This is a genomic window from Pontibacter russatus (genome assembly GCF_009931655.1).
GTDB lineage: Bacteria > Bacteroidota > Bacteroidia > Cytophagales > Hymenobacteraceae > Pontibacter > Pontibacter russatus.
Map to the genome: position 1 here is coordinate 1,498,011 of NZ_CP047984.1, position 57,671 is coordinate 1,555,681.

Below are 57,671 nucleotides of genomic sequence, written 5' to 3' on the forward strand. Positions count from 1 at the left end.
GCTCCGTGGTGCAGACAGGCGTAAAATCGGCAGGGTGCGAGTAGATGATTCCCCAGCTGTCTCCGAGCCACTCATGGAAGTTAATCTCGCCTGCTGTGGTTTGTGCCGTAAAATTTGGTGCTTCGTCTCCGATTCTCAGACTCATAGTTTCTATTTTTTTAGTTGTACATTATTCGATCACTTCTCCTCTCCGGACTGGCGAAAGGCTTGCCCTTCAGCTACGTGTGGAGAGGGGTTCTATATAAAGGCAGATAAAATGCGCTGCTTACCGATCCTGTCCTTTCCTCTGTTTTTATCAGCCACAGAATATAACAGCCCTATAGGAGCCATTGTTCCTGTTTGTATACACAAATATACGGCAGGAGAGCAGGAGATGCCAATTGTAAAAATTGATTTAGGATAACTTAAAGTTATAGGCTTACAAACGCGCACAGAGATCAGCCGCTGCATTTCAGTCTTATATACAATATCAGCACCAGCCACCTCCCGTGGAGCGGCCGCAGCTATATAGCCTGCAGGTATATACGCTGCGCTGCTGCTCCTTCCGAAACCGCAGCGGTGAAGGCCAGCCTGTCTTCAATCCGGATGGAGGGTATAGCACCATCCGGATAGTCCGGACGGCAAATCAGCGGGCTGCCATAATCAGAAACTATGGTTCCGGATTAGGAAGCGCATCAGCAGCGCGGGCAGCCCACCTTCCGGGCCCTGCGGGGTGATGAAGTAAAAATTGCGGTGGATGGGCAGCTTCTTGATGCTGATGATCTTGAGCGTACCGTTCTCCAGTTCGTTAGGGATGGCGTGCATCGATAGGAAAGCCATACAGTCGGAGTGCTGCAGGTACGATTTAATGGCCTCGGTGCTCCCCAGTTGCATCTCCACAGACAGGTCGGACAGGCGGATGCCTTTCTGCTTCAGCGCGTCGGCAATCACCTCCAGCGTGCCCGAGCCGGGCTCGCGGAGCAGGAGCGGTATCTTTTTCAGCTCCTCCGGCCTGATTTCCTCTTTGCGGGCCAGCGCGTTTTTACTGCCGCAGACCAGCACAATCTCGTCTTTCAGAAAGGGGGTATAATGGATTTCCCGGCGCTTGGATTTCCCCTCTATCACTCCCATCTCGATGGTCTTGTGCAACAGGGCCTGCTCAATCTGCTCGGTGTTGCCGCTGAGCAACTCCACCTTCACGTCCTGGTGCAGGCTGTGGAAACGGGCCAGCAGGGGGGCAGTATATACTGCGTGATGGACGTGCTGGACCCCACGTGCAGCACGCCCTTGTGGGTCTGGTTTAGTTGGTTGAGGTCGAATTCCACCTGCCGGTAGATTTCCTGGATGGCCTCGGTGTGCTTCAGGAGCACCTCACCGGCCGGAGAGAGCTGCACCTTGTTCCCCCGCCGGTCAAAAAGGGCGATGTTGAACTGGCTCTCGAGTTCTTTTATATGCTTGGTAACCGCAGGCTGGGAAATGAGCAGTTCTTCGGCGGCCTTGGTGAAGTTGAGCCGCCGGGCCACGGTGTAAAATACTTTCAGGCGAAAATCGAACATATGCAATAATAAGCCAATTTCCGGAAAAGAGCGCAGTGGCCGGTACCGGGCCTGTCCGATTTCAAAATAGCCGGCAAGTAGCGGCAAGGGCGGGGAGGGCTATATAGGATGAGAATTGTTTATTATATAACCTAAGTTTTATAACCCAAGTTGCGGTATACTTACAAAGATGAAAAATGCCCTGCCCCTTCCGGGAGGGGGACAGTAACTCGTTTCTAAGAAAATTCCCCGCTTGGGAGGGGTAGGGTTGAGTTTACAATCATCAAAAATTTATCGGTTCATATACCACAACCTGAGTTATATATAAATGCACCCTATCCAGGTTGTGGCGGAAGACTTATTTGTACTTGTTCGCTTTGTATTTATTCACTTCCTTCTCCGGGACCTCCAGTTTGTTGTGGATGATCACCCTGGAATCCGGCAGGAATTTGAGCAGCCAGAGGTTCACGAAAAAGAGGATCAGCGAGAAAATAAAGGCGGCGATGGCCAGGCCGGAGTGCTCCTCCAGGGCATTGTTGAGGGCGCTGTACAGCAGCCATATCTGAATGCTCATGTTGCCGATCAGTGCCATGATGATGCCCAGCATCAGGGTGCTCGTCTTGTTGGGGTGCGCCTGGTTCTGCGCCTCTCTGAAATCACTCATAATCGTCTCCCGGTTAGCTTGCCTGTTCCTTGTAGGCTGTCACATATACTTTCTCGTCGCGCACCACCACGCTTAGCTGCGGCAGGCTGCGGGGCGGGGGGCCCTGCAGCCAGACAGAATAGCGGTAGATGATGCCAAACACGGCGAACACGGTCCCGAACAGGTAGGCGATGAGCGCCGCGTCAAAGTTCTGCAAATCGCGGGAGCCGATATACACCAGCGCAATAACCAGCACCATCGCGATGAAGGCATTCAGCAGTGCTTTCCTGTTTAAGTTTGAGAAGATTCTAAACATATGGCAGGGGCATTAAACAGTTCGTTCTCCGGCTCGAGAATGCCCGGAAGGCAATTTTCCGGGATGCAATTGGCTCTCCAGGTGGCTATCAGCAATTACGCTTCCCGCACCTTGGCTTAGAGTTGATACCGTAAATTAGGGAATTTGGTTGGGGCAACAAAGTCATTTTGGCGGCGATGCGGTATTCAGAAAAGTTCTAAATTCGCTGGAGAGCGGGCAAGGCTGCTAAATCCGGGGCCATTATGGTGGAGCGGGCAGTCCTATATATAACCCTTGCCCCCTTCGGGAGTATTCGTAAGCTCTGGTGGAAATAGCGTGGGGCGGAGCGCAGAAAATCAGGCGCTTTGTCTTTACTTTGAGAACACATCCCGATAGCATCGGGAAGAAATTTAAGCGTTATGGCGATATTGTCTTTGTTGAAAGCGGAAGTAAAGGGCCTGTTCCCGGCCTACTTCGCCCTGGTCATGTCGACGGGCATTGTTTCCATTGCGGCGCACCTGCTGGGTTTCCCCGCCATCAGCGTCGCGCTTTTCTGGCTGAACAACCTCCTCTTCCTGGTCATGCTGGCCATGCTGCTGTGCCGGGTGGTGTTCTATTTTTCCGCCTTCGCCGAGGATATCCAGTCGCATGCCAAGGGGGCTGGCTTTCTGACGCTGGTGGCGGCCGCCTGCATCCTGGGCATCCAGCACATTTTGCTGAAAGAAAACTACGCCGTGGCGCAGGCGCTCTGGTACCTCGCGCTGGTGCTGTGGATTATCCTCATATATACTTTCTTCATCAACATCACCACCAAAAAGGAAAAGCCCACGCTGGAGCACGGCATAAACGGGATATGGCTGGTAGCCGTGGTGGCCACGCAGGCGGTGGCCATTCTGGGCACTTACCTGGCCCACCACCTGCCGTTTCCGCCGGAGCGGGTGGTGTTCCTGTCGCTGTGCGGCTATATGCTGGGCTGCATGCTGTATATCATCCTCATCACGCTTATTTTCTACCGCCTCACGTTCTTCCCGATGAAGGCGGAGGCCTTCGCGCCGCCCTACTGGATTAACATGGGCGCGGTGGCCATCAGTACGCTTTCGGGTGCCACCCTCATCATGAACATCAACGAGATAACGGGGTTGCAGGATTTTATCCCTTTCGTGAAGGGGTTCAGCCTCTTCTTTTGGGTGACGGGCACCTGGTGGATTCCGATTATCGTGGTGCTGGGGATATGGCGGCATCTGTATAACCATTTTCCGATTTTTTATCACCCGCAGTACTGGGGCATGGTGTTTCCGCTGGGCATGTACACGGTGTGTACCTGGCGGCTGGCCCAGGCCCTGGAGCTGCCCTACCTGCAGCTCATCCCTGCCTACTTTATCTATATAGCCTTCACCGCCTGGCTGGTTGCGTTCCTGGGGCTCTGCTTTAACCTCGTAAAACTGTTTTCCCCGAAAAGAAACACCGAAACAATCCGGACCTGACTTGACCTGAGAAATGCGCTTTGTTTATATTTATATAGGCTGATTTTATATATGCCGGTCCGCCGGGCCGGCTGCTTCGGCGGGCTTCTTCGTCAGCAGGACTTTGTCTACCTTAAAGCCGTCCATGTCAATGATTTCTATCTCAAAGCCGTTGTGCTCCAGCCGCTCGCCCACCGTCGGGAACCGGCCCAGGAGGTGTATGACGAACCCGGCCAGCGTGGTAAAATCGTCTGAGTCTTTCCTGATGAATTCCTGCTTCAGCTCCCTGTTCAGGTTGTGGATGGAGACGGAGCCGCTCACCAGCAAAGAACCGTCCTCCCGCCTCACCACATCGGGCTCGCCGAACTCGTCCATGTCCGGCAAATCTCCCACAATCGACTCGAGCAGGTCGTGCAGCGTGATGACGCCCTCCACAGACCCGAACTCATCCACCACAACGGCCATATACTGCTTCTGCTTCTTGAAGGTGTTCAGCACGGCGTTCGCCAGCATCGACTCCGACACATATATCGGCTTCTGGACAAAGGCGGCGAGCGGCTCCTGCCTGTCCGACAGCAGGAACTTGTAAAAGTCCTTCGCGTGCAGCACGCCCACCAGCATGTCGAAATTGCCGTCGCACACCGGGAACCTGGAGTGGACGCTGGCCTCCACCGCCTCTTTTATCTTCTCGATCGGGTGGTTGATGTCCAGCCACTCCACGTCCATGCGGCGCGTCATCAGGTTTTTGGCCCGCTGGTCGGCATAGGTGAAGATGTTCTGGTGCAGTTCAGTTTCTTCCTTCGCCAGTATCCCCTGCCTGCCCGCTGTCCGGATGATCTGCCGGATCTCCTCCTCTGACATTTTCTCCTCGGTAGGCTCCTTCACCCCGAGCAGCTTCACCACCAGGTTGGTGGAGCCCGACAGGATTTTGACCAGGGGCATGGTGAGCAGGGTGAAGACCTTGATGACGGGGGCCACCGCGAGCGCGATGCTGTTGGCGTTGCTGAGGGCAATGGTCTTGGGGATGAGCTCCCCAATGACAATAGTGAAATAGGTGATAAGGCCGATGACCAGCACAATGGAGAGCGAGTCGGCGTACGGGGCCAGGAAACCGACCTCCAGCATCCAGACCCGCACATCGTCCGAGAGGGCGGCACCACCGTAGGCACCCGATATAATCCCAATCAGCGTGATGCCCACCTGCACGGCGGAGAGGAAATCCTCTGGCGAATCAAGCAGTTCCAGCACAGTTTGGGCGCTTTTGCTGCCTTTCTTCGCCTGCTGCGTCACCCTGTTCTTGTTCACAGATATGATGGAGAGTTCCGAGAGTGCAAAAAAACCGTTCAGCATCGTCAGGAGTACCAGGATAATTATTTCCATCTTTTAGGAGTGGGTGATATAGATTGTACGGTGATGCGGAAAGAAAATTTGCACAAATCTCTCTGCCCGGCTTCGGCGGCCAGGGTGCCAGGCTGAAAGAGGGAGTGGCCCGCCGGGAAAAGGCCCTTGGGGGCCTGCGGTTACAGCTGCCCGGAGGGTATATATAGCTGGTGTGCCACCGGAGAGGTTCCGCGCCTGTCTATACAACGTCTATATCACGTGGACTTAAGAATTGTTTTGTTTAAGCCTTGAAATAATGTATTCCCACCGGACCAAATCCTTTCAAATTCTATAGCCAGCTTTGGTGCTCTCAGTCCGAGAGGCCTCCCCGAAATGCTTCGGGGTAAACTAATCCCCTTCGGCACTGTGTAGCTGAAGCTGCCGGGGGTAGGGGCCCTCTATTCGCTCTGCTCCGGCTGCCTCACTTCGTTCGGCACCGCAACAGCTACAAGGCGCCTCATGGAAAAACTGGAAATAGTTACGCATTGAACTTCTTTTGGAGGTTTACAAGTGAGTTAGTAATCTGATAATCAGTCGATTAAGTATTGGCTTATCCCGGGGGGCACGTTATATAGGTTATGCCTATTGCGCTTCGCGCGCAGACAGCCACGCGACTGCCTCTGCCCTGCTGGTAAAGTTTTTCAGCTGGAAAGAAAGCAACTGCGAGTCTGTGATGTGCTTGATGTTTTCCTGGGCGGTGGCTTCCACAGAGGCCTTTGCCGATTGCAAGCGGGCCAGTTTCTGGACCCGCGTCTTCATGACCCCCGCCGCCAGGTACATCGCCACCTCCCTGCTTTCCTCCTCGCTCACCGATATCACGGTTTTGGTAGAGTCGAGCAGAATCCGCTTCACATCATAGTTCCTCACATTGTCCATAAGAATGTCGATGCTGTGCTTTATCTCGGGCAGCAGGAAGCCATGCAGATCAGGGTAAGCGACTTCCAGTATGTCAGCGGCGGGGTTATAATCCAATGTTATAATGCTGTTCTTGAAAAGGAGCATCTCTTGAAAGTTTGGCTTCTGCCAATATAGCTATATATGGCTGCTAATGGAAAATATTTCGGAAATAAGTGAAGGCCACACGCATCAGGTATCTGGTCAGAGGACTTTTGTATCACCCATACCTCAACACCAACTTTTTATCATCTGTGATGCCTATGTAGGAGAGTGCGGCTAAATTTTGGACGCACTCTCCCACATAGCACGGGCTGCACGCGCAGGACATAAGCGCTGTAAAGAAGCACGCTATGCCCGGCTGCTGCGACGCTGTGGAGCCGGGCTCAGGAGACGGTGATGTGCTATATGGGCGTTATATATAGCTCCCCCGGCACAGGCAGGCGGCGGCCCTATATAAGCCTGAGCATTAGTCAGAAGCTTTGCCGTGCGGCGGAGCATCAGCCCCCCGCTTTTTCCTGCTGAACCACCAGTACATGGGTATCCCGGTCAGCATCAGCACCATGCCAATGGCTGCCTCCCGCGGGCGGACGAAGATGGTGTTGAAGAAGAGCGCGGCGCAGAACAGCACCATCACGGCCGGCACCACCGGGTAGCCCCACACCTTGTAGGGCCGGTGCGCGTCCGGCATCTTTGTCCGCAGCACAAACACCCCGAAAGTAGTGGCCCCGTAGAAGATGAACACCGCAAAAATCACCATGTCCGTCAGTTGGTCGAATGAGCCGGAGAGCACCAGCAGGCAGGCCCAGATGCACTGGTACAGGAGAGAGTGGGCAGGCGCCTGCGCCCGGTTCAGGTCGGCCGCCTTTGGGAAGAACAGGCCTTCGCGGGCCATCGCGAAGTAAGTGCGGCTGCTGGCCAGGATGGTGGCGTTGGTGCAGCCCAGCGTCGTAATCAGGATGAGCGCCGAGATAAACAAAGCCCCCCCATGCCCCCAGAAACTCCGCACAGCCTCCACGGCCGCAATCTGGACGCGGGCCTCGTGCACCGCCTCAAGCGCGGGGATGGGCAGCAGCGCCAGGTACGTCATGTTCACCAGCAGGTATATGGCCACCACCGCCAGCACACCGATGGTGATGCCGCGCGGGATGTTGCGGTGCGCGTCCTTTATCTCTCCGCCCAGGTAGCCGATGGCCGCCCAGCCCTGGTAGGCCCAGAACGCCGCCAGCATGGCCGCGAAAACAGCGCTGAAGGTGACGGGAGCGGCATCCGGGGTCGTGGCCATGTCAAAACTCCTCCCTATCTCGGCCTGGTTGCTCCCAAGCCCGAAAAACACGATGACAGCGATGCCCGCCAGCACCAGCAACAGGATGACGGTGCTCAGCCCCGCGCCGAACTTTATTCCTTTTGCATTCACCCACGTCAGCAGCACAATCAGCAGCATGGCCGCCAGTTTCACGCTGAGGCCCGTAAAGGGGAAGAAGACACCGGCTATGGAGAAATCGGAGAGGTTGCTCAGGAGGGGCGGCAGCGGCAGGATGCTGTTGAGCGACTGCGCAAAGACATAGGCCAGGGAGGAAATGGCGGCCGTCTGGATGACGGTGAACAGCGACCACCCAAAGATGAAAGCGAAGAAGCGGTTGTATATCCGCTTGTAATAGGCGTACTCCCCGCCCGTGTCGGCCAGCAGCCCGGCCACCTCGGCGTTGCTCAGGGCACCGAACAGGGTGATGATGCCCGCCAGCGCCCAGCAGAGCAGCACCCATCCCGGCGAATGCAGTTCTGCGGCCATGGGAGCCACTTTCTTATATACCCCCGACCCTAAAATGTTTCCTATAACAACCACAATGGCCAGGCGCAGGCCCAGCGAGCGGTTCAGTTGGCCGTTCTTGCCCATATCCCTCTGCGAATAGCTAAATCTTTTTGCCGAACTGGGGCAACCGCTTTGGCCCGAAACCATATATAAGGCCACGCCCGTGGAAAAGCCCGTCTGAAACCAAAGATAGGAATATAACGCATACCTGCTTCAAGCTCCGGCACAGAAGCCAGTGGTGAGGTGAGCCTTCAGCCAGTCGGGCACAACGCTCTCCCCGGCTTCCATGCCCTGCGGCATGCAGGTAAGTTACACAAAGGTAAGCTTCGGGCAAAACGAAAAATTCCGCCTCCGGTGCGCGCAACAAAATCCTATGGGGCGCAATTCCACGCTCCGGCGCCTTCTGAAGCGGATTTTCCATATAGGCTGGCAACCTGAGCGATGGACGATAGAAAGAAGCGAAATATGTAGAAGCCAAGAAGCGCCGAAGATGCCCGGACTTTCAGAATTTGTATTGCTATATTTGTGCCTCAAAGACAACCCATTTGTATGGATAGTATATATTTCTGGATCCTCTTCAACGCTTTCGTGCTCCTGATGCTGGGTCTCGACCTGTTCGTGTTCCACCGGAACGCGCACGAGGTAAAGATAAAGGAGGCCCTGCTCACCAGTTTGTTTTGGATCGCGCTGGCGCTGAGTTTCAACGTGATCATCTACTTTTGGCAGGGAGAGCAGCCCGCCATCGAGTTCCTCACGGGCTACCTCATCGAGAAGTCGCTGAGCGTGGACAACCTGTTCGTGTTCATCCTCATTTTCAACTACTTCAAGGTGCCCTCCAAGTACCAGCACAACCTGCTGTTCTGGGGCGTGCTGGGGGCGCTGGTGTTGCGTGCCATTTTCATATTGGTTGGTGTGGCGCTTATTGCCAAGTTCCACTTCCTCATCTACATCATGGGCGCCTTCCTGATATTTACGGGCATCAAAATGGCCTTTTCGCAGGACAATGACGTGGACCCGGAGCACAATCCGCTGGTAAAGTTCGCCAGCAGGCACCTGCGCATTACCAAAATGCCGGTTGGAGGCAAGTTCTTCGTGAAGCAGGAGGGCAAGCTATATGCCACGCCGCTGTTCCTGGTGCTCATCATGATAGAAAGCACTGACGTGGTGTTCGCCGCCGACTCCATCCCCGCCATCCTGGCTATCTCCAAAGACCCCTTCATCGTGTATACCTCCAACGTGTTTGCGCTGCTGGGACTGCGGGCGCTTTACTTTGCCCTGGCCGGCATCATGCAACTGTTCCATTACCTGCACTACGGCCTCTCGCTCATTCTGGCCTTTATCGGCGCAAAGCTGCTGCTCAGCGACATCTACCACATCGACATGCGCTACGCGCTGCTGGCGGTGGGCGGCATCCTGGCTATCTCTATTATAGCCTCGCTCCTCTTCCCGAAGAAAGACAACGACCTGCCGCCACCCCCGGATTTTGTGGCGTAAACGCGACACTGCAACAACTTCATCAACACGGCAGGAAAAAGCAGAGATTTATATATAAGCAGAGGGGCCAGCGCATTGCTGGCCCCTCTGCTTATATATGGCCCGAAACAAGCGGCAGGCTATAGTTGGCTTTGCCGTATATATAGCCTAAGGCTGCGGTTTGCCGAGCTTGCTGTTGCGGTAGCCGTAGGCGAAGTATATCACCAGCCCCAGCGCCAGCCATGCCAGAAACCGGCTCCAGTTCGTGATGCCCAGCTCCGACATCAGGTACAGGTTGGTGAGCAGGCCCAGCACCGGAATCAGCGACAGGCTGCGGGTAAAGGTGAGCACCACCATCACGGCGGCCACTGCCAGAAAGCCCAATAACGGCAGTTTGTGCCGGAACACCTCCCAGCCTCCCTCCGTGCTGAAGAAGGAAGAAACCCCGGCCCCGTTGTAGACGAGCAGCAGGCCCACGGCTATCAGCATAATGAGCGGCAAGGTGTATTTCCCGTTGATGTAGGGCACCCGGAAGCCCCTGTTCTCCACGGGCGCCCCCCGTTTCTGATCCAGCAGCAGGATGCCGCCGCACACCAGCACAAACGCAAACAGCGTCCCGATGCTGGTCAGGTCCGTTACTTCCGTCAGGTTCATGAAGAGCGCGGGCACCGCCACGACAACGCCGGTCACGATGGTGGCAAACCAGGGGGTTTTATACTTGGGGTGGATGCTGGAGAAGATGCCCGGCAGCAGTCCGTCGCGGCTCATGCTCATCCAGATGCGCGGCTGCCCGTACTGGAACACCAGCAGCACGCTGGCCATGGCGACTATGGCGCTCACAGCCACAATACCGGCTATCACATCCAGGTTTACCTGCGCGAAAACAAAGGCAAGCGGGTCGCCCACGGCCAGCTCGGTGTAGGGCACCATGCCCGTCAGCACCAGGGCCAGCACCACGTACAGCACCGTGCAGATGATGAGCGCTAAAATCATCGCCCGTGGCAGGTCGCGCTGGGGGTTCTCGCATTCTTCCGCGGTGGTGGAGATGGCATCAAACCCGATATAGGCGAAAAACACCGCCGACACGCCTTTCAGAATGCCGCTCACGCCATTCGGCGCAAAGGGTGTCCAGTTGTCCGTGTTCACGTAAAACGCGCCCACCGATATAACCAGCAGGATCACGAGCAGCTTCAGCAGCACCAGCAAATTGGCCGTGCGCTTCGACTCGCGGATGCCGATGTACACCAGGTACGTGATCAGCACCGTGATGCCGAGGGCGGGCAAGTCTGCCACCAGCTTAATGCCGCCCAACTCTGGTGCCTGCAGCCAGGCCATATAGGCCTGCTGCACATTAGAGGGCAGGGCGGCCAGCGCCTGGCCCTGCGCCAGTGCCTCCCGTGCGGCGGCATAGCCACGCGAAGCGCTCAGGAAATCCATGGTGAGGTATTCCGGTATGCCCAGCCCTACGCCCTGTAAAACGGCGGTAAAATAATCGGACCACGAGATGGCCACCGCGATGTTGCCGATGGCATACTCCATCAGCAAATCCCAGCCGATGATCCAGGCGATCAGCTCGCCGAACGAGGCGTAGGCGTAGGTATAGGCGCTCCCTGAGACCGGGATGGTGGAGGCGAACTGGGCGTAGCACAAGGCAGAGAAGCCGCAGGCGATGGCCGTGAACACGAAGAGCAGCGACACCGCCGGGCCGCCGGCCGCGCTGGCGTTGCCGATGGTGCTGAAGATACCGGCCCCGATGATGGCGGCTATACCGAACGACACCAGATCCTTCAGGCGGAGCGTGCGCACCAGATTGGTGCCCTGCACATGCCCGTCTCGCTCATAATCAGCCTGTAGCGCTGTGATGTTTTTGCGGCGTGTGAGGTTCTGCAGGGTTTTACTCATAGGTCGGCTTTTGAGGCGAAGGCTTTCTGGTGTTGCTGTTGGGGCGGCAAGGTATGAAAATTTCGCTTGCCATGCTGCGTGCCAGATTCATTAGGTTCAGCGGCGCCCTTCCGACCCGCACATAACAACCCGGATATAAGCGGGTTGTCAAACCGGGATGCGCTTCAGGTCAGGCAGCTTCACCGGGCTGATAAGCAGGGGCACTTTCTCCACCTTCACGGAGCTGGTGTCGAGCCCGAACCATTTGGTTTCGGAGGCGGCAAAGTCCTTCAGGTTAAAATACCACTGCATGATCACCCGCTTTTTAAAGGGGAGGTCGTTTTCAACGGAAAGGTACTTCTCCAGCACCACAAACCGGAAGTCGCCGATGAGCTGCTGCCTATTGAGCGAGGGATACCGGCTCGTGATGTCCACCTCTCCGTTTTCCACCAGTTCCTCCACCACTTTTCTGAAAAAAAGGTTGATGCGCTGCTCTACCCGAAAGCCCAGCCTGAAATCGATGCGAATCACGTCCCCCTCGGCTATATGGCGCACTTTGTACTCTGCCGTATGCGGGGCGTCGGTGGTCTCTACGTGTATAAACCAGTAGATGTCGGCACGCTTGGGCCGTTTCTGAAAGATAGAGTAAATTACTTTCGACTCCAGCTTCTTATGATCAGGCGCACTGGTCATAAAGACGAGGTGGGTCGTGTACTTCGGCACGCTCTCGTCGGCGCTCAGCTCCTGCAACGCAGGCAGGTAATGCTTCAGCCGCACGTACTCTGTCAGGCTGCGCTTGATGTAAAAGGCGCTTATCCAGATATACATGACGGACAGCAGCAGAAAGCCAATCAGAAGCGACACCCAGCCGCCGTGCGGGAACTTGCTCAGGTTAGCCACCAGAAAAGCGGCCTCGATGGCCAGGTATATGGCTCCAAACGCGGCGGCAAGCAAGCCGGATTTATACCGGGCGTACAGGTAATAGGCCATCAGCAAGGTGGTGGAGAACATGGCCATGGTAATAGCCAGTCCGTACGCCGCCTCCATATGCTCCGACTCCCTGAAATAAAGCACCACGCCCACACAGCCCAGCCACAGCAGCCAGTTAATGCTGGGTATATATAACTGGCCTTTGAGGTTGGTGGGATAAACCAGCCTCACGCGGGGCCACAGGTTCAGCCGGATGGCTTCGCTGATGAGCGTGAACGATCCGGATATCAGCGCCTGGCTGGCAATAATGGCGGCGATGGTGGCGATAGCGATACCGACCAGCAGGAACCAGCCCGGCATCAGCTGGTAGAAAGGGTTACCCGTCAGTTGCTGCCCTTCCTGCGTCATCAGCCAGGCCCCCTGCCCCAGGTAGTTCAGCAGGAGGCAGATCTTCACAAAAGCCCAGCTCACCCGGATGTTCGGGCGGCCGCAGTGGCCCAGGTCGGAATACAGGGCCTCGGCCCCGGTGGTACACAGGAAAACAGCGCCCAGCAGCCAGAAGCCATTTGGGTAGTTTGTGAGCAGCTGGTAGGCGTAGGATGGGTTTAGCGCTTGTATGACCTCCGGGTGCTGCACAACCGAGAGCCCGCCCAGCACGCCCAGCATCGTGAACCAGAGCAGCATCACGGGCCCAAAGGTCTTGCCGACAACCTCCGTCCCGAAGCTCTGCATGGTAAACAGCGCGGTGAGGATGGCCAGCACAATCGGAACCGTCGGGATATCGGGGTACAGGATGCGGAGCCCCTCGATAGCAGATGAGATGGATATGGGAGGCGTAATGATACCGTCTGCCAGCAGGGCCGCCCCACCCACCATGGCGGGCACGATAAGCCAGGCGGCCCGCCGCCGTATGAGGGTATAGAGCGAAAAGACGCCTCCCTCCCCGTTGTTGTCGGCCTGCAGGGTGAGCAGCACGTATTTAACGGTTGTCTGAAGCGTCAGCGTCCAGAAAACACAGGAGATACCACCATACACCAGGGTCTCGGATATCTGCGCATCCCCCACAATCGCCTTCATCACGTACAGCGGCGAGGTGCCAATGTCTCCGTAGATGATGCCCAGCGAAATCAACAAACCCGCTGTGGTGACAGCAGGCGACTTAGATGGAGAGTTCATATGCCAGTTATCAGGTTTTGTACGGTTAGAGGCTGTCTTTACGACAAGAGGCAGAAGGCGCTACACCTTCTGCCTGACGCGGATGCGCTGCTTCAGCAACGTGACGACGGGCGGTAGCAGCGATATGCCGATGATGCCCAGCACCAGCAGCGAGAAGTTCTTCCTGACTACCGGCAGGTTGCCGAACGTATACCCAATCAGGATAAAGAAAACCACCCACAGCACGGCCCCCACCACATTGAAGAGCAGGAACCTTTTGTAGTTCATGTTGCCCATGCCGGCCACGAAGGGGGCAAACGTGCGCACAATCGGGATAAAGCGGGCGTAGATGATGGTGCGACCGCCGTATCGCGCGTAAAACCGCTCCGCCTGCTGCAGGTGCGCCTGCCGCAGAAACCAGTAGTCTTTATCGTAAAGCCTGCCGCCGAGTTTGTTGCCTGTGTAGTAGTTGAAGGAATCTCCCAGCACCGCCGCCACGCACAGCAGCACTATCAGTAGCGCGACACTGAGCTCCGAAGACGGTATGGCCGCCAGCGCACCCAGGGCGAACAGCAGCGAGTCGCCGGGCAGGAAGGGCGTTACCACCAGCCCCGTCTCGCAGAAAATGATGATGAAGAGAATCAGGTATATCCAGGTCTTGTATTCCCGCAACAGTTCTACCAGGTGTAAGTCGATGTGAAGGATAAAATCAATCAGTTGCTGTATCAGCTCCATACTTGTGATCTGAAGAAAAAAGTTAACTAGAAGACAATGGCGCGCGTCCCGCCGCAGGTGAGCGGCCTGGCGGAAAGCGCGAAGACGAAAGCGGAAGAGCGAAGGATTTAGGGGCCCTTTGTGAGGATGGAGTGAAGGCCGCAGTCCATTTTGGAGAAAGCGTAGAAGGCAGGAACAGCGGGGGAACTGGCATGTGCGGTGTGAACCTGCCGGAGAAGGCTGGATGTGAGTTGCACCAGCGGGGCTCTTTCGAGTTGCAGCACTCCTTTCGCATCGCCGGCCGCCACCTCACCAGCCGTTACGGCAAAAGGTAATTCATCTTCTGCAGCAACCTGGGCAGCCGGAGCTCCAGACCCGGCAGGGGACGCATACGAAACAGCAGGCATCGAAAGTGTCAGGAAAGCGCACAGCACCAATGCCAGCACGACCGACAGCTTCTCAAAGAAAGAAGTACCTGTTGTTACCATTCGGCAAAGGAAGAGGGTGGCAGACACTAAAACAACAGTTGGCACTTAATTATTTTTGGCCGCCCCGCCACGTTTATATATTACATTTATATATAAAAAGCCGCAGAATATGTGCCATTTACAGCAGATACCTGCGCCTATGCCCGCCTGATCCTGCTGCCTGCTGCGCCCCGCTCTAAACGAATTGGCGCAGCCACTCCTTTGCGGCTTTGTCGTCCGTGAAGGTTTTCATCGGGATTGGCGGCGGCTTGAGGGAAAACAGTATGTTCATGATAAACTTTGAAAGTCCCGGCTTGGAGACCATCGCCATCGCAGAGTAAATAAGGGGCAGCTGCTCTGTCGAGAACTTCCGCGTCTCCTTGTCCGGAACCGGTGAGTCAGCCAGGTAAATCAGCAACGGAGCTCTTTTGTTGTTGGTAATCTGCTTCACCAAGGCCACATTCCCTGCGATGTTTGCCACCGTCCGCTTCGGGCTCTTGGAAAGCGACACCAGGATACCTCCGTCAAACCAGTAGGTCGCGATTTCCCCCTCAAACGTTTGCCCGTCTGTCGGCGCTGTTATTTGATTCATAGTCAAGTTTTCTGGGACACCGGCTGACGGATTGGTATAGCAGATGGCGAGGCGTAGCAAGGGTTAAGGCTGAAAAGGGTTGGCACCTGTAATTTTTTAGCTTGTCTTATTCTGTGGATTTTGCCTGTTATCGAACAAGGCAAGTATGTAGATAGTTTCTTCTTTCTGCTTATAAAGGATGGTGGTGTGTTTGTGCAGCAGAAAACCTCTAATGACTTTTTCAGGGCTTTCTAATGTTCCTATTTGAGGGTATTTAACAAGTAGCTCTAAAAACTTAAATACTCTGTGGGTAAATGTCTGCGCTGCTTTTTCTCCAAATTGTTCCTGCAAATAGCTCTGTAAATCAGCTAATTGCTTGCTTGCCCGTTTGTTCCAGACTATCTGAGCCATTTAGAATTCCTTCTTTTCATCTCCTCCTGAGCTATCCAGGCAGGTTCGTTACCGATTTCGCTCTCACTTGCTAAAACTTCCTGCTTCTGCGCTTCTGTCAAGCCAGTCCAAAGGCTTCCTGCCTTGTAATCTCTTCTACTGGAAAGAATCATGAAGATATCTTCTAATAATTTTTCATCATTAGTTGTATCAATCAGTTTATGCAAATCCTCCTTTATAGCTGCCATGTCAAAACTTTTTGAAAATATACAGATGATTTCATTTTTATCTTTTATAATATTTATACGTTGTGCTTTCGTTTTTTTATCCTTTGCACAATTTCATACCCAAGGTACTGTTTTAACATAAGAAATCTTTTTCTATAATACTCATTCCAATAACTTATCATCCTACTTGCCGTCTTCTGCCAGTAGTTCGGATTTTCCAGAATGAATTCTTGATATAGATCTATGTTTTGCTCATTTACATGTCTGTCAATCCCTTCTAATAACTCATAGACATATTCTCCCAGTAACTGTGTGGTGAATGGTATAACCCAATACTCGCTTGTCGGTATTAAACCCTGAAGTCTTCTTTCCCTTATGTACCCGTTATAGTGACGAAGGTAGATACAGTTTAGAATTGCTTTTTGCTTGTCAGATAATGTTTCTTCCTTTTCTAAATCAGGCTCATTGAAGTAGAGTCTATAGGTTATTACCAGACTCTCATCCCTTAAGTTTATATAGAGTTCACTTGGATGGATTAGATTAGCCATTAAATGAACTTGGCCATCTTTCAATTTTACTTTGTTGTCGTGAAAGGGTAAAACCTCTAAAACAGCTGACACATCCGCTTACAGTTCAGTCGGAAAAGCTTTTAGAATTCTCGCTCTATATTCAGAGAAAATATCTTTCATTTAACATTTTTGAATTTTATTTAATTTAAATGCTGCCCAACGTGTGGATATGCATGAACCTACGGATATCTGCACTATGTACTAAGGTAGACTGGTCGGATGCTCAGTCTGTTTGCTTCACAATCAAAATCACAAACACCTCCATTTTCAATTGTATATGGTTTCACTAATATAACGTACTTTTACAGTTTATCAAGCGGGCTCACAACTTCATATAGCGCAGAGTTGGTTATATAGTGCTCATTTCCGTTATTTTGCTGTTGCAGTGTCAATTGTTCCTTTTTCTTTTTCATCCATCCCACGGGCAGGTCGCGACCTGTTCCTACCAGCCTGTCCCGAAGTCTCGGTGAGGTCATGCACCGGGCGCTGGATAGTAGAAGGCCGGGAGGCTCACGCTGGCAGTTTCCGCTAACCCGCCGCCTACTCTCCGCCCGCCCGCAGCACGATCTTGCCGAACTGTCTGCCAGCCTCCATGTAGCGCATGGCCTGCTCCGTCTGCTCCAGCGGAAACACCATATCCACCACGGGCTGCAACTGTTTCTCGTTCACGAGCCGCAGCATTCCGGCAAAATCTTCGGCAGTGCCCATGGTGCTTCCATATATGGTCAGCTGCTTCCAGAAAATCTCGGCGGGATTTATATGGCCGATCATGCCGGTGGTGCCGCCATATATGCCGATGCGCCCGCCGGGCTTCGCCAGCTTCACCAGCTGCACAAAGCCCTCCCCGGCGGCGCTGTCGATGACCACGTCGAATCCTCCTGTGTGTGCTTTCAGCTCTTTGCTCCAGCCGTCCCTGCGGTAGTTTACGCCGCCTGCCGCCCCCAGCGCGCGGGCCTTCTCCAGCTTCTCATCAGCCCCCGACGTTACCCACACCTCGGCACCCGACGCCACGGCAAACTGCACGGCAAACAGCGCCACGCCGCCCCCGGCGCCTGTCACCAGCACCTTCTCCGCAGGCTGCAGCTGGCATTTGGTGAACAGGGCGCGGTAGGCAGTGAGCCCGGCGAGCGGCAGCGCGGCGGCCTGCTCAAAGCTCAGGTGAGGTGGCCGGGGGTGCAGGTTCTGCGCTGGCACCTTCACATATGCTGCAAACGAGCCGGGTTGCGGCATGCCCAGAATTTTATAGTCGGCGGAGTGCGCGCGCGGGTTGCTGCCCCAACCAGTGCCGGGGTCCACGATCACCTCCTGCCCCACCCATGCGGGGTCCACTCCGGCGCCTGCCTCGGAAACCACCCCCGCACAGTCGGAGCCCAGGATGGCAGGATATTCCTTCAGGAAGTAGCGGCCATGCTGTATCCAGACGTCGCGGCGGTTGAGGGCGGCCGCTTTCACCTGCACCACGGCCTCGCCGGGCCCGGCCACAGGCCTTTCGGTGTCGATAAGGGCCAAAGGTTTGCCGATCCCCTCCAGGTATACTGCTTTCATATATCTTATCCTCTCTTGGTAAAAGGTGACTGAAAGGTAGAAGTACGGCAAGCGCGTGGAAAAGGGACATGGCATTGGCATTTCACTTTCCGGATGATAACTTGCGGCCCACGCTTCACCTTATTACAGCTTGATGTATATATGAGCCCCAACTACCATATACGCCCGGCAACTGCCCAAGACTTGCCCGCTATCCTGTACCTTGCGGAAGCCACCTGGGCTCCTACTTACCACAGCATCCTCAGCCGGGAGCAGGTAGCCTACATGTTCGGGGAAATATACGCGGAGGAGGCACTGGCCCGGCAGATGCAGGAGGGGCAGACGTTTCTGCTGCTGCTCGAGGACAACCGCCCGATAGGCTTTGCCGCCTACTCCGCGAAAAGCGAGACAGAAGCCATATATAAACTGAACAAGCTGTACCTGCTGCCGGAGTGCCAGGGGAAGGGCTATGGAAAAGCACTGCTTTCGGCCGTGGAAGCGGCGGCAAAGCACCGGGGCGCCCGCCTGCTCGACCTGAACGTGAACCGCCACAACAAAGCAAAGCAGTTTTACGAGCGCTGCGGCTACCGCGTGCATGCGCAGGAAGACATCCCCATCGGCCCCTTCTGGATGAACGACTACGTGATGCGGAAGCCCCTTTAGCCCTATATAAAAGGGGCAGCCGGTTGGCTGCCCCTTTTATATACTTATGTTAAACGTTAAATTTAGTTGTGCGCGATGGGGTCTGCTTTTCCGTCCGGGTCACCTGCCACGTAGCCATCGGTGTTTATGTTACCGAGCAGCAGCAGTCCGGCCACGTGGGGCGAGGCCATGGAGGTGCCGCTGATGGTGTTATAGGCACCGCCCTTCCAGGTCGATTTAATGTTCACGCCCGGTGCGCAGAAGTCCACAGGCGGGTTGCCGTAGTTCGAGAAATACGCGAACGCATCTTTGCTGTCCATCGCAGACACCGTATATACGTTGGAGTGATTCACATGGGCCGGTGAGGAGTTGTTGGCATCGGTGCTCTCGTTGCCGGCGGCCAGCGCAAACTTAATGCCTTTGCCGGCAGCAGCCAAAACCGCCTCGTCCAGCGCCTTGGATACAGGCCCGCCCAGGCTCATGTTGGCCACGTCACCCGATTTACCGTTGGCGGCCACGTAGTCCACACCGGCGATTACGCCGGAGTAGGCGCCGCTACCGCGCGCGTCCAGCACCTTCACGGCCACCACCGTCGCACCGTAGGCCACACCTACCACCCCTACACCATTATCTTTTTTAGCGGCTATGGTGCCCGCCACATGCGAGCCGTGTCCGTTAAGGTCCTCTGCCGACTCAGCGTCTCTGCCGTTGGTGAACATAGTCACGCTGCGGCTTGCATCCACATTCAGGTCCGGGTGGTCCAGGTTGATGCCTGTGTCGATGACCCAGGCCGTTTTGCCCGCACCGCTTGCATAGCCCACGCGGTTAATGCCATAGGGCACTTCCTCCGGGCCGCTGCCGCCCCCACCAGTGCCCGGCTTGCCGAGCGTCACCATGCGGTCGGGCTCAATATAGGCCACGCGCGGATCTCTGCGCAACGCCGCAGCCCCGCTTTCCGACATACGCACGGCCATTCCAGCCACCGCCTGCCCATAGGTCTGCTCTATCTTAAAGTCACTCACGCTGTTCTCGGCAAGAATCTGCCTGCCTGCCTCGCGCACCATGCCTACCCGCTGCGCATACGTGGCGCTGGCGCCCAGGCGCAGGTTCTCGTCTTTTTTAAATACAACTATATACTGCCCGCTGATAATCGAGCCGTTCTGGCTGTCGGCCTGCGCCACGGCCGCAGGCTCCACCGCATCTGTTGCCTCGTTGTCGCAGGCCGAGAAGGTGCAGGCGGCGGCAGACACGGCAATACCGAACATAAGAGGGCGCATTACGCCTCTAAAGTGTAAACTGTTTTTCATACTTGTTAAATGGGGGTTAGAAAAGTAAAAAATAAAATTGAGTAAAATGACGTCTTACCTAAAGTACCGGCTTTTGTTTTTAAATCCAACTTTCTTTCTCCTTTTATTAGGAGGTAAGCGGCACACTTTTAGAGGTACTGGCCGCTGACATTCCCTATAGCGTTATCGGATAGACTCTGTTCGTTTAAATTTTCGCTTTATACATACCCCATTCTTGCAAGGATGGAAGAAAACTTAGCGCAGTGGCGAAAACGCGGCAACTTGGCATACAGGCAGTGTTGGCGAGGCGCAAAACAGCGATAACCTGCAACGAGAACTTATGCCATAAACCCGAAGCGAGCTTCCTGAAACGCACAAGCCCCTGTTATATCCTGACGCCCGAGCCATCCACACCATCGCCCCGAACGATATGGGATTGCCTTCAGAGGGAGCCAATATGGAACTTGCGTAACAGCAGACATAATATGAGCGAGTTCTTACTTTAATTCCCTGCCGCCTTCTCCCGGAAGAGGGTTAAGGTGCAGCCCTGCACTTTAACCCTTTCCTCGCTTCAGAGGCATAATGCTCTCCACCTGAGTTTTGTGAGCACATCTGCCAAACTGTTATAAAATATTGATTGGATTAAATATATTTATATCCATTTATTATTAAAATACAAAATTACTTTCATTTTAGCTTTAAGCTAAGGATGGTGCAGCGGTGGTTTATATATAAAAATCAGTCGGATAATCTTCTGAAGTATAAAATCCATTAAGCCGATTAACGGATTTTTATATATTAAACAATATATATTGTACTTTTCTAAAAACACTTTCTGTAGGTTATTACTAAAATTTACTTTTTAGAAGAATTTGCAACTCTGAATATGGGCTTAAATCATGTTTCTAAAATAGACCATATACATAAATAGGAATAGTTAAACACACTACACCATAAGCGCTAAGCAGTGATAATAATACAATCTACATGTTGTTACTTCCTTTACCCCCCCTCTGCACGAACTGCTATCATTTAGATCTTTATTCTTTTGATTACACGCTTAAACCTACTAATACCCGCTTTATAAGGATACTTTATATAGTTACAAGGTATTCCTCACCCATCTACAGAAGCAGATTCCTCCGGCTTTAATAATTCTCAAATGTGCAATTCACCAATAATCCAAATATGATAATATTAAAACAGGTTACATAAATTTTCAAAGAACTTTGCAAAGCGTGTTTGCAGTCATGTTTTTTTGTATACTTTTGATGCGAAAGAAATTTAAATCATTTAACAATTGAACGTTTATGAGATATCAACTTTTAGCCAAGGGTATTTCTTTAGCCGTCTTTCAGCATCTGGGGGGCAGCGGCCACAGTATTGAGGAAGCTTGTCAGAGTGATAGGCCCTATGGAAGTTGCAACCCCAGCGACATAATAATAATTACGCACCAATAGTGCAATTTTTGAAAATCATCAAATAGTATAAAAAAAATAAAATACCTGATATGAAAAGAATTTTACTTTTTGTTATGGCTTCCCTTGCCTTCACTACACTTTCCCTGGCGCAGGTAGCCCCCAATTTTGATATTTATGCTTTTCCATCGCGCTTTGATGAAAAGTCGGAGGCGTACTTTGATGCCAATGGATTTACTGCAAAAGGTATTGAGATAATGACGGAAGGAACCATTGTTTCCTCTACTGACCACTCAGACATCGACCCGGAGAGCATAAAGCGCTGGCTGGACAAGTTCTTCCCCGGATCTAGCAGCACAGGCAAAGTGGTGCTAGACTGGGAGAGCGGCCCTTACACGGACCTGAGAATCTATCCCAAAACTGACAGTCGCTTCAAAGCCGCTGAAGCCAAGATGGTTGAGCTGGTAACGCTGGTAAAAAAAATCAGGCCGAATGTTCAGGTTACCCTTTACAGTATTCCTTTCCGCACCTGGAACGTTTGGCAGAAGGAAAACTATAATACCTCTGGCAAGTTTGACTACCTGATCTCCAAGCTTGATTTCATCTCGCCCTCTCTGTATATCTTATATACTGACGAAGAGGTAGGACGGGAGCGGAACCTGCAGTACCTGCGCGACAACCTGGAACCGGCCCTGGAATACGGCAAGAAGTACAACAAGCCCGTGATTCCGTTTGTATGGCACAGGGTGCATTTCAACAGTCCGCTGTATGGGAAGCAGATTATGCGGAAAGAGACGCTGGCCAGCTACATCAAGTACGTGAAAAACTACTCTTACAACTCTTATAAGTCTGCGGGCATAACATGGTGGGATGGTGTAGGCGGCCGACTGGATAACCTTGCCGGAATGGATGGGCATTTAAACGGCACTGTGTATGATGCGGCAACCTATGACGCCATGATTGTTAATTTCGCGCAGCATGTAAAGCAAGTGCTCAACGATGATGTTGCTACTGCGCCCGCACCTGCACCTGCTCCCGCTCCTGTACCTGAGCCTGAAGCTCAGAAGGTGGTAAGCTACACGCTTTACAACGCCGACACCAAGCAGGAAATCACAACGCTGGCAGAAGGCGCCGTGCTGGACCTGTCTGCCCTGCCGACCAAGAACCTGAACATCCGCGCCACTACAAGCCCCGCCACCGTGGGAAGCGTGGTGTTCTCGCTGGGCGGCGCACAGAGCAAGTCCGTGACAGAGTCTATGCCCGCCTATGACCTGATGGGCGACCAAGGCGCCTGGGTGCCCGCGGAAGGAAGCTACACGCTGAAAGCCACGCCTTACACGGCCTCCAAAGGAGCCGGAACCGCCGGAGCGGCCCTGAGCATCAGCTTCAAAGTGGTCGCCGCTGCGCCCGCACCCGCACCTGCTCCTGCACCTGAGCCTGAAGCTCAGAAGGTGGTAAGCTACACGCTTTACAACGCCGACACCAAGCAGGAAATCACAACGCTGGCAGAAGGCGCCGTGCTGGACCTGTCTGCCCTGCCGACCAAGAACCTGAACATCCGCGCCACTACAAGCCCCGCCACCGTGGGAAGCGTGGTGTTCTCGCTGGGCGGCGCACAGAGCAAGTCCGTGACAGAGTCTATGCCCGCCTATGACCTGATGGGCGACCAAGGCGCCTGGGTGCCCGCGGAAGGAAGCTACACGCTGAAAGCCACGCCTTACACGGCCTCCAAAGGAGCCGGAACCGCCGGAGCGGCCCTGAGCATCAGCTTCAAAGTGGTCGCCGCTGCGCCCGCACCCGCACCTGCTCCTGCTCCTGCACCTGCTCCTGCACCTGAGCCTGCTCCTGCGGAAATCACACTGACGCTGGTAAACGCAAGCAATGAAAGTGACATCATGGTCTTGACCGACGGCGCTACCTTAGACCTTTCCAAGCTGCCTACCAAGAGCCTGAACGTGCGTGCCAACACGGTTTCCTCTTCTGTGGAAAGTGTAGTGTTGCAGCTGTCCGGCACACAGAGCATGAAGCGCATCGAGTCTGGAGCCCCTTACACGCTGAGAGGAGATGAGAATGGAGACTACTACGGCTGGACGCCGGCAAGCGGCAGCTACACGCTGAAAGTCATCTCCTACTCCGGAAACAAAGCCACCGGCACTGTGCTGAACACCGTGTCAGTGTCCTTCAAGGTGGTGACTGGCCTGAGCACCTCGTCTTCAAGCAGCTTATCCGCAAGGTCGGAGGTGGCCCCACTCGCAGATGGCCTGTCAGCTTACCCGAACCCTGCCTCTGCCATGCTGAACGTGGAATTCGGCGACACGGGAGAGGGCGCGGCGAAAATCAACCTGCTGGACTTCAACGGAAACGTCGTGCTGACACAGGAGGAGCGGACTTCCGCCAGTGGCTTTAAAACGGCGCTTGATGTAAGCAGCCTGAAAAGCGGCCTCTACATCCTGGAAGTAGTGACTCCCAAGAGCCGCACCTCGCAGCGTATCATTGTAGAATAAAAGCCTTACACTGTGTTTGCAGCGCCCTGTGCTGCAGATGTTACTCCCGCCTGATGACAAAGGGGCTGGCCATTCGGTCAGCCCCTTTGTCATCAGGCGGGAGTATATATGAGTCACATACCGGCCTGATATATATATAGCGGAGAGCCTTCCAATTAATACAAGGGCCATCGTGCGTATATAGATATCGCTACAGTATACTTTCTGCCACCCGCCGGAAAAGACAGACACCCGCGTTTCGAAGAGTTTTTCTGTACAATCGCCTGTTTCTCGTAGCTCCTTTTATTTATCAACAGGCACAAGAAAACAGGTTTGCGGCAGGAGCAACATTTCCTGTTAAAACGTACCACACCGCTGGTCTCATAAGCCTTGTACAAGGCAAATTAAAAAACCGTTGCACACCCAGAGAACCAATACATAAGAACTGGCCTCCACCCGGATTGCTTGTCAGCAAATAGTACGGTTATATATAGCCAAACCCATCTTCTCCCTCCTTCTCCTGTGCGTTTGGCCCGTATATTTGTATCTTTAGGAATCAAGCAAAGCCGACACCCCATGCCAAACATGTTTATCTCCTCTTCTGCTTTAAGGCCTTTCCTGCTGCTAGCCTGTCTTTTCGCCGCAGTTTCCTGTAACCAGTCCTCCGATGGCGACGCGGCCGCAACGGACACGACCGCCACAGCCGAAGTACCGGAGCAGAAGCTGGTGCCGCTCACCAAAGAGACTGCAGTGGACACGCTCACAGCCTTTGGAAAGAAACACCAGGACAGCCTGGCCGTTATCGGCACCCGCCACGGCGAGATTAAAGTGCGGCTCTACAAAGACACGCCGCTGCACCGCGCCAACTTTGTGCGCCTGACCAAGGCAGGCTTTTATGACCAGGGCGAGTTTTACAGGGTGATCAAGGGCTTTGCCATTCAGGGCGGCGACTCCGACGAGCGGAAAATGAGCCAGGGCCCTTACAAAATCCCCAAGGAGATTACCCCGAGGCACATCCACAAGCGCGGCGTACTGGCCATGGCCCGCTACGGCGACGATGAGAATCCGGAGAAAGCATCCTCCTCCCACAACTTTTATATCGTGACGGGGCACCCAATCACGGAAGAGGAACTGCGGGCTTTTGAGGAGCGGCACGGCATCAAGTACACACCGGAGCAGGTACAGACATATCTGGAAATAGGCGGAGAACCCGGCCTCGACACAGAATATACGGTGTTCGGCGAGGTGGTGGAAGGAATGGACGTGGTGGAGAAGATTGAGCAGGAGCCTGTAGACGCATCGGACTGGCCAAGGCGCGTGGTGAAGCACACGGTTAAAATTGTGGAGGAGTAAACGACTATATATAAAGAAGGAGAAGGCGCTGCAGGTAATATGCAGCGCCTTCTCCTTCTTTATATATAGTCGTCCGGTTTAGATATGCCTGTTCAGGCTACCAGATTTTGATGCGGTTCTCGTCGCTACGGACCATCGGGTCTCCGGGATCGCAGCCGAAGGCTTCGTAGAACTGCGGCATGTTCGCCACCGGGCCGTTGGTGCGGAAGCGGCCCGGCGAGTGCGGATCGGTCAGTATCTGCTGGTTCTGGGCCTCGTCGCGCATGTTCACACGCCATATCTGGGCCCAGGCCAGAAAAAAGCGCTGCTCCGGCGTGAGGCCTGCTATCTTGCCGGGGTTATTTTTCTCCAGCGCTTTCTGCAGGGCGGTATAGGCAATGTTCAGCCCGCCAATGTCCGCGATGTTCTCCCCCAGGGTGAGTTTCCCGTTCACGTGCAGGTTGTCGAGCACGGTGTACTCATTGTACTGGCTGGCAACAGCGTCGGCGCGGGTGGTAAACTGCCCCAGGTCTGCCTCTGTCCACCAGTCTTTCAGGTTGCCCTCGAAGTCGTACTTGGCGCCCTGGTCGTCAAAGCCGTGCGTGAGCTCGTGGCCGATTACCGCACCCATGCCCCCGTAGTTCACGGCATCGTCGGCCAGCGGGTCGAAGAACGGCGGCTGCAGGATACCGGCCGGAAACACAATCTCGTTCATGCTCGGGTTATAATAGGCGTTTACGGTTGGCGGCGACATAAACCACTCCTCGCGGTCCACGGGCTGCCCGATCTTGCCGATGTTGTCGCGGAAAGCGAACTGGCTGGCGCGCATCACGTTGGCGGCATACGAGTCGCGGCTGATGTCCAGTCCCCCATAATCCTCCCACTTGTCCGGGTAACCGATCTTCACGGCGAAGGCACTTAGTTTCTGCAGGGCACGGGCCTTTGTCTCCTCGCTCATCCAGTCCAGGTCGCGCACGTGCTCCCTGAAAGCTTCCTGCAGGTTGTTCACCATCTCAAGGGCCTTTTGCTTTGCCTCCGGCGAGAAGGTTTCCTGCACATACAGCTGGCCAAGCGCCTCGCCCAGGGCGCTGTCGGTGGTCCGCAGCACGCGCTTCCAGCGGGGCTGCATCTCTTTTGTGCCGCTCAGCACTTTGCCGTAAAAGTCGAAATTCTCCTGCACAAACTCCTCGCTCAGGTACGGGGCCATGGTGCGGACGAGGTGCCATTGGGTATATGTTTTCCAGTCCTGCAGCGGCACGCGCTGCAACATGGTGTTCAGCTCCTTAAAAAAGGCTGGCTGGCCCACAATGATCTCTTTGGCGGCCTGCGCCCCCATACCCGTCAACAGCTGGCTCACTTTCAGGTTAGGATTCTGTTTTGCGAATTCCTGAACCGTCATCTTGTTGTAGTTGGCGTAAGGGTCGCGCAGGTCCACGCGGGCCTTGGAAGCCTTCGCCAGCCTGGTCTCGATGTCCATCACGGTCTGCGCCTTCTCCTTAGAGGTGGCAGCATCATCGCCCATCAGTTGGAACATGTGCTGCAGGTGCTCTATATAGGCGGTGCGGATGGTCTTGGAGCGGTCATCGTCTTTCAGGTAATAGTCGCGGTCCGGCAGGCTCAAGCCCCCCTGCCCCGCCAACAGCGCATACTGCGTGCTGATTTTATCGTCCTGCGACACATATATACTGAAGAAGCCGCTGACGCCTTTGCTTTTCAGGTCAGCCATCGTCTGTATCAGCTTGTCCGTAGTGTTCACGGCAGCCACTTTGGCCAGCTCGGGTTTTATAGGCGCGATACCTGCTTTGTTTGCCGCCACCGAGTCCATGCCCGCTGCGTAGAAGTCGCCGACCAGCTGAGTGGCGGAGCCTTCGGGGGCCGTGGCGTTAGAGGCGGCCTCGCGCAGAATATCGCGCAGCACCGCGTTGTTCCGCTCCGCCAGCTCGTTAAAAGAGCCCCAGCGGCTCTCCGAAGCCGGAATGGGGTTATTTTTCACCCACCCGCCGTTGGCATACTGATAGAAATCAACACAAGGGTCTGCGGTGGTGTCCATGTTGGCCAGGTCCAGGCCGCGGCCCATGTCCGTCTCAGGGGCATCGGCCGTAGTCGTTTCGGCTGTCGTGCCGGTGTTGTCGGAGGTGGAGGTAGAGGAACTGCAGCTTCCCAGGAGCAGCGCCACAAGCACTGCCGGAAAAGCTGATAGAGCTGTTCTTTTCATAAAGTCGGATCTTGTTTGTTTTGTCTCGGGTTGAGGTTCTGTTGTATCAGGATAAATCACTGCTATCTGAATAAAAATGAATACTGCACTCAGCAGATATAGTTACCGCGCGCCTGAAATTAAAGGGCTGTGTCAGGACAGCCAGGCACAGTGGGCAGTCTTGCTTACCGCCGCAGTAGCCATTTATATATACGCGCCAGCCGCCGCTGCGCCATTCCGAAGCGGAACAGCCCATATATAAGTATGTAGCCTGCCTGCAGCCGGTACACCCCCACTTCCCGGTATTTTCGGGCGGAGGTGGTGACCTGTTGCGGCAGCACCTTAAACGGAGCCAGCCGCCGCAGCCGCCCGATTATTTCCTGATCCTCCAGCAGCAGCAGTTGCTCACCGAAGCCTCCGGCCCTCAGAAAAACATCGCGCCGCGCAAACAGGCTCTGATCCCCGAACCGGATGGCATCCACCTCAAACCGTGTGAACCAGGCGTTCAGGCGGAGGAACCAGTGCGAAGAATCGAACCGAAGCCGGAAGCAGCCGCTGCCCGCCCCCTGCTGTATGGCCTCATTTATATAGGCTTCAAAACCAACCGGCGGAAACGTGTCGGCGTGCAGGAAGTAGAGGACATCGCCTGTGCCAGCTGCGGCCCCGGCGTTCATCTGCGGCCCGCGGCCTTTGTGCCTGCACAAGTGCACGCGTGCGCCCTGTGCCCCGGCTATATCCCGGGTGGCGTCTGTGCTGCCGCCGTCTGCCACGATAATTTCGGTGCCGGGGCTGGCGTGCCGCTGCAGGTAATGCAGCAAGCTCCGGATAACGGCCGCTTCGTTGTAGGTCGGTATGACGATGCTCAGTTTCAAGCGCGGGGTTGTTGCTGACGGTCTGGTGTCTGTATAAAATTTAGCTTACGGGAAGTGTAGAGAAAGTTATATATTTAATCGCCCATAAACGAACCTGGTCTTGAACATTACTTTTTGCACCCTGCCGATTGCTATCCAACTTATTGGCTTCCAAGTTGGTAGGCGGATACCAATTGCCCCATCAACGTTTCTCCTGCTTGTAACAGTACTCTTTGGCCTGATGTTGCTTGGCCCCTATATATTGAAGCAGCTCCGGAAACGGCCGTTGGTACACGAGCTGAGAAGACAGCAGCCAGCTTATTATGCCGCACTTCCATACTCCCTGCAGCGCCGCTTCGAGCATCGCGTTGCCGAATTCCTCCAACGTAAAACTTTTATCCCACGCGGGGAAAGCTTTGACGTGACGCTGGACATGCAGGTTCGTATCGCCGCTTGTGCCGTGCAGCTTACATTCGGGCTTGAACCTGTTTATTTGTCCCATTTCAGCAAAATACTCGTGTACCCCAACCGCTACTACTCCACTATCTTTAAGCGTTACCATTGCGGTGAGATAAACATGCGCGGCTATATCGTGCTGTCGTGGAAAGATTTTGAAACAGGCTACCGCAACAGCACCGACGGTTTTAACCTTGGCTTACATGAAATGGCCCACGCCCTCCATCTTCAGAATATCATCCCGCATGACGAGCACAGCTTTCTGGATGTACGGCACCTCCGGCAATGGAACAAACTGGCGGCCACTGAAATGCAACTGCGGGGGCAAAAGGCAGATGGGTTCCTCCGCCTGCAGGCCTGCCAGGATGAGCATGAGTTTTTTGCGGTAAGCGCGGAGTCTTTTTTTGAGCGCCCGCAGGAATTTAGGACGCATCATCCGGAAATTTACCGGGCGCTTGCTACCTTGTTACAGCAGGACCCGGCACAGGGAGTATATCAGTTGTAGTCCTTTATATATGAAAATCCTTTCGCGGACATTCCGGTTCTAAACCCTACATTTGCCTCATGTTCCGCTTTCGCATCTATACCATGTGGTTCACAAAACTATTTTCCCGGAATCAGGCTTTCCCCCCTGAGACAACCGTAAAACCCTATATGAGCAAGAGTTTCCCCATACCCGATAAAGTGATTTATGTGTGTACCGGCAGCAAGTGCAAGAAGAAGGGCGGCAAAGAACTGGGCAAGTTTTTCAGGGAGATGATTAAGGAGGCGGGGCTGAAGGGGCAGGTGGAAGTGGTGAAAACCGACTGCACCGACCGCTGCGACTTCGCCCCGGTGGTGTGCATGCAGCCCGACAACGCCTGGATGCCGCAGATGAACGAGGCCAAAGCCCTGGAAGCTTTCCAGGAGCATATACTCCGTGCTTCTCCCGACCACCGGTAAACAGCAAAGCCCTTGGACGCTCTCCAAAGGCTTTGCTGCGTTTATTATATAGGGGTCTTCTACGCTTCGTAGGTGTCTTCGTAGCTGATTTTCGTCACGCGCTTGTCTATCTCGTAGCGTCCGGTGCCCTCCTCTCCTATCACATCAAACAACTCCAGCGCACGGCGGGCCACATACTCTTCCTCCACCTGCTCTTTCAGGAACCACTGCAGGAACGAGAACGTCACGTAATCCTTCGCTTTCTGGCAGCGGTCCGCGATGCGGTTAAACGACTGCGTGACGGACACCTCCTGCTGCAGCGCCAGCTCGAACACGCTCCGGAAAGAATCGTACTCCACCTGGATGTTTGAGATAGCCGGGGAAACGGCGCGGCCGCCCATGTCAGACACGAACTTGAACAGGCGCAGCATGTGCTCCCGCTCCTCGTCCGACTGCTTTTTAAAATAACCCGCGCTGTTGTCAAACCCGTTGCGGTCGCACCAGCTCGACATGGCCAGGTACGCGGCCGAGGCCTCAGCCTCCATCTTTATCTGCTCGTTCAGTATTTGCTCTATCTCCTCAGTAAGGGATGTTCTGAGTCTCAATAAATCTTTCATAGGGTTATGGTGCTTTGTAGGTTCTACATGATTTAGGCGCGCCATCAGGGGCACATCCTTCTTGACACTTTAATTTACGTATTTAAAGGGCTACATGTATATAAACCAATGAAATATGGAAACAGTCTAAATTAAAAAGCACAGCGGGTGAGGCTGTGCTTGGTTGGAAAACAGGAAAGTCTGTATATGGCCTCAGGCAAGCTGAGCGCTGAGGCACTCGTGCAGCACGCTGTTGAGCGACATGGCAAACTTGGCCCCCTCCAGCAGTTCCTTAAAGGCATACAGTTCCGGCAGCGTCAGCACATAGCAGCGGTCGCAGCCGCAGACAGATATGATTTCTACATCGGCGGCGCGCGCCGTGCTGGCGGCCATCTCCTCCAGGTCCACGTTGTCTACGGCACGCTTCAGGCGCAGAAAAGCCTCCACCTTCAGCACGGTGAGCTGTCCGGCAAAATGCACCAGCACACGGTTGCGGCTGTCGCACTGGTAGATGGCTCCTGCGGTGGTGGTGTAAATCTCGGCTAAGGTGGCGGCTGTTTTCATCTGCTCTCCTGAATTTGCTGTCGCTGCTGTTTATGATATCACAAAGCTAACGACTATTTAGACTGAGTCCAAATAAAAACTGAGAACATTTTCGAAAAGTGACATCAATCACCTCCACAGAGGGAAGAATTCCGAGACCCTAATTCCGGGTTATATTTAGATATGGGCTGTTATATAAATACTGAGGCTTTTGCAAGACTGCCGGTATTCCTCTCAAAGGATAAGGGATGAGGCTGGACATATATGCTCCTGAATAAACCACCCCAGAATTCGGAACTCATAATTCGGAATTCTTTCAGGCTTCCAACAGGTTGTTTTGGTTGAGAATTTGGAGCACCTCGTTTTTGTAAAAGCGCCCGATGGGAATCTCGGATTTGCCTACGTCGACGGCGCTGGCCGAGAATGCCTGAATTTTATCCAGCGCCACAATAAAGGAACGGTGGATGCGCAGGAACTTGTCGGTGGGCAGCTTCTCCTCCAGGAAAGAGATCTTCTGGTAGGAGATAATCTCCTTCGTCTCCGTTTTTACCCGGATGTAGTCTTTCAGGCTCTCTATATACAGGATGTCGGCCAGCATCACCTTCACCATCTTCTTGTCGGCCTTCAGGTAAATGAAGGTGTCCTTGTAATCCGAAACCGGGGGCGTGGAGGTTGCCGGTGGGGCTGGTTCCGTCTCGGAAGCTGCCGTGGGAGAAGCATGTGGGGGCAGTTCCGCCGCAGACACTTTAGAAACGGCCTTCAGGAAGCGCTCAAACGCAATGGGCTTCAGCAGGTAATCCACCACGTTCAGCTCGAAGCCTTCCACGGCATAATCGCGGTAGGCGGTGGTGAAGATGACCCTGGGCGGCTGCGCCAGCGATTTGAGGAAGTCGATGCCCGTGAGCTTCGGCATCTGAATGTCGAGGAACACCAGGTCGATGTGCTCGCGCTGCAGGCAGCTGTAGGCTTCCACGGCGTTGTGGCAGCGGCACACCAGTTCAAGGTTGTCGAGCCTGCCGATGAACGTTTCCAGCACATCCAGCGCCAGCGGCTCATCATCCACAATCATGCATCGTATCTTCATGCTGTTTATGCTGTTTATATAGGGCTAAAGACTTTTCGAAAAGAGACCAAAATGTAAACGCTCCGGCCCGGTGAATCATATGGGGCTGCTCTATAAATCTGCCCTTGCCCCCTCAAAGCAGGCTTTATGGCGCAAGCGGCCTCCCTCGTGAAGGCTATCTCAGGGATTCCCCAGACTTTGCCCGGGGCGAGCTGGCCCGGCATCATGTTCGGTTTCAGGTCCAAGACCTGCACCATATATAGAAGGAACAGGTTACAAACCAAAGTAGCGAAACGAGGAGTCTCCTCCCAGTCATATATAAATTGCCTGATGTTGGAGTAACTCTAATCAATACTCCCCCAGATCCAGCACCAGGCGGGCGGCGTAACTTTCCGGCTCGTCTTCCATTTCCAGCTCGTAGCGGCCTTCGTAGAGCAGTTCGAGGCGGCGCTGCAGGTTTTTGAGGCCGATGCCGGAGGCCATGTCGCGGGTGCTGTTGCTGGCGCGGTCGCCGCACTTGCAGTTCTCCACCAGCAGCGTTAGTTGCGTGCCCGTCACTTTCACCTCAATGCGCACCCAGGCGTTCGTTGTTTCGGTGCTCACGCCGTGTTTAAAGGCGTTCTCCACAAAAGGCAGCAGCAGCATGGGCGCGATATGCCTGCCCGCCACATTCCCGACTTCGGTGTAGCGCACCTCCACCCGGTTTCCGTAGCGCATGCGCTCCAGGGCTATATAGTTTTTGATGTACTCCAGCTCTTTCTGTAGCGGCACCTGGGCGGCGTTGGCTTCATACAGCATATAGTCCATCAGGCTCGACAGCTTGAGCACCACCTCAGGCGCAGTGTCGGCCTTCTTGAGCGTGAGCGCGTACAGGCTGTTGAGCGTGTTGAACAGGAAGTGCGGGTGAATCTGCGCCTTCAGCACTTTCAGCTCCGCCTCCAGCTTGTCCTGCGTCAGGTTGCGGGCCGCCTGCTGGTGGCTGTACCAGTTCTTGAGCAGCGCAATCACCGCCGTGATGGCCACCACATAATTGATGTTGACGATGTTTTTGACGAAGCGGTAAAACGTCAGGTTGTCTTCGGTGCAGGTGGTGGGGCAGAAGAGCGGATGAATGAGGAAGGGCAGCAGCACGAACTGCATCAGCGCCCCAATGGCCCCCATCAGCAGCAGCAGGTACACGAAAAACTCGAGGTAGCGCTTCTGCAGCAGGTAGTGCGGCATCAGGTAGTACATGTTAAAGTATACCAGCGCCATCTTGAACGGCAGTTCCACGAGCTCCACCATAAAGGCGTTGTAGTAGTCGTCGATATAGCTGCCGTACAGCAGCCCGAAAAACACGACATAGACCGTCCAGAAAAACAGGTGCAGCAGCAACCGGTTCTGAGTAATGTTCCGCACCTCGGGCAGGCTCCAGGTCGTGCTGGTGGCATGGGGCCCTGCCGCAGTCAACTTAACTTCCATATTACAAAGCTACTAATTCTGCCGCTGACGGCAGTTTGCCGGGGCCGCTATTTAGACAATGGGGCGCTACGGGCACCTTAACAGCTTATCTATACCCCTTAACAGTAGAAGCACAAAATTCTTGTCTCTACATAATCATCCTTATATAGCATATAGGAGTGCTGCAGTCGGGGCAAGTGAGAAAACAGAAACTCGGCTTCACTTCCCGCTTCCTCTTGGCCCTGCATGCTCCTGCCCGGACAGCGGAGCTATTGGAAAGGCCTACCCTTTTCATCGATAAAAAATGCCAGTCCGAAGGCTTTCGTATATACAAAGTCAGGCTATGGCTACCCGTCTGCCGCACTCGTCTAAAAGCCAAAACTATCGCTCTAAAATTACATATACTTGTAATACACAAGCGCTTTAAAACCGTCCCCGGCGACACGTAAACCTTAACCTAACCTATAAAATTATGAAAAAAGTATTTAGTTTCTTTCTGCTGGCAGTGATGCTGCTGGCAGGAGCCGCCCCGCTGACCGCGGCACAGAACGGAAGCCGCCTCACCCCCGACGAGGCTAACAATATCCTGGAGAAGACAGTTGGGGCCTGGCAGATAAAATCTGTGGCCTGGCAGCCATGGAATAGCAAATTCGCCTTTTCGGAGGGCACGGCCAGCTACCGCCTCGATGACAATGGCAACGTGCGCGAGCGCCTCTCGCTGGTGCAGCCAGATGGCACTGTAGAAGAAGTAGAGGGCCTGCTCCGTTACTCAGCCAAGAACAAGCGCTTTGAGTTTGTGCAGGTAGATAAAGCGGGCGTCATCACCCTGCTCATGCACGGGAAGTGGGACCCCGACTTCAGCATGATAGTTTTTACGCCAGCTATTGCGCCGCGGCATGTTTCCAGCCAGGTTACCTGGCAATACCTTTTCTTCGACGACGGCTCCTTCAGGAAAGTTGTCCGCACACCCGACGGCAAGGGCAACACCATGATAGCCGCAGAATTCCACTGCCAGCAACCCAGCGTGGCGAAAAGAAAGCATTAGCTGACGGAGCGCGCGCAAAACCGCTACTGCCCGCTTCCTGGCCCAGTGCTGTCTGGCTCTGCTGCTCCATAGCACCTTGCTCCGGTCTATATGCCCCGGGGCAAGGTGCTCTTTGCCGTCTCACCTAGCCGCTACAGCAACTCCTTGGCCGGGTCCCAGAACAGCTCCGTGAAGTTTGCCACCTGGTTATTCTCCACCCGCACCCCTTCCTCCTCCAGGCGCCGCTGCATGGCGTCGGGTTCCTCAAAATGCTGCCGCCCCGTCAGCAGTCCGTTGCGGTTCACCACGCGGTGCGCCGGTATGCTGGCGAAAGGCTGTGAGGCAATCAGCGCCCAGCCCACCATGCGCGCCGAGCCCTTGGACCCCAGATAACTGGCGATGGCCCCGTAGGACGTGACGCGTCCGCTCGGTATGAGCCGCACCACCGCGTACACATCCTCAAAAAAGTTCTTTTTAGCTGGTTCCTCCTTCATGTCAAAAAAATTCTGTACGGTTTAAACCTTTGCAGCGGCTATATGTCTAAGCTGAGTGCCTGTTTGCAGAGATTGGGCCTCTGCCCTTTCAAAATAAGGAATAAGACCATATTTTTAACCCTGCTTCGGCATAAACCTTCATCCGGGAAATTATGTTGTGCCTGCAGATGTTCACCCTACACCAACCAGCGTTCAAACATTCATGAATAGAACCGTTAAAACCATCCTGCTGCTGCTGGTCCTCGCGGCCGTCGCGTACCTTTTTGTGAGTAAAGTCTTTACCGGGACAGAAGAACAGGCAGTCGCGGCGAAAAGCGGCGGCCCCATGGCCCAGAAAGTGGCGGTAGATGTGTTTGTAGTGTCCCCCACCGCTTACCAGAACAACATCACCTCCACCGGGAGCGTGATACCGAACGAAGATGTGGAGCTGCGCAGCGAGATTTCCGGGCGCATCACGAGCATTAACTTCGAGGAGGGCAGCCAAGTGAAGGAAGGGCAGCTGCTGATGACCATCAACGCCGCCGAAATGCAGGCCCAGCTACAGAAGCTCGAATCGAACCAAAGTCTGTACAAGGACATGGAAGCCCGCCAGCGCACCCTGCTGGAGAAAGAGTACATCAGCGAGCAGGAGTATGACCAGGTGAGCAACCAGCTGGCCACCGCCACCGCCGACATCCAGGCGCTGAAGGCCACGATGGCAAAAGCATATATACGCGCCCCCTTCGATGGCATCATCGGCCTGCGGCAGGTAAGTGAGGGAAGCTACGTGACCGCCAGTACCCCCATTGCCCGCATCGTGGACGTGAGCCCCGTGAAGATAGATTTTGCCATACCCGGCCGCTACAGCCAGATGGTGCGGGAAGGCGAAACCATCACCTTCACCACGGAGGGGAGCGCGGCCGAGTACACCGCCAAGATATACGCCATCCAGCCGAACATCGACCCGGTGACACGCACCCTTCAGATCCGCGCCCTGTTCGAGAACAGGAACAACGAGGTGAAGCCCGGCGCCTTCGTCAGCATCAACCTGCCGCTTCGGGAAGTGGAAGAAGCCATTCTCATCCCGACGGAGTCCATCATCCCGGAGGCGACGGGACACAAGGTTTTCCTGGTGAAGGACGGCAAGGCGGCCCCTCAGATGGTGAAGATCGGCCAGCGCTCCGAAACCATGATCCAAATACTGGAGGGCATTGCCCCCGGCGACACTATCATCAGCTCGGGCATACTGCAGGCGCGCCCCGGCTCTGAGCTGAACATCCGCAATGTCCGGACCACGGAGGAGTAACCCCCGCAGGCAGCGCCCTTTTATATATAGACCCTGCTGACGCATACCCGCGGTTCCCGCTCGCCCGGGGCCGGAATATGAGAACAGACAACCGTACCACTGCCTGCCCCTGAACCATATATGGCTGCGGCTGGCAGGCTAACAGAAAACAACACCATTACCGGATCTTCGTCCGCTTTTTCAGGAAAAACATGGCAAGTCTATCAAACATAAGCATAAGGCGCCCGGTGCTGGCCATCGTGATGAGCATCACGATCATCGTGTTCGGTATCATCGGAATCAACTTTCTGGGCATACGCGAGTACCCCAGCGTGGACCCGCCCATCATCAACGTCTCCACCTCCTACACCGGGGCCAATGCCGAAACGATTGAGTCGGAGATTACGGAGCCGCTGGAGGAGTCCATCAACGGCATCGCTGGCATCCGGACGCTCACCTCCTCCAGCAGCGAGGGGCGAAGCAACATCACCGTGGAGTTTAACCTGGACGTTGACCTGGAGACAGCCGCCAACGACGTGCGCGACCGCGTGGCCAGGGCGCAGCGCAGGCTGCCGGAGGACGCCGAGCCGCCCACCGTGTCCAAGGCCGACGCGGACTCCAATCCCATCCTGATGCTGGGCATGAAAAGCGAGACGCGCTCGCTGCTGGAACTCTCCGACATAGCCACCAACGTTTTTAAGGAACAGCTGCAAACCATCCCGGGCGTGAGCTCCGTGGGCATCTGGGGCGATAAGCGTTACTCCATGCGCCTTTGGATGGACCCCGACAAACTGGCTGCCCTGCAGGTGACGCCCGTGGAGGTGCAGCAGGCCATCATGCGCCAGAACGTCGAGTTGCCTTCCGGCAGCATCGAGGGAGCCTCCACCGAGCTCTCCGTCCGGACCATGGGCCGCATCTCCACGGTGGAGGAATTCAACAATGTCGTTATCCGGGAAGATGAGAACCGCCTCATCCGCTTCCGGGATGTCGGTTTCGCAGAGCTGGCGCCGGAGAACGACAAGACTGTTTTAAGGTACAACGGCATCCCGATGCTGGGGATAGTGCTCATCCCGCAGCCGGGCTCCAACCAGATCGAGATTGCCGACGAGTTCTACAGGCGCCTGGAGCAGATTAAAAAGGATGTGCCCGACGACATTGAGCTCCTGATCGGCTTCGACAACTCGCAATACATAAAAGCCTCGCTGGCGGAAGTGGAGGAGACCTTCCTGATCGCCTTTGGCCTGGTGGTGCTCATCATCTTCCTCTTCCTGCGCGACTGGCGCTCCACCCTCATCCCGATCGTGGCCATCCCGGTTTCGCTGATAGGCACCTTCTTCGTGATGTACCTGATGGGGTTCTCCATTAACGTGCTGACGCTGCTGGGTATCGTGCTGGCCATTGGTTTGGTGGTGGACGATGCCATTGTGATGCTGGAGAACATCTATGCCCGTATAGAGGACGGGCAGGAGCCGAACAAGGCGGCGAAGAAAGGCTCTGAGGAGATATACTTCGCCATTATCTCCACCACGGTTGCGCTGGCGGCGGTGTTTATGCCGGTTGCCTTCCTCGAGGACACTACCGGCCGCCTCTTCCGGGAGTTCGGAATCGTGGTGGCCAGCGCCGTTATCATCTCGGCCTTTGTTTCGCTCACGCTTACGCCCATGATGTCGGCCAAGATGCTGAAGCGCCACGAGCGGCCCAACTGGTTCTACCGCAAAACAGAGCCTTTCTTCACCGCCCTCACCAACGGCTACCGCAGCAGCCTCGAAAGCTTCATGCGGGTGCGCTGGGTAGCCTTCCTGTTCATCATCGGCTCCACAGGCGCCATCTGGTGGCTGATGACCTCACTGCCTTCCGAACTGAGCCCGGACGAGGACAGAAGCGGCATCCGCATCAACGCCACCGGCCCGGAGGGCGCTTCCTTCGAGTTTATGGACAGGTATATGAACGAGGTGACGGCCCTGGTGAACGACTCAGTGGAAGGCCTGGAGAGCATCACGACGATGACGCGCAACCCAACCTCCGGATTTATACGCCTGCGCCTCGTGGAGCCTGACAAACGCACCAAGTCGCAGCAGGAGCTGGTCAACCAAATACCCAAACTCATCAACCAGGTGCCCGGCGCAAGGGCCTTCGCCTCCGGCGACAAGGGCCTGGGAGGCGGCCGCGGGGCGGGGCAGCCGATACAGTTTGTGGTGCAGGCGCAAAGCATGGACAAGCTCCGTGAGATCATCCCCCCCTTCCTGCAGGCGGCACAGAACGACCCCACTTTCAACTTCGTGGACGTCGACCTGAAATTCAGCAAGCCGGAACTGCGGGTGGAGATCGACCGGGAGAAGGCCCTCTCGATGGGAGTGAGCGCCCGCGACATCTCCCAGACCCTGCAGTCAGGGCTAAGCGGCATGCGCTACGGTTATTTCGTGAAAGGCGGAAAGCAGTACCAGATCATCGGGCAGGTGGCCCGCGACGACAGGAGCGAACCGCTCGACCTGCGAAGCCTCCACATCAAGAACAACCAGGGCGAACTGATCCAGCTCGACAACCTGATAGAACTCAGCGAGGAAAGCGCCTCTCCTGAGATATACCGCTTCAACCGCTTTGCAGCTGCCACCTTCAGCGCCACCCTGACCGAGGGCAAGACCATCGGTGACGGCATCGAGGCCATGGACGCCATTGCCGACAAAGTGCTGGACGAGACGTACCAGACAGCCCTCACCGGGCAGTCGCGCGATTTCTCGGAGAGTGGCGGCAGTTTGCTGTTTGCCTTCCTGCTGGCCCTGGGCCTCATCTACCTGGCGCTGGCGGCGCAGTTCGAGAGCTTCCGCGACCCGATCATCATCATGTTCACGGTGCCGCTGGCCCTTGCAGGCGCGCTTCTTAGTTTGTGGTACTTCGACCAGACACTCAACATTTTCAGCCAGATTGGCATGATCATGCTGGTGGGACTGGTTACCAAGAACGGCATCCTGCTGGTGGAATTCTCGAACCAGCGGAAAGAGCAGGGCCTGGGCAGGTATGATGCCGCCATCGACTCGGCCGTTTCCCGCTTCCGCCCGATCCTGATGACCTCGCTGGCCACCATCCTGGGCACGCTGCCTATTGCCCTGGCCCTGGGCGCCGGCGCCGAAAGCCGTGTGTCGATGGGTATCGCCGTGGTGGGCGGGCTTCTTTTCTCCACCGGCCTGACCCTGTACGTGATTCCGGCCATATACTCTTACTTCTCTTCCAGAGCGCCAAAGCGCGCCGTGGAGGTTGCGGAAGAACCGGAGAAACACAAAGCCGCCGTTGAGGCATAATCATCTAAGCATATACTACCGCGCCAACGCATGTTCAATATTAAAAAAGCCGCTCTGCTACTCCTTCTATTGGCGGGCCTGCTCCCCCACCTGGCCCATAGCCAGGACCAGTTGACTTTGGATGAAGCCGTCCGCATCGGGCTGCAGCAGAACTACGACATCCGAATCGCGGACACAGAGGATGAGATCGGCTCCAACAACGCCACCCTGGGCAACGCCGGCTTCTTCCCGACCGTCACCGGCAGGGCTACCCGCGATTTCTCCCGCAACAACACCCGCAACCAGTTCGAGAGCGAGCCTGCGCGCGAAATCTCGAACCTGCGCAACAACAGCTCCAACGCCAGCGTGCAGCTAGCCTGGACCCTGTTTGACGGAGGCCGCATGTTCATTGCCTACAACAGGCTGCAGGCCCTCGAAAAATCGGGGCAGCTCGTGACAAAGGCCACCATCGAGAACACCATCGCCGATATTTCGGACGCCTACTATGAGGTGGTCCGGCAGGCGCACAAGATTAATGCGCTGGAGGACGCCATCGAGATATCCGCGCAGCGCGTGGCCATTACGCAGGAGCAGTACAATGTGGGGGTGAGCGCGAAGGTGGAAATTCTGCGGGCGCAGGTAGACTACAATGCCGACCAGTCGGAGCTGCTGCGGCAGCAGGAGGCCCTGCAGAACGCGAAGATAGACCTGAACCAGCTACTGGGCCGCGACCCGGACATCAGCTTTGTGGCCACCGACACGATTGTGGTGGACCGGCAGTTGGAGTACCAGGGAGCGGATGCGAACCTGCTGGCCGCCAACCCTGCGCTCCAGCGGCTGCAGCTGGAAAGAGAGATAGCCCAATATGACCTGCGCTCGGCGCGGGCGCTGCGCCTGCCCACGCTGGGGGTGTCCGGCAGCTACGGCTACAACAAATCGCTGCAGGACCCCGTGATATATGGCAACATCTTCGGCACCAACGAAAGCCAGCGCCAGGGCTTCAACTATGGCCTTACGCTGTCGCTGCCCATCTTCAACGGGTTTAACATCAACCGCCAGGTGCAGAACTCCCGCATCAACATAGAGAGCGCGAAGCTGCAATATGCGCAGGTGCAGAACACGCTGGAGTCGGAGCTGGCGCGTGCCTATAGCCGGTATGCCAACCGCATGAAGCTGCTGGACCTGGAGGAGGCGAACCTGAAACTGGCAGACCAGAACGCCGAGATAGCCGTGGAGCGCTACCGCCTGGGCCTGCTTACCGCCATCGAACTGCGCGAGGCGCAGCGCAACCAGCTGATAGCCAGCAACCGCCTGATAGACATCCGCTACGAGGCCAAAGCCGCCGAGGTAGAGATCAAACGCCTGACAAGCTCCCTGCTGCAGGAAGCTGAAGTAAATTAGCCTCCGCATATATACCACATATATAAGCTATAGCCTCACGAGCGCAAGGGTTGGTACCGGGGTGAGCCATCGGCCAGCATTCCGCCTTATGTAGGAGGCGCTTTCCTTCAGCCATATATACCGGGTGTCTTACCGGTGCCTTTCAGACCATACAGCGCCCTGCTCCTCTATTGCAGGGCCTTTTCTATGCTTCCCGCTGTCATTTCTGGCACTAAATCCTTAATTTTGATGACATTAATTTACCAATCGACCCAACCATGAACAAACGTACTTGTCTGAGTATGTTCCTGGCTGCAGCGCTGGCCCTCCCTTTAGGCGCGGCACAGGCACAGGACAAAAAAGAAGAAGCGAAGTGGAAAGTGGAAGCCCAGCACGGCCCGCAGAAAGAAGTCACCGTCACCACCAGCGAAGGCACCTGGATGAGCGTGGACGTGAGCCCGGACGGAAAGGAGATCATCTTCGACATGCTCGGCGACATTTATATTATGCCCGCGGCGGGCGGCAAGGCAAAGCTGCTGCGCAGCGGCCGCGCCTACGAGGTGCAGCCCCGCTTCAGCCCGAACGGCCAGTATATATCCTTCACCTCGGATGCGGGCGGCGGCGACAACATCTGGGTCATGAAGCGCGATGGCTCCGACGCCAGGCAAATCACAGACGAAAATTTCCGCTTACTGAACAACGCCGTCTGGACACCGGACGGAGAATACATTGTGGCCCGTAAGCATTTCACCAACACCCGCTCGCTGGGTGCCGGCGAGATGTGGATGTATCACCGCACCGGCGGCAGCGGCGTGCAGCTCACCAAGCGCAAAAACGACCAGCAGGACGCTGGAGAGCCTTTTGCCTCACCCGATGGTAAGTACATCTACTTTTCGGAGGATATGAGTGGCGGCTCCACGTTTCAGTACAACAAAGACCCGAACGGCCAGATTTATGTCATCCGCCGCGTAGACCGCAACACCGGCGAGATTGAGAATGTGGTGACCGGCAACGGCGGCGCCGTGCGCCCGGTGCTCTCCCGCGACGGAAAACTGCTGGCCTTCGTGCGCCGCGTGCGCACCAAGTCTGTGCTGTTTGTACACGATTTAAAGACCGGGGAAGAGTGGCCCATATACGACAACCTGAACCACGACCAGCAGGAAGCCTGGGCCATTTTCGGGCTCTACCCCAACTTCTCCTGGACACCCGATGACAAGCACATCGTGTTCTGGGCCGGGGGCAAAGTCAACAAAGTGGATGTGGCCACCAAGCAGGTGAGCAATATTCCGTTCGAGGCGACGGCCACGCACCAGATTACCGACGCCGTGCGCCACGACCACAGCAAGGCAGGCCTCTCTCCGAAGCAGTTCACCGCCAAAGCCGTCCGCCACGCCGTCACCTCCCCCGACGGAAAGACGCTGGTGTTCAACGCCGCCGGGTTTATATATAAAAAACAACTGCCAAACGGCAAGCCCGAGCGCATCACCCAGGGTCGGGATTTCGAGTTCTATCCTTCCTTCTCGCCAGAAGGCAACTCCATTGTGTACGCCACCTGGAACGACGAGAACTTCAGCAGCCTCTACAAGCTCGATATCCGCAAGAGAAACGCCAAGCCAACCAAGCTGACCACGGAAAAGGGCTTTTACACCGAGCCCAGGTTCTCGCCCGACGGGAAGTACATCGTCTATACCCGCGAGGGCGGAAACAACCACCAGGGCTACGTGCACAGCAGGGAGCAGGGGATTTACTATATGCCCGCCGACGGCGGCAAAGCCACGCTGGTGCAGGAGCATGGCTCCTCGCCGCAGTTCAACGCCACCTCCGACCGTATTTTCTTCACGGGCCGCGCCGGCGAGAAGTATGCCTTCAAGAGCGTGGACCTGAACGGCAAAGAGGAGCGGACACACTATACCTCCACCTACACCGACCAGTTCTACCCAAGTCCCGACAACAAGTGGATTGCCTTCGTGGAGTTGTTCAACGGCTATATAGCCCCTTTCTCCAGGAACGGGACCGGGCTTGACTTGAGCGCCGGAACGAAAGCCGTGCCAGTCGCCCGCTTCACCCGCGACGCCGGTACCAGCATCCACTGGTCCGCCGACAGCAAAAAGGTAAACTGGGTGCTGGGCGATGAATACTTTTCCAATGACCTGAAAGAGCGCTTCGCGTTTGTACCCGGCGCGCCGGACAAACTCCCGGCCATCGACACCACCGGCACCAAAATCGGGCTTCAGCTGAAAACGGATATACCGGAAGGCAAAATGGCCTTCACCAACGCCCGCATCATCACGATGAAAGGCGATGAGGTGATAGAAGGCGGAACGATTGTGGTGGATGGCAACCACATAGTGGCGGTTGGCAAAAACGTGCAGGTGCCCAAAGACGCCAAAGTGATTGACGCGAATGGCAAAACCATTATGCCGGGCATCGTGGATGTGCATGCGCACCTGGGCACCTTCCGGCTGGGCATGAGCCCGCAGAAACAGTGGTCTTACTATGCCAACCTGGCCTACGGCGTTACCACCACCCACGACCCCTCTTCCACCACCGAAATGGTGTTTAGCCAATCGGAGGCGGTGAAGTCGGGTGCTATGGTGGGCCCGCGCATCTACTCAACAGGCACCATCCTGTATGGCGCTGATGGAAACTTCAAGGCCGTGATCAACAGCCTCGACGATGCCCGCTCGCACCTGCGCCGCCTCAAAGCGGTGGGCGGCTTCTCGGTGAAGAGCTACAACCAGCCCCGCCGCGAGCAGCGCCAGCAGGTGATTCAGGCGGCCCGCGAACTGGACATGAGCGTCTTTCCCGAGGGTGGCTCCACCTTCTTCCACAACATGACCATGATCCTGGACGGCCATACCGGCGTGGAGCACAACATTCCGATAGCCCCGCTTTATAAAGATGTGGTAGAGGTCTGGAAGGCCTCCAATACGGGTTATACCCCTACCCTTATCGTGAACTATGGTGCGGTGAACGGCGAGTATTACTGGTACCAGAAGACGAATGTGTGGGAGAAAGAGCGCCTGCTCCGGTTCACGCCCCGCTCCGTGATTGACGGCCGCGCCCGCTTCGTGACGCAGGTGCCGGACGAGGAGTACGAGAACGGCTATATCAAAACCTCCGAGGCCTGTAAACTCTTAACAGACAACGGCGTGAAAGTGAACCTGGGGGCACACGGCCAGTTGCAGGGCCTGGGGGCGCACTGGGAACTCTGGATGCTGCAGCAGGGCGGCATGACAAACCACGAGGCCCTGCGCGCTGCCACCCTGAATGGGGCGGAATACCTGGGCATGAGCAAGGAAATCGGCTCGTTGGAAGTGGGCAAGCTGGCTGACCTGATCGTGCTGGACCAGAACCCGCTGGAGAACATCCGCAACTCGGAGCACGTGCAGTACACCATGGTGAACGGCCGCCTGTATGACGCCGCTACCATGGCCGAAACGGGTAACTACGACAAAAAGCCGGGCAGCTTCTGGTGGGAGAACGACAAATACGCCACCGCTTTTGACTGGCACGAAGGCACCAACACCCGCTTCGAGGGCATCGCCGGAGAGCATTGCACCTGCCGCCATTAAGTTTAACAGGTTTATATATAAAACAAGAGCGCCACTCATATAGGGGTGGCGCTCTTGTTTATACTGACCTCGCGGTGTCCGAAGGTCCCGCGAGCGTCTGGAGGGAAAGGCTGTTGCTTCGTAGCTCAGACGCTCGCGGGAGCTGCGCACGCCGCGAGGTCTTTACACTATCGATTTTGATTTGGTGGCCACTACCGCAATGCTCAGGCCCATGAGGGCAATGATGGTGAAGGAAATGCGGAGGCTGGTGGCGGCGGCCACAAAACCAATCAGGGGAGGCCCCATCAGGAAGCCGGAGAAGCCGATGGTGGACACGGCGGCCAGCGCCACCCCCGGCGACATCACCTTCGATTTTCCGGCCGCACTGTATACCAGTGGCACCACCGCCGACACACCCGCGCCCACCAGCAGGAAGCCGAGGATGGCGGTATACAAATGCGGCAGCAGCACGGCTATCAGCAAGCCCAGGGCAGTCAGCAGGCCGCTTGCCTGCAGGATGCGCTGCAGCCCGAACCGGCCCGTGAACCAGTCTGCCACAAAGCGGGTGCCTGCCATCGTACACATAAAAGCGGTATAGCCAGCGCCAATCCATGCGTTCTCAGCCCCCAGCACTTTCTTGAAATACACGCCGCTCCAGTCGAACATCGCTCCCTCGCATATCATCGCAAAGAAGCATATAATGCCCAGGTCGATCAATGACCGGTCCGGCATGACAAAGATGGGCCTGTCGGCGTCCGAGTTCACGTCCTCGCGCAGCAGATGGCGGGCAGCAAAAGCGATAGCTAAGAAGCAGCCGATCATGATCAGGAGGAAATGCCGGTGCGGGGTGACGCCCTCCCCGATCATCAGGGTGCCGATGGCGGCTCCTGAAAAACCGGCCAGGCTCCACAGGCCATGAAAAGAAGCCATGATGGGTTTCTCATATAAGGCTTCCACGCCCACCCCCTGCGTATTTATCGAGATATTCACCAGGTTCCCGGCGAAGCCAAACACAAACAGTACCGCTACCAACTGCAGGGGGCTTGTGGCGTAGCCGATGGTTACCAGCGTCAGGTTATAGAGCATGGCGGCGAAAACCACGACGCCCCTGCTCCCGGTTTTGGCAATCAGCCACCCTGCCACCGGCAGCGAGACCAGCAGCCCCAGTGGCAGCGCCAGCAGCACACCGCCCAGCCCGGCCTCCGACAGGCCCATCTGCTGCTGGATGGTAGGGATGCGGGAACCCCAGCTGGCAAAGGAAAGTCCCTGCAAAAAGAAAAAGCAGCCCACGGCCATCCGGTAAACAGATTTTGAGCGGCCCTGGGCGGTTATAGAAGAGAGCATGATGTAATCAGAAAGTATATATCGGTTGCCGGTTATCAGCTGAAGCCTCCATCTAGCCCTTCATCGAAAAGGGGCATAGAGGTTCACGGCTTTGGCATCCCTGTAATTTGCCGCAAAGATAGCGCATTTTGCAATTGCCAGCAGCGTACTACCCCGCTTCTCCCCCACATTACTCCCCAACTTTTGCCATCGCCGTTATTCCTTTTCCAGCAGCCTTCATGCATGTGCGTTCATATATGCCTCTTCACAACAGCCTGTGCCGTTATTTGGGCCATCTGACTGATTTTATATTTAGGGTGAAGCCCAGGGAGCCATATATAACCTGTTATATATCCATAACAAGTTTCAGGATATGCCGGTATGCTAAAGACAAAAAGCCTATATGCTACAGATTAAAGTTTACTCCGACTACGTTTGCCCATACTGCTTCTTTGGGGAAGTGGTGCTGGAACGGGCGCTGCAGGGCATGGAGAATAAAGTGGAGATAGAATGGATGCCCTTCGAGCTGCGGCCCTACCCGAACCCGACGCTGAAGCCGGAGGAGGATTACCTGCAGACGACCTGGCAAAATTCCGTGTATCCGATGGCGGCGCAACTGGATATAGACATCGTGCTGCCCAGGGTGTCGCCACAGCCATATACCCATCTTGCGTTCGGGGGCTACCAGTATGCGAAGGAGAAAGGCCGGGGTGAAGCTTACACGCACCGGATGTTCACAGCGTTCTTTCAGGAAGAGCAAGATATAGGAGATATAGCTATACTGACAAAACTGGCAAAGGAGCTCGGGCTGGATGAAAAAGAGTTTGGGGAGGCGCTTGAGTCCGGCAAATACAGGGAGGCCCACCAACAGGCGCTGCGACATGCCTATGAGGAAGCAGGGATATCGGCCGTGCCGACCTTTATCATCGGGAATAAGAAGGTGCGCGGTTTGCTGCGCGAGGAAGATATGAGGAAGCTGATAACGCAGGAACTGGCGTAGGCAATCCGTTCCTGCGCTACCATTTTTGTTACCATCCAGAGCCACCACGGCGGCCACCGAGCAGTCCGCCCAGCAGGCCTCCAAGGCCACCGGACCGCCGGACATTGCCATAGCCTCTTTTACCGTTCAGCCCTCCCAGGATGGAGATAATGGAGCCGAGCCCGCCGCCGCTACGGTACATGCCGCCACCCATGCCCCCGCCACCTAGCAGGCCGCCGAGCAATCCGCCGCCCATTCCGCCCATCATGCCACCGCCATAGCGTTTGCGGCGACCTCCGCCCAGCAGCTTCGCTATCACGAAAGGGGCCGCGATGCCTATAATGCCCTGCACCATCTGGGGGGAGATGCCTGCGTTTTTAAACATATCACCGAAGCCATTCTTGTTCAGAAAAGATTGGGAGGTGGGGTCTTCCCCCTGCTTTTGCGCCTCGTCGGCTTTATTCACGTACTGCTCCAGTATGCTGTACTGCTTCTGGTTCACGTCCAGGTAGTCGGCCATCCGCTGTATCTCCTGCTGCTCTTCCGGCGCATAATGCCCGTCGGCCTTCGCGAAGCTGATGATATCGGTAATAAAGGAGAACCGGAGCTGGCTGCGCTTCAGCACATCCAGGCACTTCTGCACGTTAATCTGCGAAGGGTTCTTCGCTATCTGCACCACCTCCTGCTGCACATTCTCCGGAAGCTCGGCCGCCTCGCCCATCAGGCTCAGAAACTCCAGCTCCTCCTCTGTCGTTTTGCCGTCGGCAGACGCCATGCTGGCGAGCGCCCCAAAGTAAGCGCCCTTTTCCTCCTGTGTATATTCTTTTAGCAATGTTGTCTGTTCCTGTTCCATCTGCTTTCGAAGTTTGTGGTTTGCCTTGTATTAACGGCCCCCGGATGAGGGAGGTTAGGCGATTTGTTCATATATAAAATTTAGGCGCGCAACACCCCGTATAGCCAGCCCGCCCTTGTCCGGAAACAGGGGAGTGAGGCCACCTCACCCAAAGGAATCCTGCCTCTGAAGGTGCTTTATTTGTGAGGGTAGATGAAGTAGGAAAACGGGAGAAGAAGAGCGCTGGCCTACATAAAGCAACTGGCACGCGGGCAGCCGCCAGAGCCGTCTATATGGGATGCATGCTACACGCAAAAGAGCCGGGTAAGATACCCGGCTCTTTCAGCTTTAAACCCTATTAGTTATTTGTATGCAATTACTCTTTGATCATTTTGATGTACTGGGTAAAACCTCCCACCTGGACTTTGATGATGTAGAGGCCTATCGGCAGCCCGGCATCCAGCCGGAGTTTCTCGGTGGTGAAGCCTTTCGCTACCTGCACCTTGCGCTCGAGCAGTTTCTTGCCAACGGCGTCAGTCACGGTAATCAGCGCCTCGCCGTCTACCTCTGCCGCTATGTCAAGCGTCACCTCATCGTGGAAGGGGTTCGGGAAGGCGATTACCTTGCTGGCCACACTGCCGAACGTCACCGCCTTTGGCCCGAAGAACTCGAAGGTTCCGTAGGTGTCCAGCTGCTTCAGGCGATAGTAGCGGGTTCCGAACTTGCCGTTCTCCCTGTCTGTGAAAGCGTACACCTGCTTCATGTTGGAGTTGCCGTTCTTGGCCGGAACGAAGGTCAGCTTTCGGTAGCTGAAGCCGTCCGTTGACACCTGCACCTCGAAGCCCGCATTGTCCTCCTCCATCGCCGTCGCCCACTCCAGCACCACATTGTTGCCTTGCTTGCTGGCGTTCAGGTAGATGATCTCGACAGGGAGCGGCGCGACGCCAATGTTGGTTAACTCATAACGTGTACAAGATGCACTGTTCAACAGAACCGCTTTGATTTCAACATCTGCCTTAGGCGCATTCTCAATGTAGGTAGTGGAGGTGCTCTCCTGCACCGGATCTCCCCAATCTTGGCTTGGATTCACTCGTCTGTACCAGGTAATCGTAGGATTAGTGGCTAAGCCTAATTCGCCTTTATCAAGCGGGTCCTTCTCTACTACCTTTACTTCCCACTGCGAGTCATTATTAATCCACATGACTTCAAGTATAGGCTCATTTTGGGGTGTAGGTTCATTTATTGTTACAGAACCTGTTGCGGTCACAGGGCATAAGTTGCCATCTTTTATCTCTACCGTATAGTTACCCGCCACAGTTGTCTGGAAGATTGCTGAAGTTGGCTTAGGACCAGTCCAGCCAGTAGGTACACTCCATTTGTAAGTGTATGGACCCGTCCCTTCTGTTATGACCGCTGAAACCGTTGCAGGGGTTCCGACACATGTAACCTGATTTTGGACTGTTACGGTTGGCAGTGCATTCACTGTGATAGCCGTACTACCTGACATAGCCACTGAACATGCAGGCGCTGCGACATATGCCGCGCTTATGGTGTAGGAGCCTGTTGCACTTGTTGCAGTAAAGCTCAAAGGTTGTCCTGTACCGGCTTTAGTCTCCACAACTGTTGCATCTCTCAAAAGAGTGTAATTAACTCCCGTTTGAGAACCTGAGAGCTTAACCTGATAACTTACAGGAGAGCCCGCGCAGTAACTTCCACCACCTGAAACGTTGAATACAGCTAGTGCTGGTTTAACAGTTAGCGTGCCTAAGGCTAAAGTAGAAGTTGTTTCACAAGTATTAGAAACTATTACACTTACGGGATAGCTTCCTGCTGCACCTGTAATTTCTGCAGGTATACTTAGGCTCGGCTCTGTAGTAGTATAAGTTGTAGTTCCGACCTTCCATGTATAAGTTTCTGTCGCAGGACCAGTGGTCGTAACAGGAGCCGTAAAAGTTGCCTGCCCCCCTAAACATATCACAGGATTCTGTTGTGCTGGATTTTGAACCACCGCAATGTCATTGACATTTAGCGTGACTTCGGTGGATAATTTTCCTCCTGCACATTTTGTCCCGGCAACATCCCTGCTATCAAGATCAGAAGTAAACAAGATAGAAACCACATCTCCATTTAAGAATCCTCCCGTTGGCCCATTAGTCACAAGTTGCAGCGCTGAATTATTACCTGTATAAGTAGTATTTCCTAATACAGAAGTAGTACCTCCCCTTGTGACATTCCATTGTAAGTTAAGACCAATCTGGTTCCAGTATGGGAATGCCGAGTTCAAGGTAGCAGTCAGAGTTACTGACGCTCCCTGGCAAACAGGCTGCGGCGTGGCACTAAGCGTAATGCTGTAGTCTGCCTGCTCCGCTGTATACGTCCTGCTGGATATACGCTGCGTAAAGTTCGGTCCGCATGTGCCACCATCTACTGTTACATAAGCTGCGTAATAGTCGAGTGAGGACAAACCTGCGTTCTCAAGGGTTTTCTCTTTATTTCCTATATTGTTTTCCTGATTTTTTGTCCATTGGTAGGTCAGGCCGCTTGTAATTTCCACTCCGTCGCCTTTTACAATAGGGTTAAAGTACCTCCAGGCCACAAGCTTTATACCTTCAGGCGTGCCAGCAGGAAACTCATAATTCGGATTCGCAACTGGTAATTCCTGTGGCCCAACAAGAGATCCGTCTGCACGAACCGGGTCACCGGCAGCATTTGTCAGGTAGGGATATATGACTGTTGCATCACGCCATACCCTTACTGTGTGTATTACATTATCCCCCTGGCAGAAAGGCTTGAGTGATGAAGTAACCACTGCTTTGTAAGTGGACTGCTTTATAGTTACATTTTTAGTTATGGAGTTCTTACATGCTCCACTTGTAACAGTGTAGGTAATCGGTATCGTAACTTGTGCAGCTCCGGCAGGTGCAGCAGTATTAAATGCCGTACAAGGTGAGAATGTGCGGCTTGTCCCTCCGGGCCAGGACCATGTACCACCCGAAGGTGAACCTGTAAGAGTTATGTTCCCTTGTCCTGAATAAATGGTTGCCCCATCCTCAATGCCTGTAAAGTTTACTGTTGGCAGCTGAGTTACTGTCACCGCCACGGCTGTGCTTGTGCTGGAGCAACCGCCGCCACTCACCACTCTTCTATAGTAGGTGGTAGTAGTGGTAGTTACATTCTGCACCGGAGGAGTGTAAGATGCAGAGGCGCCTCCTGTAGCGATATTAGTCCAGGTGCTGTTGTTCGGGCTGCTCTGCCACTGGTAAGCATATGGTGTAGCACCCCCAGCTAACGTTGCATTTGAGGCTTGACCAAGTGCTGCAATAGAACCTCCAGAGCAAACTGTTTGTGCTCCTGATATAGTGTTCCCTGTGATAGCTGGGCTAACTGTAACCTGAACAGCAGCAGAGAGATCGCTTGTACAATTATTGCCATTAATAGCACGAACAGTGTAACTGCCTGTTTGATTAGCAGCATAAGTTGGAGTTGTAGCCACCTGCACATTGTTCCTGTACCATATATAGCTGGTGCCAGTATTAGAATTACCAGTTAGCAAAAGTGAACTGCCCTGGCAGAGTGTAGTTGATCCATCAAAGGAGATTGAAGCTGTTGGCAGCGGATTCACTGTAATTGTGCCAGTGGTTGAAACGGTGCAACCGTTTTCACCATATGTATAGGTAATGGTGTGCGTGCCCGCACCGGCAGTGGCCGGGTTGAACTGCCCGTTGCTCACGCCAGTTCCGCTGTAGGTACCACCAGCAGGCGAGCCACCCGTTAAGGTAAATGCCGCAGCATTTACACAAACATTACTGAAAGCTGCCAGTGTGGCGGTTGGTACAGGTGTTACCTTTATGGTGCTGGTCGCGGTGTTGGTACAACCATTTGCTTCATAAGTATAGGTAATGGTGTGTGTGCCCACACTGGCAGTGGCCGGGTTGAACTGCCCGTTGCTCACGCCAGTTCCGCTGTAGGTACCACCAACGGGCAATCCGCCTGAAAGTGTTACTGTTTCTGCGCCCACACATACATCAGCAAAAGTGCCTAAAGTAACTGTAGGAACAGCCTTCACTTCTATAGTCTGTGTTGCAGAGGCAGAGCAGTTATTATCATCTTGGTAGGTATATACAATAGTATGATTGCCTACAGCGGCGGCGGCCGGGTTAAACTGAGTGGCAGCAACCCCATCTACCGTATAGGTACCACCCGCCGGTAATCCGCCGGATAGGGTAAATGAATCCCCGTTTTTGCAAACAGGCTCGAATGCTGCGAGCGTAACTGTGGGCAACTCGTTTTCAGTGACGGCGGTAGCGGCTGAGGTAGCGGAGCAACCGTTGCTGTTGAAGACCTCTACAGAGTAGTCTCCGCTTTCGTCCACAGTAATAGACTGCGTGGTGGCACCTGTGCTCCAGAGCCAGGAAGAACCCGCACTTGCAGTAAGCTTAACGCTGCCACCCTCACAGAACGTAACTGGGCCATCCGCAGTGATTGTTGCTACCGGAAGAGGATGCACGGTCAAGTTCTGGGTTGCTATAGCTTCTGTACATCCTGTGGATGATCTGCTTGCCGTTAAAGAAATAATAGCGTTGCCTGCGCCAGTTGTCGTAACAATTGCTGTTGTCTGTCCTTCTTCTATATTGTAACTCTGGACGATGATTTCGAAGTTAGGATTATTGGAGCTCCATGTAGCACCACTGCCTACAAAGGTGCCGGTAACCGTAAAGCTATTTGAACCATCAGCATTAGCACACTGGGGCGGGTTTTCACCGCTGATGGCAGCTTCGGGTTGTGGATAAACAGTTACGCCTACTGCTGCAGATGTTTTAGTACAAAGCTCTGTGTCTTCGTCAGCTTCATCCGTGTTGCTCACAAGCACCCTGTAATATCCTGATTCATTTGTAACCAAACTGCTATTTACAGCGCCTTCAATATTGGTAAAATCTGCATCTTCGCTGGTTGTTGTGCTCTTCTGCCACTGGTACACATATGTTTGGCCGGAAGGAGCCTTATTGGCGTCGAATTTCACGGAGCCTCCCTGGCAAAAAGTTGTAGCCCCGGTAGTAATGATAGTAGCTGTCGTAGGCACATCAGCCACTTTAACAGCAATCGTTTCTGAGGAGAGTTCGCAGCCTGCATCAGTTGTAATCGTCACATGATAGTTTCCTGTTCCGTCTGCTTTATCCACCCGATAGGTGCTATTAGTTGCTTCAGAAATACTGCTCCCATTCTTGAACCATTGATAGTTATAGAAAGGATCATCAACAGCAACAAGATCAACATAATTTCCGAGACAGAATTCTGTTGGGCCAGTAGGGGTGATAGTAACATCAGGCAATGGGTTAACAGTTACAGTTACTGTGTTTGGCTCTGACTCGCATCCGTTTGTAGTGCCGATTACTGTGTAAGTGGTGGTTATGGTTGGCTTCGCGGTTACGCTGGCACCCGAGGTGGCGCTCAGCCCTGCACTTGGTGACCATTCATAGGAATCAGCACCACTTGCAGTTAACACTGCACTCTCCTCAGGACAAATGCCTCCTGGTGAGTCGCTAGATATGGTTAAAACAGGTTGTGGTTTAACAGTAACTGTTTGCGTGGTTGTATTAACACATGTATTTTCGTCAGCGTAGCTGTATTCTACAATATAATTTCCGGCATCTAATGCACTTGGATTAAATGTGGTTGCATCTTCATCCACTACACTTGTGCCCTGCAGAATACGGAAGGTACCACCCACTGGCGAGCCAGCTAACGTAACAGCCTGATCAGAGGAACAGTAATCTGAGCCGAGACCAGTAATACTAACAGTAGGAAGCGGATTCACTGTTATCACTACAGGATCTGATGTTTGGGAGCAAGCACTGTTTTCACCTGTCACGGTTAACCTGAAAGTTCCTGCCTCTTCGGTTATATATGCTGGAGAATTATCTCCAACTAATTCATAAACATCATTGCTTCCTAGCTTATACCACTCATAGTTATAATTATCAAGCTCTGATGGATTAATAAAAGCACTGAGTTCCAGACTTCCATTTTCACAAAAACTTGTGCTATTATACTCTATAACGGCTTGTGGCGCAGGTTTGACATCTACTACAATCGATGCAGAACTGGTCACACCACAAGCATTTTTTGCACTGAGGCTAATAGTAACTGTACCTGATGCCGTTGGCAAAAACCTTACAAGAGCAGGGTTATCACCGGACTCTTCAACAGTCCCCCCAGCAGTAGATGACCATTTGAAATCGCTGAATCCTTCAGGAGCTGTATAAAGGACTTCGGTACCGGCACAAACAGTTCTTTCTCCTACGATGGAGGATGCGTGGAGTAAAGGCTTGATGTTTAGTAACTGAGAGGTTGATACATTATCTGCAGGAGGGGCAGGGTTCAGGACAGATATATTTATATCACCAGCCGTAGCTAAATCCCCTTCAAGTAAAGTAACCTCTAATTCAGTCGAGCTTATAAATTTAGTACTCCTAGGGCTGTTATTAACGCGGCCGAGTGAGTTCTTCTCAAAGTTTGTACCTGTAAGAGTAACGATTGTGCTACCATCTCCTTCCGAAACACAAGCAGTAGGTGCATTTAATGTCGGAACCTTGCTGTTTACGTTGAAAGCTGAACTTGTAGCAGTAGAAGCAGTTGTACCATTAGACGGCAATGTGCTCGAGGCTACCAACGTATATCCAGCCCCCGCAGCGTCGATACTTAGCTCTGAAAAAGCAGCAACTCCGCTTACAGCATTAACTGTTTTTGTTCCATTCAACACGCCGTTACTTCCTGCTGGATTGGTCCCAATAGCAACCGTTACTAATGCATCGGCACCGGCACCTGAAGTTACTGTATTCCCGAACTGGTCCTGAATTAAAACAGTAGGTGATGTGGTAAGGGTGTTACCAGTAAGAACGTTAGAGGGCTGGGTGCCAAAAGCTATCTTTCTTGCTGCACCGTGTGTGTGGTTAATTGATAGAACGTTAACTGCCGTAGGAAAGAGTGCTCCTCCAGCAGTTAATGTTAATGTTTCAGGTGCAGATGCGCCATCAACTGCAATGACACGAATACCGCTTACAACTATTTCTTCTCGCTTATTACTAGCAGCATTAGAATAAGTTATTGTTACTGTATTGTTTGTAACACTTGTTACAGTAGCACTAATAGTCTTATTTCCTGGTTCTATTTGATTCGCGGCTACAGTAACACCATGAGGTGCTGTATTATAAAATTGCCAGCCTGAAGGAGCTTTGATTTCAATTGTTTTGCTTACCGTTCCAAAGTCATTACTGCTTTCAGACCCTTCTGTGAAGTTGATTGGGCCTATTGTGGTATAGGCAGGAGCAGTAAGAGTGGCATTAGACGCTTTATCAGCAGAAACAGCAATGGGGCTACCACCGGTCACAGTTATTCCAACAGCGGCATGAAGGTAAATCGCCGTTGCTAACATGACCATCACTGAGAGGGCTGGAAATAAAGTGCGCCGTGAACTCAGGAAATGCGCAATCAGTTTCGTAAAATTATTTTGCATATAAATAGGGTTGATGGGTTTGGGGTAAAAAGCGTGTGGTGTCAGGGTTTGATAGAACTATTAGCTTATCAGGTTAAACAAAAGCCGGGTAAAGCTTTACAAAAGGGCACAAGAGGGACTGGTAATGTAATTTTTTCGCTGCATGGCAGGCGCTTTTACATTACTGGCGGGCTTAGAGGCTATCTAACCGTCTTAATTAGGTGGAAAAGAGGGCGAGTTCAGGTAGTGCATGCTCCTGCAAAACCATATTTTATATTCTATCATCAATAATAATTGACTTTCATGTCGGTATAGCCATATTATATATGTATTTATATATATAATATTCAGCTATTACAGTACATGTACCGTTTTAAATAATTTTTGTTACAGTAAAGAGTAAAATAATACCGCTAAATTTTACAATAAAAAATTAACAAGATATAATAACTTGTAAACGAGCCTGTATGACGCGCCGGAGGGATGAAATATTTATTAAATAAATTTAGATCAAGTTTACTTTTCCGAATCCGGTTGATAATTCCCCCCAAACGCCAGCACCAGTTGCCGGACGTGTTGTGCATGCTTCAAGTAAAGTCTTGAAGCCGGAACCAACCCGCCGCCGCATAAGAAGTATATATAAACTCTTACCTTTGCACCTTTCACCAGCAAAATAACGGACTACATGAGCGCCAGAAGCTTAGAGTTATTACTTGAGACGGCCTACGACAACGAAAAAACGCCCCTGTCGGGCGAGGCGGCAGGCAGCATTTACAAAGACTTCGAAAGCGCTTACAAAGCCGCCAGAACTTCGCCTGCCAAATCCCCCGAAGTACTCAGTTTCCGGTTCGAGCGCCTGCGCCTCGTTATCGCGCTTGCCTTTGTGAAGGCCTTTACGCGCCTCTCCCACAACGAGAAGAGCGTGGAGGCGCTGGACGTGTTGCAGGACGCGCTGCAGGAAAAAAGCACGAAGGACATAGACAGGGTGGTACAGAAAAGGATCGCAGCGTTCGATAACCTGTACCACGAGATTTTTGTGAACGAGCAGCGGGAACAGTTGCTGGGCCTGTTTGAGCAGACGCTGGACGCCGGCTCGAAGGAAGAACTGGACGAGCTGATTTTTGAGGGGCTTGAGTTGATGCAGCAGGTGGACTGGGACGCGAACAACGACGAAGACACAGACGACCAGGAGCCCCTGGACGAGGACTTCCTGAAGAACCTGTAGAACCGCTACCCCCTATATAACCAACAGGGGCGCTGCCATGCCCGCGCCTCCTGTTGAACAAAACCTCCGCTATATAAGGATGCCGCCCCTGGCACGAAGCAACAGCATCACATCCCCTCTCTGCCATATATGCCTCTACGCAAACTGGCGTGGTGCTGAAACAAGCCTTACCTTTGCAGCATTCCCAATGCCAATACCATGACGGACCCGAAGAAGCTGGCGATAAAAGATTTTATATATGAACTGCCGGAGGACCGCATTGCCAAGTTCCCGCTGCCGGAGCGCGACCAGTCGAAGTTGCTGCTGTATAAGGGCGGCCATATAAACGACCATGCTTTCACCGACCTGCCCGGCCTGCTGCCCCCACACACCCTGCTGGTGTTCAACGATACCAAAGTCGTGCAGGCGCGGCTGCTGTTCCAGAAAGAGACGGGCGGTGGTGTGGAGATTTTTTGCCTGGAGCCGGTGGCCCCTTACCGCGAGGTGCAGCTGGCGATGCAGCAAACGGGCAACGCCGTCTGGAAATGCCTGGTGGGCAACAACAAGCGCTGGAAGGGCGGACCGGTGCAGTTGCGCTTCGACGGCGGCACGCTGCGGGCTGAGCGCCAGGAGCAGCAGGAAGGGCATTTCCTGATTCGCTTTGCCTGGGAGCCTGCCGAGCTCACCTTTGCCGAGGTGCTGGAGCGCTGTGGCAGGCTGCCGCTCCCCCCCTACCTCCACCGCGACCTCACCCCCGAAGACCACACCCGCTACCAGACCATCTATGCCAGTCAGCAAGGGGCCGTGGCCGCCCCAACGGCCGGCCTTCACTTCACGGAGCGCGTGCTGGCACAGCTGCAGGAGCGCCACATTGCCACTGCTTACCTCACGCTGCACGTGGGTGCGGGCACCTTCAAGCCCGTGAAGGCCGAGGTGATGGAAGCGCACGAAATGCACGCCGAGCAGTTATATATCACCAGGCCCCTGTTGCAGCGCCTGCTGAACCAACAGGGCAACCCCATCATTCCGGTGGGCACTACCAGCATGCGCTCTCTGGAGAGTATATACTGGCTCGGGGCAAAGGTGCTGCAACAGCCCGACCTGCTGATAAAGGAGTTGCACGTGAGCCAGTGGCAAGCCTATGAAACTACTGATCTGCCAACCGCGGCCGAGGCCCTGCAGGCGCTGCTGCAGTATATGGACCGGCAGCATTCCGCCTACCTGCATGCCAGCACCCAAATCATCATCGCGCCCGGCTACACCTTCCGCGTCTGCCACGGCCTTATTACCAATTTCCATCAGCCGGAAAGCACGCTGCTCCTGCTGGTGTCTGCTCTGATCGGGGAAGACTGGCGAAAGGTGTATGCGCACGCCCTGCAGCACGGCTACCGCTTCCTGAGCTACGGCGACAGCTCCCTTCTGCTGCCGTAATGCCCTCGCAGCGTGCGCAGCTCCTGCGAGCGTCTGGCACTATAATCCAAAAGCAAAAAGCCAGCCTCACGCAAATTGTGAAGCTGGCTTTTATATATAGCTGGGCAGTTACCACCTCGTCCTGTATAAACTAAATTTAGTACCCGGACAAAATTAGACTACACGCTGCGTAGCCCCCATATAGAAACTGCTGGCGGTTTGTATATAAGAAGTGACACAAAAGCCTTGCGTCTTGCTACCTGATACTTGTGTCCTTTTACTTTATATACCGTACTCCGAAATCAGGTAAAC

The 57,671-nt window shown here is 54.3% G+C and carries 44 protein-coding genes (2 of these 44 cut by a window edge); 15 read left to right on the forward strand and 29 right to left on the reverse strand.

Annotated elements, in window-relative coordinates; all coding sequences use genetic code 11:
* From GSQ62_RS06035 to GSQ62_RS06050, 5 genes are all read right to left on the reverse strand, one after another.
* On the reverse strand, nt 1-145 hold the start of the coding sequence (locus GSQ62_RS06035; RefSeq protein WP_161888676.1) for a peroxiredoxin. It extends 491 nt beyond the left edge of the window; only the first 145 of its 636 coding nucleotides appear in the window; its start codon is at nt 143-145; its stop codon lies off the left edge, out of view.
* 497 nt (nt 146-642) lie between these two features.
* Nucleotides 643-1,173, reverse strand: a complete 531-nt coding sequence (locus GSQ62_RS20815) for a LysR substrate-binding domain-containing protein (RefSeq protein WP_237587019.1) — start codon at nt 1,171-1,173, stop codon at nt 643-645.
* A gap of 2 nt (nt 1,174-1,175) precedes the next feature.
* A complete protein-coding gene (locus GSQ62_RS20820) occupies nt 1,176-1,535 on the reverse strand; it encodes a LysR family transcriptional regulator (RefSeq protein ID WP_237587021.1) in 360 nt (119 codons plus the stop codon).
* Between the two features lie 337 nt (nt 1,536-1,872).
* A complete protein-coding gene (locus GSQ62_RS06045) occupies nt 1,873-2,178 on the reverse strand; it encodes a DUF6755 family protein (RefSeq protein ID WP_202621851.1) in 306 nt (101 codons plus the stop codon).
* A gap of 13 nt (nt 2,179-2,191) precedes the next feature.
* Complete coding sequence (locus GSQ62_RS06050) at nt 2,192-2,473, reverse strand: hypothetical protein (RefSeq protein WP_161888677.1); 282 nt, start codon at nt 2,471-2,473, stop codon at nt 2,192-2,194.
* A gap of 398 nt (nt 2,474-2,871) precedes the next feature.
* Here GSQ62_RS06050 and GSQ62_RS06055 point away from each other — a divergent pair, with 398 nt between their 5' ends.
* Nucleotides 2,872-3,936, forward strand: a complete 1,065-nt coding sequence (locus tag GSQ62_RS06055; RefSeq protein ID WP_161888678.1) for a tellurite resistance/C4-dicarboxylate transporter family protein — start codon at nt 2,872-2,874, stop codon at nt 3,934-3,936.
* Nucleotides 3,937-3,981: 45 nt separating this feature from the next.
* Here the strand turns inward: GSQ62_RS06055 and GSQ62_RS06060 are convergent, their stop codons facing one another.
* From GSQ62_RS06060 to GSQ62_RS06070, 3 genes are all read right to left on the reverse strand, one after another.
* On the reverse strand, nt 3,982-5,295 hold the full coding sequence (locus tag GSQ62_RS06060) for a hemolysin family protein (protein ID WP_161888679.1): 1,314 nt from the start codon (nt 5,293-5,295) through the stop codon (nt 3,982-3,984).
* 582 nt (nt 5,296-5,877) lie between these two features.
* Nucleotides 5,878-6,297, reverse strand: a complete 420-nt coding sequence (locus tag GSQ62_RS06065; protein WP_161888680.1) for a hypothetical protein — start codon at nt 6,295-6,297, stop codon at nt 5,878-5,880.
* Between the two features lie 361 nt (nt 6,298-6,658).
* Nucleotides 6,659-8,086: an APC family permease gene (locus GSQ62_RS06070; RefSeq protein WP_161888681.1), complete on the reverse strand. Its 1,428-nt coding sequence runs from the start codon at nt 8,084-8,086 to the stop codon at nt 6,659-6,661.
* Between the two features lie 465 nt (nt 8,087-8,551).
* Here GSQ62_RS06070 and GSQ62_RS06075 point away from each other — a divergent pair, with 465 nt between their 5' ends.
* Nucleotides 8,552-9,496, forward strand: coding sequence for a TerC family protein (locus GSQ62_RS06075; RefSeq protein WP_161888682.1), 945 nt, complete (start codon nt 8,552-8,554; stop codon nt 9,494-9,496).
* A gap of 147 nt (nt 9,497-9,643) precedes the next feature.
* On the opposite strand, the gene GSQ62_RS06080 is transcribed toward GSQ62_RS06075, so the two are convergent.
* The 9 genes from GSQ62_RS06080 to GSQ62_RS06120 all read right to left on the reverse strand — a co-directional run bounded on the left by GSQ62_RS06080 (nt 9,644) and on the right by GSQ62_RS06120 (nt 17,924).
* The gene (locus GSQ62_RS06080) at nt 9,644-11,377 is read right to left on the reverse strand and encodes an amino acid permease (RefSeq protein ID WP_161888683.1); all 1,734 of its coding nucleotides are present in this window, start codon (nt 11,375-11,377) and stop codon (nt 9,644-9,646) included.
* Between the two features lie 147 nt (nt 11,378-11,524).
* Nucleotides 11,525-13,462, reverse strand: a complete 1,938-nt coding sequence (locus GSQ62_RS06085; protein WP_161888684.1) for a KUP/HAK/KT family potassium transporter — start codon at nt 13,460-13,462, stop codon at nt 11,525-11,527.
* 60 nt (nt 13,463-13,522) lie between these two features.
* A complete protein-coding gene (locus GSQ62_RS06090; protein WP_161888685.1) occupies nt 13,523-14,176 on the reverse strand; it encodes a DedA family protein in 654 nt (217 codons plus the stop codon).
* Nucleotides 14,177-14,283: 107 nt separating this feature from the next.
* The gene (locus tag GSQ62_RS06095; protein WP_161888686.1) at nt 14,284-14,643 is read right to left on the reverse strand and encodes a hypothetical protein; all 360 of its coding nucleotides are present in this window, start codon (nt 14,641-14,643) and stop codon (nt 14,284-14,286) included.
* 175 nt (nt 14,644-14,818) lie between these two features.
* Nucleotides 14,819-15,214, reverse strand: a complete 396-nt coding sequence (locus tag GSQ62_RS06100; RefSeq protein ID WP_202621852.1) for a DUF7793 family protein — start codon at nt 15,212-15,214, stop codon at nt 14,819-14,821.
* Nucleotides 15,215-15,310: 96 nt separating this feature from the next.
* On the reverse strand, nt 15,311-15,604 hold the full coding sequence (locus tag GSQ62_RS06105; protein ID WP_161888687.1) for a type II toxin-antitoxin system RelE/ParE family toxin: 294 nt from the start codon (nt 15,602-15,604) through the stop codon (nt 15,311-15,313).
* Complete coding sequence (locus GSQ62_RS06110) at nt 15,592-15,831, reverse strand: hypothetical protein (protein WP_161888688.1); 240 nt, start codon at nt 15,829-15,831, stop codon at nt 15,592-15,594. The genes GSQ62_RS06105 and GSQ62_RS06110 overlap by 13 nt, the downstream gene beginning before the upstream one ends.
* Nucleotides 15,832-15,884: 53 nt before the next feature.
* Nucleotides 15,885-16,430 carry a hypothetical protein gene (locus tag GSQ62_RS06115; protein WP_161888689.1) on the reverse strand — a complete coding sequence of 182 codons (546 nt, stop codon included), beginning with the start codon at nt 16,428-16,430 and terminating at the stop codon, nt 15,885-15,887.
* A 489-nt stretch (nt 16,431-16,919) separates the two neighbouring features.
* A complete protein-coding gene (locus GSQ62_RS06120; protein WP_161888690.1) occupies nt 16,920-17,924 on the reverse strand; it encodes a zinc-binding dehydrogenase in 1,005 nt (334 codons plus the stop codon).
* A gap of 141 nt (nt 17,925-18,065) precedes the next feature.
* On the opposite strand from GSQ62_RS06120, the gene GSQ62_RS06125 reads away from it, so the two are divergent.
* Complete coding sequence (locus GSQ62_RS06125; RefSeq protein ID WP_161888691.1) at nt 18,066-18,566, forward strand: GNAT family N-acetyltransferase; 501 nt, start codon at nt 18,066-18,068, stop codon at nt 18,564-18,566.
* Between the two features lie 62 nt (nt 18,567-18,628).
* Here GSQ62_RS06125 and GSQ62_RS06130 read toward each other — a convergent pair whose 3' ends face one another.
* The gene (locus tag GSQ62_RS06130; protein WP_237587022.1) at nt 18,629-19,822 is read right to left on the reverse strand and encodes a S8 family peptidase; all 1,194 of its coding nucleotides are present in this window, start codon (nt 19,820-19,822) and stop codon (nt 18,629-18,631) included.
* Nucleotides 19,823-21,341: 1,519 nt separating this feature from the next.
* Between GSQ62_RS06130 and GSQ62_RS06135 the strand changes: the two genes are divergently transcribed.
* Nucleotides 21,342-23,753 carry a T9SS type A sorting domain-containing protein gene (locus tag GSQ62_RS06135; protein ID WP_161888693.1) on the forward strand — a complete coding sequence of 804 codons (2,412 nt, stop codon included), beginning with the start codon at nt 21,342-21,344 and terminating at the stop codon, nt 23,751-23,753.
* 555 nt (nt 23,754-24,308) lie between these two features.
* Nucleotides 24,309-25,085 (forward strand): peptidylprolyl isomerase, encoded by a 777-nt coding sequence (locus GSQ62_RS06140; RefSeq protein WP_237587023.1) that lies wholly within the window; start codon nt 24,309-24,311, stop codon nt 25,083-25,085.
* A gap of 97 nt (nt 25,086-25,182) precedes the next feature.
* Here the strand turns inward: GSQ62_RS06140 and GSQ62_RS06145 are convergent, their stop codons facing one another.
* The gene (locus GSQ62_RS06145) at nt 25,183-27,279 is read right to left on the reverse strand and encodes a M13 family metallopeptidase (protein ID WP_237587024.1); all 2,097 of its coding nucleotides are present in this window, start codon (nt 27,277-27,279) and stop codon (nt 25,183-25,185) included.
* 164 nt (nt 27,280-27,443) lie between these two features.
* A complete protein-coding gene (locus GSQ62_RS06150) occupies nt 27,444-28,130 on the reverse strand; it encodes a TIGR04283 family arsenosugar biosynthesis glycosyltransferase (protein WP_202621853.1) in 687 nt (228 codons plus the stop codon).
* A gap of 220 nt (nt 28,131-28,350) precedes the next feature.
* Here GSQ62_RS06150 and GSQ62_RS06155 point away from each other — a divergent pair, with 220 nt between their 5' ends.
* Nucleotides 28,351-29,070, forward strand: a complete 720-nt coding sequence (locus GSQ62_RS06155) for a zinc-dependent peptidase (protein WP_237587026.1) — start codon at nt 28,351-28,353, stop codon at nt 29,068-29,070.
* Between the two features lie 149 nt (nt 29,071-29,219).
* Entirely contained in the window at nt 29,220-29,507 is a 288-nt protein-coding gene (locus GSQ62_RS06160; RefSeq protein WP_161888695.1) for a (2Fe-2S) ferredoxin domain-containing protein, read from the forward strand.
* A 59-nt stretch (nt 29,508-29,566) separates the two neighbouring features.
* On the opposite strand, the gene GSQ62_RS06165 is transcribed toward GSQ62_RS06160, so the two are convergent.
* From GSQ62_RS06165 to GSQ62_RS06180, 4 genes are all read right to left on the reverse strand, one after another.
* Nucleotides 29,567-30,103, reverse strand: a complete 537-nt coding sequence (locus tag GSQ62_RS06165; protein WP_161888696.1) for a ferritin — start codon at nt 30,101-30,103, stop codon at nt 29,567-29,569.
* A 192-nt stretch (nt 30,104-30,295) separates the two neighbouring features.
* Nucleotides 30,296-30,646: a hypothetical protein gene (locus GSQ62_RS06170; RefSeq protein ID WP_161888697.1), complete on the reverse strand. Its 351-nt coding sequence runs from the start codon at nt 30,644-30,646 to the stop codon at nt 30,296-30,298.
* A 295-nt stretch (nt 30,647-30,941) separates the two neighbouring features.
* Nucleotides 30,942-31,709 carry a LytR/AlgR family response regulator transcription factor gene (locus tag GSQ62_RS06175; protein ID WP_161888698.1) on the reverse strand — a complete coding sequence of 256 codons (768 nt, stop codon included), beginning with the start codon at nt 31,707-31,709 and terminating at the stop codon, nt 30,942-30,944.
* A gap of 327 nt (nt 31,710-32,036) precedes the next feature.
* Entirely contained in the window at nt 32,037-33,149 is a 1,113-nt protein-coding gene (locus GSQ62_RS06180) for a sensor histidine kinase (protein WP_161888699.1), read from the reverse strand.
* Nucleotides 33,150-33,600: 451 nt separating this feature from the next.
* Between GSQ62_RS06180 and GSQ62_RS06185 the strand changes: the two genes are divergently transcribed.
* The gene (locus tag GSQ62_RS06185) at nt 33,601-34,173 is read left to right on the forward strand and encodes a DUF1579 family protein (protein WP_161888700.1); all 573 of its coding nucleotides are present in this window, start codon (nt 33,601-33,603) and stop codon (nt 34,171-34,173) included.
* A gap of 131 nt (nt 34,174-34,304) precedes the next feature.
* Here GSQ62_RS06185 and GSQ62_RS06190 read toward each other — a convergent pair whose 3' ends face one another.
* Nucleotides 34,305-34,646 (reverse strand): MGMT family protein, encoded by a 342-nt coding sequence (locus tag GSQ62_RS06190; protein ID WP_161888701.1) that lies wholly within the window; start codon nt 34,644-34,646, stop codon nt 34,305-34,307.
* Between the two features lie 202 nt (nt 34,647-34,848).
* Here GSQ62_RS06190 and GSQ62_RS06195 point away from each other — a divergent pair, with 202 nt between their 5' ends.
* From GSQ62_RS06195 to GSQ62_RS06210, 4 genes are all read left to right on the forward strand, one after another.
* Nucleotides 34,849-35,931: an efflux RND transporter periplasmic adaptor subunit gene (locus GSQ62_RS06195; RefSeq protein ID WP_161888702.1), complete on the forward strand. Its 1,083-nt coding sequence runs from the start codon at nt 34,849-34,851 to the stop codon at nt 35,929-35,931.
* A gap of 191 nt (nt 35,932-36,122) precedes the next feature.
* Nucleotides 36,123-39,206, forward strand: coding sequence for an efflux RND transporter permease subunit (locus GSQ62_RS06200; protein ID WP_161888703.1), 3,084 nt, complete (start codon nt 36,123-36,125; stop codon nt 39,204-39,206).
* Nucleotides 39,207-39,236: 30 nt separating this feature from the next.
* Nucleotides 39,237-40,586, forward strand: coding sequence for a TolC family protein (locus tag GSQ62_RS06205; protein WP_161888704.1), 1,350 nt, complete (start codon nt 39,237-39,239; stop codon nt 40,584-40,586).
* 281 nt (nt 40,587-40,867) lie between these two features.
* A complete protein-coding gene (locus GSQ62_RS06210; protein WP_161891337.1) occupies nt 40,868-44,140 on the forward strand; it encodes an amidohydrolase family protein in 3,273 nt (1,090 codons plus the stop codon).
* 162 nt (nt 44,141-44,302) lie between these two features.
* Here the strand turns inward: GSQ62_RS06210 and GSQ62_RS06215 are convergent, their stop codons facing one another.
* Entirely contained in the window at nt 44,303-45,463 is a 1,161-nt protein-coding gene (locus GSQ62_RS06215) for an MFS transporter (RefSeq protein WP_161888705.1), read from the reverse strand.
* A gap of 382 nt (nt 45,464-45,845) precedes the next feature.
* Between GSQ62_RS06215 and GSQ62_RS06220 the strand changes: the two genes are divergently transcribed.
* A complete protein-coding gene (locus tag GSQ62_RS06220; protein ID WP_161888706.1) occupies nt 45,846-46,442 on the forward strand; it encodes a DsbA family oxidoreductase in 597 nt (198 codons plus the stop codon).
* 28 nt (nt 46,443-46,470) lie between these two features.
* Here GSQ62_RS06220 and GSQ62_RS06225 read toward each other — a convergent pair whose 3' ends face one another.
* On the reverse strand, nt 46,471-47,274 hold the full coding sequence (locus GSQ62_RS06225) for a tellurite resistance TerB family protein (RefSeq protein ID WP_161888707.1): 804 nt from the start codon (nt 47,272-47,274) through the stop codon (nt 46,471-46,473).
* 355 nt (nt 47,275-47,629) lie between these two features.
* Nucleotides 47,630-54,766, reverse strand: a complete 7,137-nt coding sequence (locus GSQ62_RS06230) for an Ig-like domain-containing protein (protein WP_161888708.1) — start codon at nt 54,764-54,766, stop codon at nt 47,630-47,632.
* 664 nt (nt 54,767-55,430) lie between these two features.
* On the opposite strand from GSQ62_RS06230, the gene GSQ62_RS06235 reads away from it, so the two are divergent.
* Together GSQ62_RS06235 and GSQ62_RS06240 are read left to right on the forward strand one after the other, a co-directional pair.
* Nucleotides 55,431-55,970, forward strand: a complete 540-nt coding sequence (locus GSQ62_RS06235) for a hypothetical protein (protein WP_161888709.1) — start codon at nt 55,431-55,433, stop codon at nt 55,968-55,970.
* 198 nt (nt 55,971-56,168) lie between these two features.
* Nucleotides 56,169-57,380, forward strand: a complete 1,212-nt coding sequence (locus GSQ62_RS06240; RefSeq protein ID WP_161888710.1) for an S-adenosylmethionine:tRNA ribosyltransferase-isomerase — start codon at nt 56,169-56,171, stop codon at nt 57,378-57,380.
* A 261-nt stretch (nt 57,381-57,641) separates the two neighbouring features.
* On the opposite strand, the gene GSQ62_RS06245 is transcribed toward GSQ62_RS06240, so the two are convergent.
* Nucleotides 57,642-57,671: the 3' portion of a M28 family peptidase gene (locus GSQ62_RS06245; RefSeq protein WP_161888711.1), read on the reverse strand. Its footprint extends 1,371 nt past the window's final position; the window shows 30 of its 1,401 coding nt (coding positions 1,372-1,401); its start codon lies off the right edge, out of view; the stop codon is at nt 57,642-57,644.

Coding starts and splice junctions, on each gene's coding strand:
- GSQ62_RS20820 (WP_237587021.1), bottom strand. CDS start 1,535: ATGTTCGATTTTCGCCTGAAAGTATTTTACACCGTGGCCCGGCGGCTC.
- GSQ62_RS06045 (WP_202621851.1), bottom strand. CDS start 2,178: ATGAGTGATTTCAGAGAGGCGCAGAACCAGGCGCACCCCAACAAGACG.
- GSQ62_RS06050 (WP_161888677.1), bottom strand. CDS start 2,473: ATGTTTAGAATCTTCTCAAACTTAAACAGGAAAGCACTGCTGAATGCC.
- GSQ62_RS06055 (WP_161888678.1), top strand. CDS start 2,872: ATGGCGATATTGTCTTTGTTGAAAGCGGAAGTAAAGGGCCTGTTCCCG.
- GSQ62_RS06060 (WP_161888679.1), bottom strand. CDS start 5,295: ATGGAAATAATTATCCTGGTACTCCTGACGATGCTGAACGGTTTTTTT.
- GSQ62_RS06065 (WP_161888680.1), bottom strand. CDS start 6,297: ATGCTCCTTTTCAAGAACAGCATTATAACATTGGATTATAACCCCGCC.
- GSQ62_RS06070 (WP_161888681.1), bottom strand. CDS start 8,086: ATGGGCAAGAACGGCCAACTGAACCGCTCGCTGGGCCTGCGCCTGGCC.
- GSQ62_RS06075 (WP_161888682.1), top strand. CDS start 8,552: ATGGATAGTATATATTTCTGGATCCTCTTCAACGCTTTCGTGCTCCTG.
- GSQ62_RS06080 (WP_161888683.1), bottom strand. CDS start 11,377: ATGAGTAAAACCCTGCAGAACCTCACACGCCGCAAAAACATCACAGCG.
- GSQ62_RS06085 (WP_161888684.1), bottom strand. CDS start 13,462: ATGAACTCTCCATCTAAGTCGCCTGCTGTCACCACAGCGGGTTTGTTG.
- GSQ62_RS06090 (WP_161888685.1), bottom strand. CDS start 14,176: ATGGAGCTGATACAGCAACTGATTGATTTTATCCTTCACATCGACTTA.
- GSQ62_RS06095 (WP_161888686.1), bottom strand. CDS start 14,643: ATGGTAACAACAGGTACTTCTTTCTTTGAGAAGCTGTCGGTCGTGCTG.
- GSQ62_RS06100 (WP_202621852.1), bottom strand. CDS start 15,214: ATGAATCAAATAACAGCGCCGACAGACGGGCAAACGTTTGAGGGGGAA.
- GSQ62_RS06105 (WP_161888687.1), bottom strand. CDS start 15,604: ATGGCTCAGATAGTCTGGAACAAACGGGCAAGCAAGCAATTAGCTGAT.
- GSQ62_RS06110 (WP_161888688.1), bottom strand. CDS start 15,831: ATGGCAGCTATAAAGGAGGATTTGCATAAACTGATTGATACAACTAAT.
- GSQ62_RS06120 (WP_161888690.1), bottom strand. CDS start 17,924: ATGAAAGCAGTATACCTGGAGGGGATCGGCAAACCTTTGGCCCTTATC.
- GSQ62_RS06125 (WP_161888691.1), top strand. CDS start 18,066: ATGAGCCCCAACTACCATATACGCCCGGCAACTGCCCAAGACTTGCCC.
- GSQ62_RS06130 (WP_237587022.1), bottom strand. CDS start 19,822: ATGCGCCCTCTTATGTTCGGTATTGCCGTGTCTGCCGCCGCCTGCACC.
- GSQ62_RS06135 (WP_161888693.1), top strand. CDS start 21,342: ATGAAAAGAATTTTACTTTTTGTTATGGCTTCCCTTGCCTTCACTACA.
- GSQ62_RS06140 (WP_237587023.1), top strand. CDS start 24,309: ATGCCAAACATGTTTATCTCCTCTTCTGCTTTAAGGCCTTTCCTGCTG.
- GSQ62_RS06145 (WP_237587024.1), bottom strand. CDS start 27,279: ATGAAAAGAACAGCTCTATCAGCTTTTCCGGCAGTGCTTGTGGCGCTG.
- GSQ62_RS06155 (WP_237587026.1), top strand. CDS start 28,351: ATGTTGCTTGGCCCCTATATATTGAAGCAGCTCCGGAAACGGCCGTTG.
- GSQ62_RS06160 (WP_161888695.1), top strand. CDS start 29,220: ATGAGCAAGAGTTTCCCCATACCCGATAAAGTGATTTATGTGTGTACC.
- GSQ62_RS06165 (WP_161888696.1), bottom strand. CDS start 30,103: ATGAAAGATTTATTGAGACTCAGAACATCCCTTACTGAGGAGATAGAG.
- GSQ62_RS06170 (WP_161888697.1), bottom strand. CDS start 30,646: ATGAAAACAGCCGCCACCTTAGCCGAGATTTACACCACCACCGCAGGA.
- GSQ62_RS06175 (WP_161888698.1), bottom strand. CDS start 31,709: ATGAAGATACGATGCATGATTGTGGATGATGAGCCGCTGGCGCTGGAT.
- GSQ62_RS06180 (WP_161888699.1), bottom strand. CDS start 33,149: ATGGAAGTTAAGTTGACTGCGGCAGGGCCCCATGCCACCAGCACGACC.
- GSQ62_RS06185 (WP_161888700.1), top strand. CDS start 33,601: ATGAAAAAAGTATTTAGTTTCTTTCTGCTGGCAGTGATGCTGCTGGCA.
- GSQ62_RS06190 (WP_161888701.1), bottom strand. CDS start 34,646: ATGAAGGAGGAACCAGCTAAAAAGAACTTTTTTGAGGATGTGTACGCG.
- GSQ62_RS06195 (WP_161888702.1), top strand. CDS start 34,849: ATGAATAGAACCGTTAAAACCATCCTGCTGCTGCTGGTCCTCGCGGCC.
- GSQ62_RS06200 (WP_161888703.1), top strand. CDS start 36,123: ATGGCAAGTCTATCAAACATAAGCATAAGGCGCCCGGTGCTGGCCATC.
- GSQ62_RS06205 (WP_161888704.1), top strand. CDS start 39,237: ATGTTCAATATTAAAAAAGCCGCTCTGCTACTCCTTCTATTGGCGGGC.
- GSQ62_RS06210 (WP_161891337.1), top strand. CDS start 40,868: ATGTTCCTGGCTGCAGCGCTGGCCCTCCCTTTAGGCGCGGCACAGGCA.
- GSQ62_RS06215 (WP_161888705.1), bottom strand. CDS start 45,463: ATGCTCTCTTCTATAACCGCCCAGGGCCGCTCAAAATCTGTTTACCGG.
- GSQ62_RS06220 (WP_161888706.1), top strand. CDS start 45,846: ATGCTACAGATTAAAGTTTACTCCGACTACGTTTGCCCATACTGCTTC.
- GSQ62_RS06225 (WP_161888707.1), bottom strand. CDS start 47,274: ATGGAACAGGAACAGACAACATTGCTAAAAGAATATACACAGGAGGAA.
- GSQ62_RS06230 (WP_161888708.1), bottom strand. CDS start 54,766: ATGCAAAATAATTTTACGAAACTGATTGCGCATTTCCTGAGTTCACGG.
- GSQ62_RS06235 (WP_161888709.1), top strand. CDS start 55,431: ATGAGCGCCAGAAGCTTAGAGTTATTACTTGAGACGGCCTACGACAAC.
- GSQ62_RS06240 (WP_161888710.1), top strand. CDS start 56,169: ATGACGGACCCGAAGAAGCTGGCGATAAAAGATTTTATATATGAACTG.